The organism is Brevundimonas aurantiaca (genome assembly GCF_904830995.1).
Classification (GTDB): domain Bacteria; phylum Pseudomonadota; class Alphaproteobacteria; order Caulobacterales; family Caulobacteraceae; genus Brevundimonas; species Brevundimonas aurantiaca.
On sequence record NZ_CAJGVD010000001.1, the window covers coordinates 3,011,705 to 3,067,303 of the forward strand.

55 protein-coding genes (2 of these 55 only partly in view) are annotated in these 55,599 nt (G+C 67.3%); 41 read left to right on the plus strand and 14 right to left on the minus strand.

From position 1 onward, the window contains the following. A protein-coding gene (locus tag JMT67_RS16330) for a flagellar hook-length control protein FliK (protein WP_233455906.1) crosses the window boundary here: on the minus strand, positions 1-1,612 show its 5' portion. Its footprint begins 410 nt before the window's first position; only the first 1,612 of its 2,022 coding nucleotides appear in the window; the start codon lies at positions 1,610-1,612; its stop codon lies beyond the left edge, outside the window. 418 nt (positions 1,613-2,030) lie between these two features. On the opposite strand from JMT67_RS16330, the gene flgK reads away from it, so the two are divergent. The 8 genes from flgK to JMT67_RS14880 all read left to right on the plus strand — a co-directional run bounded on the left by flgK (position 2,031) and on the right by JMT67_RS14880 (position 11,616). Continuing rightward, positions 2,031-4,145, plus strand: coding sequence for a flagellar hook-associated protein FlgK (gene flgK / locus JMT67_RS14845; protein WP_201463897.1), 2,115 nt, complete (start codon positions 2,031-2,033; stop codon positions 4,143-4,145). Next, positions 4,142-5,107 carry a flagellin gene (locus tag JMT67_RS14850; protein ID WP_201463898.1) on the plus strand — a complete coding sequence of 322 codons (966 nt, stop codon included), beginning with the start codon at positions 4,142-4,144 and terminating at the stop codon, positions 5,105-5,107. The genes flgK and JMT67_RS14850 overlap by 4 nt, the downstream gene beginning before the upstream one ends. Positions 5,108-5,173: 66 nt before the next feature. Beyond that, positions 5,174-6,412 (plus strand): putative DNA modification/repair radical SAM protein, encoded by a 1,239-nt coding sequence (locus JMT67_RS14855; RefSeq protein WP_201463899.1) that lies wholly within the window; start codon positions 5,174-5,176, stop codon positions 6,410-6,412. Next, positions 6,412-7,905, plus strand: a complete 1,494-nt coding sequence (locus JMT67_RS14860; protein WP_201463900.1) for a UdgX family uracil-DNA binding protein — start codon at positions 6,412-6,414, stop codon at positions 7,903-7,905. Before JMT67_RS14855 ends, JMT67_RS14860 begins: the two co-directional genes overlap by 1 nt. A gap of 218 nt (positions 7,906-8,123) precedes the next feature. Continuing rightward, the gene (locus tag JMT67_RS14865) at positions 8,124-9,242 is read left to right on the plus strand and encodes an MlaE family ABC transporter permease (protein ID WP_152949835.1); all 1,119 of its coding nucleotides are present in this window, start codon (positions 8,124-8,126) and stop codon (positions 9,240-9,242) included. After that, positions 9,239-10,024 (plus strand): ABC transporter ATP-binding protein, encoded by a 786-nt coding sequence (locus JMT67_RS14870; RefSeq protein WP_054765228.1) that lies wholly within the window; start codon positions 9,239-9,241, stop codon positions 10,022-10,024. The genes JMT67_RS14865 and JMT67_RS14870 overlap by 4 nt, the downstream gene beginning before the upstream one ends. A 12-nt stretch (positions 10,025-10,036) precedes the next feature. After that, the gene (locus JMT67_RS14875) at positions 10,037-10,975 is read left to right on the plus strand and encodes an MlaD family protein (RefSeq protein WP_191555408.1); all 939 of its coding nucleotides are present in this window, start codon (positions 10,037-10,039) and stop codon (positions 10,973-10,975) included. Beyond that, a complete protein-coding gene (locus tag JMT67_RS14880) occupies positions 10,972-11,616 on the plus strand; it encodes an ABC-type transport auxiliary lipoprotein family protein (protein WP_201463901.1) in 645 nt (214 codons plus the stop codon). Before JMT67_RS14875 ends, JMT67_RS14880 begins: the two co-directional genes overlap by 4 nt. A 15-nt stretch (positions 11,617-11,631) precedes the next feature. Here JMT67_RS14880 and chrA read toward each other — a convergent pair whose 3' ends face one another. From chrA to JMT67_RS14895, 3 genes are read right to left on the minus strand one after another with little or no spacing between them, the layout of a single operon-like run. Beyond that, positions 11,632-12,819 carry a chromate efflux transporter gene (gene chrA, locus JMT67_RS14885; RefSeq protein ID WP_201463902.1) on the minus strand — a complete coding sequence of 396 codons (1,188 nt, stop codon included), beginning with the start codon at positions 12,817-12,819 and terminating at the stop codon, positions 11,632-11,634. A 33-nt stretch (positions 12,820-12,852) separates the two neighbouring features. Further along, complete coding sequence (locus JMT67_RS14890) at positions 12,853-13,509, minus strand: 3-oxoacid CoA-transferase subunit B (protein ID WP_191555410.1); 657 nt, start codon at positions 13,507-13,509, stop codon at positions 12,853-12,855. Continuing rightward, the gene (locus JMT67_RS14895) at positions 13,509-14,213 is read right to left on the minus strand and encodes a CoA transferase subunit A (protein ID WP_201463903.1); all 705 of its coding nucleotides are present in this window, start codon (positions 14,211-14,213) and stop codon (positions 13,509-13,511) included. The genes JMT67_RS14890 and JMT67_RS14895 overlap by 1 nt, the downstream gene beginning before the upstream one ends. Before the next feature lie 275 nt (positions 14,214-14,488). On the opposite strand from JMT67_RS14895, the gene JMT67_RS14900 reads away from it, so the two are divergent. The 6 genes from JMT67_RS14900 to JMT67_RS14925 all read left to right on the plus strand — a co-directional run bounded on the left by JMT67_RS14900 (position 14,489) and on the right by JMT67_RS14925 (position 20,132). Further along, entirely contained in the window at positions 14,489-15,514 is a 1,026-nt protein-coding gene (locus tag JMT67_RS14900; protein WP_201463904.1) for an SAM-dependent methyltransferase, read from the plus strand. 22 nt (positions 15,515-15,536) lie between these two features. Continuing rightward, a complete protein-coding gene (locus tag JMT67_RS14905; RefSeq protein ID WP_054765234.1) occupies positions 15,537-15,950 on the plus strand; it encodes a DUF2177 family protein in 414 nt (137 codons plus the stop codon). 89 nt (positions 15,951-16,039) lie between these two features. Next, positions 16,040-16,954, plus strand: a complete 915-nt coding sequence (locus JMT67_RS14910) for an SGNH/GDSL hydrolase family protein (RefSeq protein ID WP_183216023.1) — start codon at positions 16,040-16,042, stop codon at positions 16,952-16,954. 2 nt (positions 16,955-16,956) lie between these two features. Beyond that, the gene (locus JMT67_RS14915; protein ID WP_201463905.1) at positions 16,957-18,228 is read left to right on the plus strand and encodes a GDSL-type esterase/lipase family protein; all 1,272 of its coding nucleotides are present in this window, start codon (positions 16,957-16,959) and stop codon (positions 18,226-18,228) included. Next, positions 18,228-19,631, plus strand: coding sequence for an MBOAT family O-acyltransferase (locus tag JMT67_RS14920; protein ID WP_201463906.1), 1,404 nt, complete (start codon positions 18,228-18,230; stop codon positions 19,629-19,631). Before JMT67_RS14915 ends, JMT67_RS14920 begins: the two co-directional genes overlap by 1 nt. A 15-nt stretch (positions 19,632-19,646) precedes the next feature. After that, the gene (locus JMT67_RS14925; RefSeq protein ID WP_054765238.1) at positions 19,647-20,132 is read left to right on the plus strand and encodes a hypothetical protein; all 486 of its coding nucleotides are present in this window, start codon (positions 19,647-19,649) and stop codon (positions 20,130-20,132) included. 49 nt (positions 20,133-20,181) lie between these two features. On the opposite strand, the gene JMT67_RS14930 is transcribed toward JMT67_RS14925, so the two are convergent. Continuing rightward, positions 20,182-20,643 (minus strand): peptidylprolyl isomerase, encoded by a 462-nt coding sequence (locus JMT67_RS14930; RefSeq protein WP_182713702.1) that lies wholly within the window; start codon positions 20,641-20,643, stop codon positions 20,182-20,184. A gap of 72 nt (positions 20,644-20,715) precedes the next feature. Here JMT67_RS14930 and JMT67_RS14935 point away from each other — a divergent pair, with 72 nt between their 5' ends. Both JMT67_RS14935 and JMT67_RS14940 read left to right on the plus strand, forming a co-directional pair. Beyond that, positions 20,716-21,426 carry an RlmE family RNA methyltransferase gene (locus JMT67_RS14935; protein WP_201463907.1) on the plus strand — a complete coding sequence of 237 codons (711 nt, stop codon included), beginning with the start codon at positions 20,716-20,718 and terminating at the stop codon, positions 21,424-21,426. A 73-nt stretch (positions 21,427-21,499) separates the two neighbouring features. Next, complete coding sequence (locus tag JMT67_RS14940; protein WP_201463908.1) at positions 21,500-22,516, plus strand: hypothetical protein; 1,017 nt, start codon at positions 21,500-21,502, stop codon at positions 22,514-22,516. Between the two features lie 16 nt (positions 22,517-22,532). Here the strand turns inward: JMT67_RS14940 and JMT67_RS14945 are convergent, their stop codons facing one another. Continuing rightward, positions 22,533-23,081 carry a DUF2061 domain-containing protein gene (locus JMT67_RS14945; RefSeq protein ID WP_201463909.1) on the minus strand — a complete coding sequence of 183 codons (549 nt, stop codon included), beginning with the start codon at positions 23,079-23,081 and terminating at the stop codon, positions 22,533-22,535. 128 nt (positions 23,082-23,209) lie between these two features. On the opposite strand from JMT67_RS14945, the gene guaB reads away from it, so the two are divergent. From guaB to JMT67_RS14975, 6 genes are all read left to right on the plus strand, one after another. Further along, positions 23,210-24,667, plus strand: a complete 1,458-nt coding sequence (gene guaB, locus JMT67_RS14950; RefSeq protein ID WP_201463910.1) for an IMP dehydrogenase — start codon at positions 23,210-23,212, stop codon at positions 24,665-24,667. Positions 24,668-24,671: 4 nt separating this feature from the next. Next, the gene (locus JMT67_RS14955; RefSeq protein WP_201463911.1) at positions 24,672-25,073 is read left to right on the plus strand and encodes an MAPEG family protein; all 402 of its coding nucleotides are present in this window, start codon (positions 24,672-24,674) and stop codon (positions 25,071-25,073) included. A gap of 1 nt (position 25,074) precedes the next feature. Next, positions 25,075-26,376, plus strand: coding sequence for an RsmB/NOP family class I SAM-dependent RNA methyltransferase (locus JMT67_RS14960; protein ID WP_201463912.1), 1,302 nt, complete (start codon positions 25,075-25,077; stop codon positions 26,374-26,376). Further along, the gene (locus JMT67_RS14965) at positions 26,376-27,080 is read left to right on the plus strand and encodes a 5'-methylthioadenosine/S-adenosylhomocysteine nucleosidase (RefSeq protein ID WP_054765245.1); all 705 of its coding nucleotides are present in this window, start codon (positions 26,376-26,378) and stop codon (positions 27,078-27,080) included. Before JMT67_RS14960 ends, JMT67_RS14965 begins: the two co-directional genes overlap by 1 nt. Continuing rightward, the gene (gene guaA, locus JMT67_RS14970) at positions 27,077-28,639 is read left to right on the plus strand and encodes a glutamine-hydrolyzing GMP synthase (protein WP_201463913.1); all 1,563 of its coding nucleotides are present in this window, start codon (positions 27,077-27,079) and stop codon (positions 28,637-28,639) included. The genes JMT67_RS14965 and guaA overlap by 4 nt, the downstream gene beginning before the upstream one ends. A 290-nt stretch (positions 28,640-28,929) precedes the next feature. Next, on the plus strand, positions 28,930-30,183 hold the full coding sequence (locus JMT67_RS14975; protein ID WP_055808164.1) for a tyrosine-type recombinase/integrase: 1,254 nt from the start codon (positions 28,930-28,932) through the stop codon (positions 30,181-30,183). On the opposite strand, the gene JMT67_RS14980 is transcribed toward JMT67_RS14975, so the two are convergent. Continuing rightward, a complete protein-coding gene (locus tag JMT67_RS14980) occupies positions 30,137-30,430 on the minus strand; it encodes a helix-turn-helix transcriptional regulator (protein WP_081600486.1) in 294 nt (97 codons plus the stop codon). The genes JMT67_RS14975 and JMT67_RS14980 overlap by 47 nt on opposite strands. Before the next feature lie 135 nt (positions 30,431-30,565). Here JMT67_RS14980 and JMT67_RS14985 point away from each other — a divergent pair, with 135 nt between their 5' ends. From JMT67_RS14985 to arsH, 5 genes are read left to right on the plus strand one after another with little or no spacing between them, the layout of a single operon-like run. Then, positions 30,566-30,901, plus strand: coding sequence for an ArsR/SmtB family transcription factor (locus JMT67_RS14985; RefSeq protein WP_017505590.1), 336 nt, complete (start codon positions 30,566-30,568; stop codon positions 30,899-30,901). A 7-nt stretch (positions 30,902-30,908) separates the two neighbouring features. Continuing rightward, entirely contained in the window at positions 30,909-31,334 is a 426-nt protein-coding gene (gene arsC / locus JMT67_RS14990) for an arsenate reductase (glutaredoxin) (RefSeq protein WP_017505589.1), read from the plus strand. Beyond that, positions 31,331-32,410 carry an ACR3 family arsenite efflux transporter gene (arsB, locus tag JMT67_RS14995; RefSeq protein WP_055808168.1) on the plus strand — a complete coding sequence of 360 codons (1,080 nt, stop codon included), beginning with the start codon at positions 31,331-31,333 and terminating at the stop codon, positions 32,408-32,410. The genes arsC and arsB overlap by 4 nt, the downstream gene beginning before the upstream one ends. Then, positions 32,410-32,826, plus strand: a complete 417-nt coding sequence (locus JMT67_RS15000) for a GNAT family N-acetyltransferase (protein ID WP_017505587.1) — start codon at positions 32,410-32,412, stop codon at positions 32,824-32,826. Before arsB ends, JMT67_RS15000 begins: the two co-directional genes overlap by 1 nt. Further along, positions 32,826-33,593 carry an arsenical resistance protein ArsH gene (gene arsH / locus JMT67_RS15005; protein ID WP_055808170.1) on the plus strand — a complete coding sequence of 256 codons (768 nt, stop codon included), beginning with the start codon at positions 32,826-32,828 and terminating at the stop codon, positions 33,591-33,593. The genes JMT67_RS15000 and arsH overlap by 1 nt, the downstream gene beginning before the upstream one ends. 12 nt (positions 33,594-33,605) lie before the next feature. Here the strand turns inward: arsH and JMT67_RS15010 are convergent, their stop codons facing one another. Continuing rightward, a complete protein-coding gene (locus tag JMT67_RS15010; protein ID WP_017505586.1) occupies positions 33,606-34,031 on the minus strand; it encodes a MerR family transcriptional regulator in 426 nt (141 codons plus the stop codon). 55 nt (positions 34,032-34,086) lie between these two features. Here JMT67_RS15010 and JMT67_RS15015 point away from each other — a divergent pair, with 55 nt between their 5' ends. The 12 genes from JMT67_RS15015 to JMT67_RS15070 all read left to right on the plus strand — a co-directional run bounded on the left by JMT67_RS15015 (position 34,087) and on the right by JMT67_RS15070 (position 47,992). After that, positions 34,087-34,764 carry a cation transporter gene (locus tag JMT67_RS15015; RefSeq protein ID WP_201463914.1) on the plus strand — a complete coding sequence of 226 codons (678 nt, stop codon included), beginning with the start codon at positions 34,087-34,089 and terminating at the stop codon, positions 34,762-34,764. Positions 34,765-34,894: 130 nt separating this feature from the next. Continuing rightward, complete coding sequence (locus JMT67_RS15020) at positions 34,895-35,248, plus strand: hypothetical protein (RefSeq protein ID WP_017505584.1); 354 nt, start codon at positions 34,895-34,897, stop codon at positions 35,246-35,248. 58 nt (positions 35,249-35,306) lie between these two features. Beyond that, the gene (locus JMT67_RS15025) at positions 35,307-36,560 is read left to right on the plus strand and encodes a TolC family protein (RefSeq protein WP_201463915.1); all 1,254 of its coding nucleotides are present in this window, start codon (positions 35,307-35,309) and stop codon (positions 36,558-36,560) included. Further along, positions 36,560-37,759 carry an efflux RND transporter periplasmic adaptor subunit gene (locus JMT67_RS15030; RefSeq protein WP_017505582.1) on the plus strand — a complete coding sequence of 400 codons (1,200 nt, stop codon included), beginning with the start codon at positions 36,560-36,562 and terminating at the stop codon, positions 37,757-37,759. The genes JMT67_RS15025 and JMT67_RS15030 overlap by 1 nt, the downstream gene beginning before the upstream one ends. Before the next feature lie 12 nt (positions 37,760-37,771). Next, positions 37,772-40,993, plus strand: a complete 3,222-nt coding sequence (locus JMT67_RS15035) for an efflux RND transporter permease subunit (RefSeq protein ID WP_201463916.1) — start codon at positions 37,772-37,774, stop codon at positions 40,991-40,993. Continuing rightward, on the plus strand, positions 40,993-41,595 hold the full coding sequence (locus JMT67_RS15040; protein ID WP_112862349.1) for a cation transporter: 603 nt from the start codon (positions 40,993-40,995) through the stop codon (positions 41,593-41,595). Before JMT67_RS15035 ends, JMT67_RS15040 begins: the two co-directional genes overlap by 1 nt. Further along, positions 41,592-42,503, plus strand: a complete 912-nt coding sequence (locus JMT67_RS15045) for a cation diffusion facilitator family transporter (protein WP_112862348.1) — start codon at positions 41,592-41,594, stop codon at positions 42,501-42,503. The genes JMT67_RS15040 and JMT67_RS15045 overlap by 4 nt, the downstream gene beginning before the upstream one ends. Before the next feature lie 70 nt (positions 42,504-42,573). After that, positions 42,574-43,017, plus strand: a complete 444-nt coding sequence (copM, locus tag JMT67_RS15050; protein ID WP_112862347.1) for a CopM family metallochaperone — start codon at positions 42,574-42,576, stop codon at positions 43,015-43,017. A gap of 4 nt (positions 43,018-43,021) precedes the next feature. Then, positions 43,022-43,432, plus strand: coding sequence for a hypothetical protein (locus JMT67_RS15055; RefSeq protein ID WP_201463917.1), 411 nt, complete (start codon positions 43,022-43,024; stop codon positions 43,430-43,432). Then, on the plus strand, positions 43,429-44,559 hold the full coding sequence (locus JMT67_RS15060; protein ID WP_112862345.1) for an acyltransferase family protein: 1,131 nt from the start codon (positions 43,429-43,431) through the stop codon (positions 44,557-44,559). The genes JMT67_RS15055 and JMT67_RS15060 overlap by 4 nt, the downstream gene beginning before the upstream one ends. Before the next feature lie 364 nt (positions 44,560-44,923). Continuing rightward, complete coding sequence (locus JMT67_RS15065; RefSeq protein WP_201463918.1) at positions 44,924-46,933, plus strand: ParB/RepB/Spo0J family partition protein; 2,010 nt, start codon at positions 44,924-44,926, stop codon at positions 46,931-46,933. 147 nt (positions 46,934-47,080) lie between these two features. Next, the gene (locus JMT67_RS15070) at positions 47,081-47,992 is read left to right on the plus strand and encodes a HEPN domain-containing protein (protein WP_201463919.1); all 912 of its coding nucleotides are present in this window, start codon (positions 47,081-47,083) and stop codon (positions 47,990-47,992) included. 218 nt (positions 47,993-48,210) lie between these two features. Here JMT67_RS15070 and JMT67_RS15075 read toward each other — a convergent pair whose 3' ends face one another. From JMT67_RS15075 to JMT67_RS15095, 5 genes are all read right to left on the minus strand, one after another. After that, complete coding sequence (locus JMT67_RS15075) at positions 48,211-48,684, minus strand: hypothetical protein (protein WP_201463920.1); 474 nt, start codon at positions 48,682-48,684, stop codon at positions 48,211-48,213. Continuing rightward, complete coding sequence (locus JMT67_RS15080; RefSeq protein WP_201463921.1) at positions 48,684-48,947, minus strand: ECs_2282 family putative zinc-binding protein; 264 nt, start codon at positions 48,945-48,947, stop codon at positions 48,684-48,686. The genes JMT67_RS15075 and JMT67_RS15080 overlap by 1 nt, the downstream gene beginning before the upstream one ends. Before the next feature lie 86 nt (positions 48,948-49,033). Continuing rightward, positions 49,034-49,816: a hypothetical protein gene (locus tag JMT67_RS15085; protein ID WP_201463922.1), complete on the minus strand. Its 783-nt coding sequence runs from the start codon at positions 49,814-49,816 to the stop codon at positions 49,034-49,036. Then, complete coding sequence (locus JMT67_RS15090) at positions 49,813-51,141, minus strand: HEPN domain-containing protein (RefSeq protein ID WP_201463923.1); 1,329 nt, start codon at positions 51,139-51,141, stop codon at positions 49,813-49,815. Before JMT67_RS15090 ends, JMT67_RS15085 begins: the two co-directional genes overlap by 4 nt. A gap of 33 nt (positions 51,142-51,174) precedes the next feature. Beyond that, positions 51,175-52,839, minus strand: a complete 1,665-nt coding sequence (locus tag JMT67_RS15095) for a hypothetical protein (protein ID WP_201463924.1) — start codon at positions 52,837-52,839, stop codon at positions 51,175-51,177. Between the two features lie 361 nt (positions 52,840-53,200). Here JMT67_RS15095 and JMT67_RS15100 point away from each other — a divergent pair, with 361 nt between their 5' ends. Continuing rightward, positions 53,201-53,926, plus strand: coding sequence for a hypothetical protein (locus JMT67_RS15100; RefSeq protein ID WP_201463925.1), 726 nt, complete (start codon positions 53,201-53,203; stop codon positions 53,924-53,926). Positions 53,927-54,012: 86 nt separating this feature from the next. On the opposite strand, the gene JMT67_RS15105 is transcribed toward JMT67_RS15100, so the two are convergent. Continuing rightward, a complete protein-coding gene (locus JMT67_RS15105; protein ID WP_233455907.1) occupies positions 54,013-54,441 on the minus strand; it encodes an OB-fold nucleic acid binding domain-containing protein in 429 nt (142 codons plus the stop codon). A 359-nt stretch (positions 54,442-54,800) separates the two neighbouring features. On the opposite strand from JMT67_RS15105, the gene JMT67_RS15110 reads away from it, so the two are divergent. After that, positions 54,801-55,599, plus strand: partial view of a tyrosine-type recombinase/integrase gene (locus tag JMT67_RS15110; RefSeq protein WP_201463926.1) — the 5' portion only. 455 nt of this gene lie beyond the right edge of the window; 799 of the gene's 1,254 nt are visible here — the first part of the coding sequence; its start codon is at positions 54,801-54,803; its stop codon lies beyond the right edge, outside the window.

Here is a 55,599-nt window from a genome sequence, read left to right on the forward strand (position 1 = left end):
CCAGATGGGCCGTGGTTTCGATGGTGGCGTGCGAGAGGGCGGAGGCGGACGGCGCCGGACCCGATCCTGCGAGGGTCTCCGCAGCGTGGGCCGTCTTGTGCCCTTCGATCGGCGTCGCCGCATCGGAGGGGGCGGGAGGAGCTGACGGAACGGCGGCCTCGGCCGACGCCGCAGCGGCGGGAGCCGCGGTCTGAGCCGAGGACGAAGGCGAGGATGGCGCCGCCGGCGCCGCCTGGGCTGAGGCCGCAGCCGTGTCGGCGTTAGACAACGAGCCGGACGGGAGCGCCTCGGCCGAGGCCGGCGTGGGAGACGACTCTGCCGCCGGACGACGCTGAGGCGCCGGTTGCGGCGTCGGCTGCGGTGACGTGGAGCCGGCCTTGGCGAGGCTGTCTTGGGACGCCGCCTCGGCGGTCGCAGGCGTCGCGGCGTTCACGGACGTCTGCGCCGTCTGCTCTTCGGCGGGGACGGCCGCCGTTTCGATCGCTGCGATCGCTTCAAAGGCATCGGCCGCCGTCAGGACGGACGCGACGATCGGAGCCGCGGGCGACGCCGGCGCTACTGCAGGCGCAGGCGTGATCGCCGGACGAACCGTGACCTTGACGTCCAGTCGGGTCGGGTCGATGTCGGGTTTCGCCCCAAGGTCTGGAGCGAGGCTCTGGACGGGGGGCGTCGCGGGCGATTGAGGCTTGGCCTCTTGAGCGACCTTGGCCCCCCTAACCGTAGGCTGTTCTGCGACCTTGGCCTCGAGGGGCGGGGGCGAGGAAGAGCTGGAGGCGAGGTCCGGCGTCGGCTTCATCGTCGCGCCATGTTCGATAGAGGCGGCCGCCTTCAGGGCCGCGGCGACGTCTGACGACGTCTCGGGCTTATCGGACGAAGGCGTCTTCGTGACGGAGACGGTTTCCATCGCGGCAGTCGGCGCTGTTTCAGGCTCGGCCTTCAATGCGACGTGAGCGATCGTCGATTGGACCGGCGCAGCGGGCGCGGCCTGGGTCGCCGACTGCGGGGCGGTCGTCATTGGCGTGGACGCGTCCTCTGGCCCGGCTGCCGTGCCGGCGGTCTCGCCGCTTACGTCGCCAATTGCAGCCGCCTCTTCTTTGTTTGAGATCGACGGGAAAGAGACCAAGGACGCCGCCGGTTCGGCTGAGACGGTCGCTTGATCGACGCTGATCTCGGCCGTGTCGCCGGGCTGAAGGACCACAGGCGGCGGGGCAATCGGCGCCGGCGCAACCGGCGCAATCGGCGGAGCCGCGAGCGCCGCTTCCGTGTCGGACGCGGGCTCGACGGAGGCTTCAGGCAAGACGGGCGCGGGCGTACCGCCTGATGCCTCGGCGACCACGGGGCCGGGCTGAGCGGTCGCCGTCTCGACGACAGGGTCAGCGGTCTGCGCCGCGTCCTGTTCTTCCGCCATGACGACCACCAAGGACAGAAGCGTCGCCGCACGGTGGGCCGGTTCGACGGGCGTCGCCTCGGTCTTGCCCACGGCCTGAAGCACGTCCCCCAATTTCGAAGAGAACAGCCCAGCGGTTTCGTCGGTCACAGCGCCGGACGCAGCCTCTGGCGCTCCGGTCGAAACCGGAAGCGGGGCGGCGAACAGGGCGGATGCAGACGGCATGAGGGCGCAGGCGGCTTTCAGATGGGGCGGCGCCTGCTGCGCCTGGTGATTCCGTTAGCCCGTCGCAAGCCTCGGGCCAGTTCCTCATTCCTTGTTTTGTAAGGGAAAATCTCGCTCGCCCTCCTCGTGTCGCTCATCCGCCTGGGCCTTTCTTGCCGTGCTTTCGCCCCTTTTTGCCCGGCGCCGATCGCCGGAAGGGCGCTGCAAGCTTACGGCGCGCCAGCCGACGCCGCCGACACAGCCGCAGTCTGGCCTGACCCTTGCGCCGCATCTTCACCATGAAGCCTGTGTTGTCAGCTATGTCGTTTAAAAACAACGCTCTCCCTGGGCGTCGACAATGCGTCGCCAGGCAAGATTTGCGCGCGACGGGGCAGGGGCTGCCGGGCGCCGGGTCGCCCGAGGCGAAGAGGATGCGTCCATGTCGCTGACGTCCATCATGAATATTGCGACGTCGGGCCTGCAGACGGCTCAGGCCCAGCTGCGGGTCACGTCGGACAACATCGCCAACGTCAACACCGCCGGCTATGTGCGGAAAGTCGTCGATCAGACTTCGGCGGTAACCCAGGGGCGCGGCGCTGGCGTCGACGCCGCGCGCGTTCGGCTGGCGACGGATCGCTTCCTTCAGGCCGCAGGCATGGCCGCCAAGTCGGATGCGGCGCGCGAGACCGTTCGCTACGAGCTTTACGATCAGATCCAGACCCAGTTCGGCGACCCCAGCGGCAACGGCGGCTTCTTCGCCGACATCGACAAACTGTTCGCCAGCTACGCCACCCTGGCGGAAAGCGCCACGTCCTCGGCGGCGCGTCAGGACACCGTCTATAAGACCCAAGCTCTGTTCAATGAGGCCGCCGGCATCGCCGCCCAGATCCAGTCGGCGCGGCAGGAGGCGGACGGGCGGCTGCAAAGCGCGATCGAGACGGTGAATCCGCTACTGGAACAGATCGATACGCTGAACAAGACGATCTCGGCCGGGTCGATCATCAATCAGGACGTCACCGGCGCTCAGAACGCGCAACAGACGCTGATCAACGAGCTGTCCAAATATATGGACGTCAAGATCGAGCAGCGGCCGAACGGCGGCGTGACGGTGCGGACGGGCACGGGCATGACCCTGGTCGGCGATGGTCACGCCACCCTATCCTATCAAGCGGCGGGCACGGTCGACGCCACGACCGCCTTCGCCGACATCATGATCACCGAGCCCAACGGCACGCGCTGGCCGCTGCTGGACGGGGTGTCGTCGGGTGAGATTCGCGGACTGATCGACCTGCGCGACAACGATGCGCCCAAGGCCGCGGCGCGGCTGGGCGAGCTGACCGCGAAGCTGGCCGATGAGATGAACCGCGCGCACAATGCGCACAGCAGCGTGCCGGCGCCGGCCAGTTTGAACGGGCGCAATACCGGACAGTCGCTTGAGAATGCACTGACGGGTTTTACCGGCCGCACGACCATCTCCGCCGTGAACAGCGCCGGGGTGGTGCAGGGGTCGGCGACGATCGTCTTCTCCGGCGCCACCATGACCATCAACGGCGTCGCGGCTGATCCGACCACCTTCCTGGCGACCTTGAACGTTCAGCTGGGCGGAACGGCCACCGCCACCTTCTCGGACGGCCGTCTGAGGCTGGAAGGGCAGGGCGGGAACGGAGTGGCCGTCGCCGACGACGCGACGACGCCGAGCGCAAAGGGCGGGCGCGGCTTTTCCCACTGGTTCGGTCTGAACGATCTGGTCAGCACGACCACGCCCACCTTCTATGAAACGGGTCTGACCCTGGCCTCGCAACACGGCTTCGACCCCGGCGAGAGCCTGACCTTCCGCATCGGCAGCGAGACGGGATCGCGTCTGCGCGACGTCACCGTGGCTGTGCCCGCCGGGACGGGCACGATGGGTGAGCTGCTGACCGCCCTGAACGATCCGGTCACCGGCATGGGACGCTACGGCGCTTTCAGCCTGGACGCCGCCGGCGCGCTCAGCTTCAGGGCCTATGACGGCGGCACGACGATGAGCATCGTCAAGGACGCCACCACCCAGGCGCCGTCGGGCCTGTCGATGTCGCAGCTGTTCGGCCTGGGCGGGACCGGGGCGACCCGCGCCGGCGCATATTCAGTGCGCAGCGACATTCAGCAGGATCCGGGCAAACTGGCCCTGTCCCAGTTCAATCTGTCAGCGGCGGCGGGCACGGCTGCGCTGAGCAAGAACGACGGGCGCGGCGGCCTGGCGCTGGCCGACGCCGGCAAGAAGAACGTCAACTTCGCCGCCGCCGGCGGTATGGGCGCCGCGACCAAGACGGTTTCGGCCTATGCCGCCGATTTCGCCGGCGACATCGGCGCCAAGGCGTCTGCGGCCAAGACCCGCAGCGAGACGGCCGAGGCCCTGGCGAAGGAGGCCGAAAGCCGCAGATCCTCCGCCGAGGCCGTGAACATGGACGAGGAACTGGTCAATATGACCACCTTCCAGCAGGCCTATAACGCCTCCGCCCGCCTGATCCAGGCGAGCAAGGACATGTACGACACCTTGATCGGGATCCTGAGATGACACGTGTCGCCACTCATGCGGGCTATCAGTCGGCCCTGTTGAACCTGATGAGCGCCCAGAGCCGGGCCCAGCAGGCCCAGGAGCGGATCGCCAGCGAAAAGATCGCCACCGACATGGCGGGCTACGGCCGCAGCGCCGAGCAGTTGACGACCCTGACCGCGACCCAGGAACGGCTGGAGGGCTTCATCGGCGCAGGCCAGAGCGCGGCGGCGCGGCTGGACGCGCAGGACCTGGCCATGGGGCGGATCTACGAAGGCGGCACCGGCGCGCGCGAAGCCATCGCCAACTCCCTGGCGGCCGGCGGCGTGACCAATCTGATGACCGAGCTGCAACTGCACTATCAGACCATCCAAGGCGGGCTGAACGCTCAGCATCAGGGCAGCTATCTGTTCGGCGGCGGCAACAGCGACGACGCTCCAGCGACCGCCTCCACCATGGCCGATCTGGCCGCCGCTCCCTCCACGGCCTCGACCTTCGCCAATGACACCCTGAAACAGAAGTCGCGCATCGACGAGAACACCTTGGTCGAGACGGGCTTTGTGGCCAGCGAGCTGGGCGGCGGTCTGACGGACGTGTTTCGCACCATCCAATCCTACCAGAACGGCAATGCTGTCGTCATAGACGGCGTGACCTATACCCCCGCCGCGCCCGGTTCGATCACCGGCAAGCCGACCGCTGAGGTAGAGGCCTTTTTGAAGGCGACGCTGAAGGCTCTGGACGCCGCCAATACGGAAGTCACCAACCAGACCGCGAAGAACGGACTGGTTCAGAACCAGGTCAAGTCCGCGCTGGACGCCCATGAGTCGCAGAAGATCGCCCTGGAAAAGCTGATGCATGACAAGACGGGCTATGATCCGGCCCAGGCGGTCACTGATCTGCAGATGGCGCAGGTCGCGATACAGGCGTCGGCCCAGGTGATCAACACGCTGCGCAGCACCTCCCTGCTTGACCTGCTCCGTTAAGCCTTCCTCCAAATAGATTTAAAGCCACGCTGGACGGCGTCGTAGATCGGAACGTATCATGAACATATGGCGCGTCTCGATCTCCGAAAGAAGCTGTCGATCCTTGCAGATGCGGCCAAGTACGACGCCTCCTGCTCGTCGTCGGGGACGTCGAAGCGGGATTCGGTCGGCGGCAGGGGGATAGGGTCGACCGAGGGCATGGGAATCTGCCACGCCTATACGCCGGACGGGCGCTGCGTCAGCCTGCTGAAGATACTGCTGACCAATTTCTGCATCTACGACTGCGCCTATTGCATCAACCGGGCGTCGTCGAATGTGGAGCGGGCGCGGTTCAGCGTGGACGAGGTGGTGGACCTGACGCTGAACTTCTATCGCCGGAACTATATCGAAGGGCTGTTCCTGTCGTCGGGGGTCATTCGCAACAGCGACTATACGATGGAACAGCTGGTCCTGGCGGCTAAGACCTTGAGAGAGGTCCACGACTTCCGCGGCTATATCCACCTGAAGCTGATCCCTGAGGCCGATGCGAAGCTGGTGGAGATGGCGGGGCTGTACGCCGACCGACTGTCGGCCAATATCGAACTGCCGCGCGACGAGGCCCTGGCGCGGCTGGCGCCCCAGAAGGACGTGGCGGTCATCAAGAAGGCGATGGGGCAGGTGCGGCTGGGCGTCGAGGCGGCCAAGCCGGGCAAGCGCGACAAGATCAAGCCGCCCAGGTTCGCGCCGGGCGGCCAGAGCACCCAGCTGATCGTGGGCGCGGACGGGGCGCCGGACACCGAGATCCTGGACCGGAGCGCCTCGCTGTACGGCGGCTATGGGTTGAGGCGGGTCTATTATTCGGCCTTCAGCCCGATCCCCGACGCCAGCTCGGTCCTGCCGCTGTCGAAGCCGCCGCTGATGCGCGAGCACCGGCTGTACCAGGCGGACTGGCTGATGCGCTTCTACGGCTTTTCCGCCCCCGAGATCGGGGAGGGGACCGCCGGCGGGATGCTGGACCTGGCGGTCGATCCCAAGCTGGCCTGGGCGTTAAACCGGCGTGAGCAGTTCCCCGTCGATGTGAACCGGGCGCCGCGCGAGATGCTGCTGCGGGTGCCGGGCCTGGGGGTGAAGGCGGTGGACCGGATCGTGTCGGTGCGCCGGTATCGGACGCTGAGGCTGGAGGACGTCGGGCGACTGACCCGATCAGTGGACAAGGTCCGACCCTGGATCACCGCCCTGGACTGGACGCCCGGCGGCCTGACCGACGCGGCGGACCTTAGGGCGCGGGTGGCGACGGGGGCGCCGCAACAGTTGAGCCTATTCTGATGCGGACGGCGATGCTGGCGTCGGAAACGGATTTCGACGCCTGGAGGACGGCGGCGCGCGAGATGCGGTTGGCCGGAGTGGAGCCTGCGGCGGCGCGGTTCGTGGTCGAGGGGGCTGAGGCGTCCGGGCAGGGCGGGTTGTTCGACGAGCCGCCTATGGTCGCTCACCCGCCTGCCACGCCTCGTCATCCTCAAGGGGGGGGCGAGCGGAAGGAGAAGGGCTTCTCGGCGCCCGCCGCCTTCGTGGACCTGGCGCGCGAGGTGATCCTGCACCGCTCCGCCGACCGGTTCGATCTGTTGTACCGGCTGCTGTGGCGCCTGCGGGACGAGCCCGATCTGATGAAGATGATCTCCGACCGGGACGTGGCCGAGGCGATGGAGCGGGCCAAGACCGTCAGCCGGGCCTCGCACAAGATGAAGGCCTTCGTCCGGTTCCGGCAGGTCGAGGATGCGCGGGGCGAAGCCTGGGTCGCCTGGTTCGAGCCGCCGCATCGGGTGCTGGAGAAGACCGCCCCCTTCTTCCAGCGCCGGTTCCCGACCATGCGCTGGTCGATCCTGACGCCCGACGGCTCGGCGTTTTGGGACGGGGAGCAACTGGCCTTCGGCCCGCCGGCCACCCGCGACATGGCCCCGGCCGAGGACGAGATCGAGGAATTCTGGAAGACCTACTACGCCTCGACCTTCAATCCCGCCCGGCTGAAGGTGAAGGCGATGAAGGGAGAAATGGCCAAGGGATACTGGAAGAACCTGCCCGAGGCGGCGCTGATCCCGGAACTGGTGGCGGCGTCGTCGGTTCGCACCGATGTCATGGTCGCCAAGCCCGCTCCCGAACCCAACGCCCGTTTCTCCCGGGCCATCGCGCCGGATCTGCACGCCGGGCGGCCCACAGCGGATGCGGTTCCCGACGATCTGAGCGAGGTCGAGCGCGGGGTGCAGGCCTGTCGCCGCTGTCCCCTGTATCGCGACGCCACCCAGGGGGTCTGCGGCGAGGGGCCCAGCGGCGCGCGTCTGATGATCGTGGGCGAACAGCCGGGGGATCAGGAGGATCTGGCCGGCCAGCCCTTCGTCGGCCCCGCCGGCGGGGTGCTGGACGCCGCCCTGGAAGAGGCGGGGATCGAACGCGCCGATGTCTATGTCACCAATGCGGTCAAACACTTCAAGCATGAGCCGCGCGGGAAGCGAAGGCTGCACAAGACCCCGAACGCGGGCGAGGTCCAGGCCTGCCGCTGGTGGCTGGACGCCGAGCGTCGCCTGATCCGCCCCAGGCTGGTCCTGGCCCTGGGGGCGACGGCGGGACTGGCGGTTCTGGGTCGCAAGCCGGCCGTGACGAAGGAGCGGGGGCGGGCCCTGCCTCTGGACGACGGCTCGGTCGGGATGGTCACCGTTCACCCCTCTTATCTGCTTCGCCTGCCGAATGCGGATTCGCGGGCGGAGGCGCGTCGCGGATTTGTCGATGATCTGATCGCCGCGCGTGGGCTTATAAGCCGGTCCTAGAACCAAACCGGGTCGGCGGCGTTTTAACACGCCGCCAGCGTGGCGGCTGGAGGGGTGATGAGGCGCGCAGGTTCGACACAGTGCACGGGGAAAGCACGGCGCCAATGTCATCGCACGTTGACTAAGGTCCAAGGCTTCACCATTAGCCGAGGCGGTATTTCGGCTGTTCCTTGCGCGGCTTGGGAGCGTTCGAAGGCCTTTCTGACTGCCGGGGCGCGATGAGCCAGACCGATTACGAAATCACGGATGCGGGCGGCGGCGCGGCGAAGCTTCGTCTCGTCGGCGACTGGACGACGACGGCCCTGGGGCGGCTGCCGCAGCGACTGGACAAGGATCTGAACGGGCGGAAGATCGAGAGCCTGGACACCCGCGACCTGGGTCGGTTCGATACGGCCGGCGCCCTGGCCCTGGTGAAGGCTTCGCAGCACGGCGTGCCGAAATCGGCCTGGGCGGACCGACCCGAGGCCGGGCGCATCTACACGATGATCGAGGCGCTGGAGCGCAAGAGCCAGCCGCCGCCGCAGAGACCCAACGCCTTCACCCGCAGCTTCGCCAAGATCGGGCGGGGCGTTGACGACTTCGGTCAGGAGGCCATGTTGTCCTTGGCCTTCCTCGGTCGGTTGATGGCGGCGGTGGTCGAGGCCGCCAAACATCCGGGCGGCATCCGCTGGCCCGCCTGGGTCAGCCAGGGCGAGCGGGCCGGGCTGGACGCCATTCCGATCGTGATGGTGACGAACTTCTTCATCGGCGCGGTGGTGGCTTTCATCGGCGTCGATCTGCTGACCGACTTCGGGGCGCAGGTGTTCGCGGTGCAGCTGATCGGCGTGGCCATGTTCCGCGAGTTCGCCGTGGTGATCGCCTCGGTCCTGCTGGCCGGGCGGTCGGCGTCCGCCTTTGCGGCCGAGATCGGCTCGATGCGGATGAACCAGGAGGTCGACGCCATGCAGGTGATGGGCGTCAATCCGTTCCAGGCCCTGGTGGTGCCGCGCTTGGCGGCCCTGGTGCTGATGCTGCCGCTGCTGACCTTTACGGGCATGATCGGCGGCCTGATCGGCGGGCTGATCGTCTGCTGGAGTTCGCTGAACCTTGGGCCGGCCTTCTTCTTCCAGCGTCTGGTCGAGGACGGCAGCATGGCCCAGCACATGATGGTCGGTCTGGTGAAGGCGCCGGTCTTCGCCCTGGTGATCGCGGCCATCGGCTGCCGCCAGGGCATGTCGGTGGCGGGCGATGTCGAAAGCCTGGGGCGGCGGGTGACGGCGGCGGTGGTGCAGGCGATTTTCGCCATCATCCTGCTGGACGCGGTCTTCGCCCTGATCTTCCTGGAGCTGGACATATGACCGACGCTCCCCAAGCCAAGACCGAGACCCTGATCGAGGTGCGCGGTCTGCTGAGCCAATTCGGCGAACGCACCATCCATGAGAATCTGGACCTCGATCTGGAACGCGGCGAGGTGCTGGGCGTGGTCGGCGGGTCCGGGGCGGGCAAGACAGTGCTGCTGAACACCATCATCGGCCTGAAGGAGCCCGAGGGCGGTTCGGTCAAGGTGCTGGGCTATGACCGCGCCACCCTGACCAGCGATGAGGCGGCCGACATCGAGCGCAGGACCGGCATCCTGTTCCAGCAGGGCGCGCTGTTTTCGTCGCTGAGCGTGCTGGAGAATGTGGCGTCGCCCCTGGTCGAACACACCAAACTGCCGAAGGCCGTCATCTATGAGCTGGCCGAGCTGAAGATCGCCATGGTGGGTTTGAAACCCGAACACCATCATCTGAAGCCCGCCGAACTGTCGGGCGGGATGAAGAAGCGGGCCGGTCTGGCGCGAGCCCTGGCCCTGGACCCCGAACTGGTGTTTCTGGACGAGCCCACGGCCGGGCTGGACCCGATCGGAGCGGCGGCCTTCGACGAGCTGATCCGTCAGCTGTCCGACGACCTGGGCCTGTCCGTCTTCATGATCACGCACGACCTCGATAGCCTGTACGCCATCTGCGACAAGGTGGCGGTGCTGGCCGACAAGCGGGTCGTCGAAAAGGCCACGGTGAAAGAGCTGGAAGGCTCCGATCATCCGTGGATCAAGGAATACTTCCTGGGGCCGCGCGGTCGCGCGGCCGTCAAGGCGGCTTGAGGAGAGCGAGGTATGGAAAGAGACGCACACTACGCCGCCGTCGGCATCGCCACCGTCGCCCTGCTGGCGGCCCTGGCGGTGTTCACCATCTGGCTGGCCCGGCTGCAGTTCAACAGCGACTATGACCTGTACGACATCGTCTTCTACGGGCCGGTCAACGGCCTGTCGGAAGGGGGCGAGGTGCATTTCAACGGGATCCGCGTGGGCGAGGTGACCGACCTGAACATCGACACCAAGCGCGGCGACCAGGTCATCGCCCGGGTTCGGGTGGACGCCTCCACCCCGGTGCGCGTGACCTCGCGCGCCCAGCTTGAGCCGCAGGGGATCACCGGCCTGAACTATATCCAGATCACCGCCGGCTCGCCCAACAGCGCCCTGCTGAAGGACCAGTATCCGGACAATGTGGTGCCGGTGCTGCAAAGCCAGCCGTCGCCGATCGCCGAGCTGCTGAGCGGGTCCGGCACGGTCCTGGCCCAGACGGTGGACGCGCTGAACCGGATCAACCGGGTCATGTCCGACGACAATATCCGCAGCTTCTCGACCAGCGTGAAGAACGTCGAAGCCCTGACGACCGAGCTTGAGGCGCGCAAGGCCATCTTCGCCGAGCTGGAAGAGGCGGTGAAGAACGCCAACGCCACCATTCTGGAATACCAGGGGTTGGCCGCCGACATGCGGGCCGTGGTCAATACCGACGGCCGCGAGGCCATCGCCAACATCAACCAGGCCACGGCGGAGGCGCGGGTCGCCATCGCCTCGGCCAATCGCTCGATAACCGGACTGGAGCGGCCGCTGGGCGACTTCGCCACCTCCAGCCTGCCGCAACTGAGCGGAACCATCGAGGAGCTGCAGGAGGCGACGCGCTCGCTGCAGGCCCTGATCGACGACGTCCGCGCCAGCCCGCGCGACTTCATCGGCAAACCGCAATCGAAAGAGCTGGAGGTGCAGCCGTGATCCGTTCCCTGGTCCAACTGGGCGCCGTCGCCGGCGTCGTGGTCTCTCTGAGCGGCTGTTCGCTGCTGTCCACGCCGGACCCGGTGCAACTGTATCGGTTCGGTCTGCCCATGGATGCGCCGTCCGCGGAGGGCGACACGCCGGCGCCCCTGTCGGTGTCGATCCGGCGCATTGAGTTCCCGGAGGCCAGCAGCGACGACCGCATCCTCGGCGTGACGGGCACCGAGACCGCCTATGTCGGCGGGGCGCGCTGGGTGTCGCCGGCTGCGACCCTGTTCGACGACAGTCTGAAGGCCGCCTTCGCCAATCGGGCGGATCAGATCCGGGTGCTGGGCCGCCGCGAGCCGGGCACGCCGCCGCTGGTCCTGCAGGTGACGGTCACCACCTTCGAGGCGCGTTACGCCGCGCCGGGCGCGACGCCGGATGTGGTGATCACGGCCCGGGCCCAGCTTCGCTCGACGCCCGAGCGCCGGGACGAGGGCGCCATCCGGCCGGAAGAGGGACGTTCGGTCGAACGGGTCTTCACCGTGACCCAGCCGGCGAGCGAGAACCGGGTCTCGGCCATCGTCGCCGCCTTCGATACGGCGACGCGCGACATCAACACCCAGATCGCCGACTGGACCATCCGCTCGGCGCGCTGAGGGCGGTTCTTCGCCTCAACCGAAGAGCAGCCGGCCGCCCACAGCGCCCGAAACGACCAGGACCGGCGGCGCCCAGCGGCCCTTGGCGAACAGGGCCGCGATCAGGGCGACCAGGAACAGCAGGCCTGCGCCCCACAGGGACGGGGCGCGCTGGGCGGTGGACCACAGCAGCTGGACCGCCGTTGCGGCGATGACGCCGGTCACCGCCGCCGCCACCCCGGCGAGGGCGCGGTGCAGGGGCGGGTGGTCGACCACCGCCTCCAGTCGTTCGAACAGGATCATCGAAAAGGCGAATGCGGGCAGAAACATCCCCGCCGTCACCGCCAGGGCGCCGGTCCAGCCGCCCGCGAGATAGCCGACGAAGGTTCCGAAGATCACCAGGGGAGCGGGCAGGACGCCGGCGATGGCGACCCCGTCCAGGAAAGCGCCGTCCGAGACCCAGCCCCGCCCCACGGTGTCGGCGCGCAGATAGGGAATGGCGGTATAGGCGCCGCCGAAGGTCAACAGGCCGCCCTTCAGCCCCGCCAGGAAGAGGTCCAGGCTTTCCGCCGGCGCGCCGGTCGGCTGGATCAGGGGTGTAGAGAAGGCCCCGTCGCCGCGCAGGACAACGGCCAGAACGACGGCGGCGACGACCAGGCCTGCGGCGATCCAGGGGCGGCCGCCGAAGGCGTAGATCAGCCCCCCGGCGACCAGGGGGATCCAGAAGGGGGCGCCGATCAGGCTGGCGGCGCAGGCGAAGGCCGCGACCAGCCACAGCTGCCGATCCTCCAGCACATGACGCCCGATCCGCCGCACGGCCCAGACGATCAGGGCCAGGACCACGATCTGCATGCCCAGGAGCGGGCCGGCCCAGGCGGCGCTGTCGGCGACCAGCCGCTGATAGGCCCAGGCCGCCGCCAGCATCAGGAGGAAGCCGGGCGCCATGAATCCTAGGCCAGCCAGCAGGCCCCCGAGACGGCCCCGCGCCGTCATCCCCATGTGGACGCACAGTTCGTGCGCCTCCGGCCCCGGCAGGGCCTGCATGACGGCCAGCAAACGGTTGAAACGGGCGCTGGACATCCAGCGCTCGCGCTCGACCAGGTCGCGACGGATCATGGCGATCTGGGCCACGGGCCCGCCGAAGGCCAGGAGGCCGAAGCCGAGGAACTTCAGGAAGAGGGCCGCCAGGGACAGGCGGGGGACCTGGGGTTCCAGTTCATCCACGGCGCTGGCCTCCGGGCAGTCGCGGGGGCCGGGTCAGCCCGCCTTCAGCGCCTCGGAGACAGTATAGGCCGCCTCGGTCTTGGCGGCGACCTCGTCCAGGGTGACGCCGTCGGCCAGCTCGATCAACTCCAGCCCCGAGCCGTCCGGCTTGACGTCGAAGGTCGCCAGGTCGGTGATGATGCGGCTGACCACGCCCGTTCCCGTCAGGGGAAGGGTGCAGGATTTCAACACCTTGGACTGACCGTGCTTGTTGGCGTGCTCCATGACCACGACCACGCGCTTGACCCCCGCGACCAGGTCCATGGCGCCGCCCATGCCCTTCACCAGCTTGCCGGGGATCATCCAGTTGGCGATGTCGCCGTTCTGAGCCACCTCCATGGCGCCCAGAATGGACAGGTTGATATGGCCGCCGCGGATCATGGCGAAGCTGTCGGCGCTGCTGAAGTAGGACGACTCGGGGATCTCGGTGATCGTCTGTTTCCCGGCGTTGATCAGATCGGGGTCCTCGTCGCCCTCATAGGGGAAGGGGCCCATGCCCAGCATGCCGTTCTCGGACTGGAGGGTCACGGTCATGCCAGCGGGGATGTAGTTGGCGACCAGGGTGGGGATGCCGATGCCCAGGTTCACGTAGAAGCCGTCCTGAAGCTCCTGGGCGGCGCGCTCGGCCAGTTGTTCGCGGGTGCGGGGCATCAGACGGCCTCCCTCTGCCGGACGGTGCGCTGTTCGATGCGCTTCTCGGACACGGTCTGGACCAGGCGGTCGACGTAGACGCCCGGCGTGTGGATGTGGTCGGGATCGAGCGAACCGACGGGGACGATTTCCTCGACCTCGACGACCGTGACCTTGCCGGCGGTGGCCATCATCGGGTTGAAGTTGCGGGCGGTCTTGCGGAAGACCAGGTTGCCGCGCTCGTCGGCCTTCCAGGCCTTGACGATGGACAGGTCGGCGACCAGGCCGGTCTCCATGACGTAGTCGCGGCCGTTGAAGTTCCTGACTTCCTTGCCCTCGGCGACCAGGGTGCCGACGCCGGTTGCGGTGAAGAAGGCGGGGATGCCGGCGCCGCCGGCGCGGATGCGTTCGGCCAGGGTGCCCTGGGGGTTGAACTCCAGCTCCAGCTCGCCGGCCAGATACTGGCGCTCGAACTCCTTGTTCTCGCCGACGTAAGAACTGATCATCTTGGCGATCTGGCGGGTGGCGAGCAGCTGGCCCAGGCCGAAGCCGTCGACCCCGGCGTTGTTGGAGATGACCGTCAGCCCCTTGACGCCGCTGTCGCGCAGGGCGGCGATCAGGTTCTCGGGGATGCCGCACAGGCCGAAGCCGCCGGACATGACCGTCATGCCGTCGAAGGTCAGACCCTCCAGCGCGGATGTGACGTCAGCGTAGATCTTACCCATCGCTCTCCCTCTTTTCATCGCCTGATGAATATCGGCGTGTTGGGCCACGCCTAACCCGGCGCGGACGACAGGGCAAGCGGGGGATGGTTCGCCCGTTCGGCCGTCCGCAAAAAACAGTGTCCGAAGTGTCCGGACTGTCCGATTTCCCCTCGAGACGCGCGACCTTCGGAGAGGTGGGGAAGGGCAATCCAGGCGGCAAGGGAGGCGCAGCATCCGCAAGAGGCCACCGGGCGTATGATTTTCGAAACCGCCGCAACCGCCGATCAGAGCCTCCGATGAACCTGACCAATGTCGCGATCCGTCAGTTTCAGGACGCGCCGTTCCCGGACGTCATCACCCGCCCGGCCATCGACAGCCTGGTGACGGAGGCGCGCAGGCGGCTGGACAAGGACGGCCCGCACGACGAAGCCGCCTTCGCCGCGGAAATGGCCCGGCGCGCCATCGCCGAACACGCCGACGCCGCCAACGCCCAGCACTACGAACTGCCGCCAGAGTTCTTCCGCCTGTGCCTGGGCGAACGGCTGAAATATTCGTGCTGCCTGTATCCGACGGGAGCGGAGACGCTGGACCAGGCCGAGGTCGCGGCCCTGCTGGAGACCTGCGCTCACGCCGATCTGTCGGACGGGCAAACCATCCTTGAGATGGGCTGCGGCTGGGGTTCGCTGTCGCTGTGGATGGCCGAGACCTATCCTCGGGCGCGGATCACGGCGGTGTCGAACAGCCACGGCCAGCGCAAACATATCGAAGGCGAGGCGAGGGCGCGGGGGCTGACCAATCTGACGGTCGTGACCCAGGACATGAACCGGTTCGACACCGACCAGAGGTTCGACCGGATCGTCTCGGTCGAGATGTTCGAGCATATGGCCAACTGGCGCGCCCTGCTGACCAAGGCCAAGTCCTGGCTGAAACCGGATGGGCGGATGTTCATCCACGTCTTCACCCACCGCGACGCCCCTTATCGGTTCGACCACACCGACAGCGGCGACTTCATCGCCCAGCATTTCTTCACCGGGGGGATCATGCCCAGCCGCGGACTGATCCGGCAGTTTCCCGACCTGTTCGCGGTCGAGCAGGAGTGGACCTGGAACGGCGGCCATTACGCCCGCACCGCCAATCACTGGCTGGCCAATATGGACCGCAACGCCGCGCGGGTCGCCGTGTTGATGCGCGAGACCTATGGGGCGGACGCCAAGCTTTGGACCCGGCGCTGGCGCCGCTTCTACCTGGCGACCGCCGGTCTGTTCGGCAACGACGGCGGCCGCACCTGGGCGGTCAGCCACTATCGCCTGAAACCGGCCTGAAAACCCGTCTGAGGAGTTTGTCGTGATCAAATATGTCTTCGCCTATCTGGGCGCCGGGATCACCTTCGCGGTGATCGACGCTGTCTGGCTGACCACCATGACCAACCGCTTCTACAAGCCGGTGTTGGGCCCGATCCTGGCCGAGAAGCCGGACATGAAGGCGGCCGTGCTCTTCTATCTGATCTCGATCGCCGGGACGGTCTTCCTCGCCATCGCCCCCGCCTTGAAAGAGGGAAGCTGGACCAAGGCGGCGATCCACGGGGCGGTCCTGGGCTTCGTCGCCTACGCCACCTATGACCTGACCAACCAGGCCACCCTGGCCGCGTGGCAGACTAAGCTGACCGTCGTCGATCTGATGTGGGGCACGGTCCTGACGACGATCTCGGCGACGGGGGGCTATTTCGCCGCGCGCTGGGCCGAAGGGCGGTTCGGCTGATCCCTCCATTCGCCTGACAAGAGTCAGCCATGGCGCCCGGCGCATGTTAAGCTATAGGTAACCGCTTTACGTCGGAGGGGCGCCCCGCTTTGCGTGTCGGCATAAACGGACTGACCTGGGCGCTGGTCGTCGGGGTGGTGATCGGCCTGGCCCTGACGCCGGACGGGCGCGGCTGGCTGCGTCATCCCACCCTGATGCTGGGCGGATCGGCCGTCGCCTCGGCCAGTCCGCCTGAGAACCGCGCGCCTTCGCCCGAAACCGCCGCACCGCCCGTCGCGCCGACGCCGGCCGTTCAGCCCCTGGTCACGCCCTTGAAGGCGCGACTCGCTGAGGGGCGTCTGAGCGTGGGGGTGTTCGGCGACTCCATGGCCGACGGCCTGTGGGCCGCCCTCTATCGAGATCTGAACCACCAACCCGGCGTGACGGTGACCAAGTTCAGCGAGGTCTCCACCGGTCTGTCGCGCTACGACTATGTGGACATTCAGGCCAAGACCGAGCGCCAGCTGCGCGAGACCCCGGTCGATGCGGCGGTGGTGCTGTTCGGCACGAACGACGCCCAGGGCATCAGCCTGGACGGGGTGATCCACGACTTCGGCACGCCGGGCTGGAAGGCCGCCTACGCCAAGCGGATCGACGACCTGGTCGGCCTGCTGCGCGCCAATGACGTCGCCGTCTATTGGGTCGGCCTGCCCAAGATGAAGCGCACCGGGTTCGACGCCAAGATGGCCGTGATCAATGCGGTGGTGCGCGAGCGGATGACGGCCCTGAACGTGCCCCTGATCGAGACGTCCGCCCTGACGGCGGATGCGGCGGGCGACTACGCCGCCTATCTGCCCGGCCCCAGCGGGCGGCCCCAGCTGATGCGCGCCAATGACGGCATCCACATGAGCATGGCCGGCTATCTTCGGATCGCCGCCCCGGTGGCCGAGCGGTTGAAGCGCGACGCCGGCCTGATCGAGGCGAAGACGGCCTATCCCCGGCTCGACACCCCGCCGACCGGCTGATCATGAGCCTGGGGGCCGTGGGGGCGGCGATACTGATCCTGGCGGGGCAGGCGGACGTGCAGGCCGGAACGGGCGCGGTCGCCTATAGGCCGGTCGCAGCGCCGACGCCGGGCGTGTCTTCGATCTGCCCGGACGGCCTGTGCGGCGAGGCGGCCCTGGAGGGGCTGTTCCAAGCTCTGGAGGCGACGGAGGCCGGCGCGCGCGACCGCCCCGTCCATATCCTGCAGATCGGCGACAGCCATACGGCCGGCGACCGGATCACCGGCGCCGTGCGCGCGCGCTGGCAGGCCCGGTTCGGCGTTGGAGGACGAGGCGTTCTGCCGCCGGGCGTCCCCTACGCCGGCTATGCCCCGATGCAGGTTGAGGTGACGACGACCGATTGGCCGCTGCGTACGGATGTGTTGTCTGGCGGGCGTCTGCCGGTCGGCGTCGGATTCACAGGCAGCGAGGCGGACGTCGCGGACGGCGCGGTGATGACCATCGCGGCCGAAAACAGCGCGGCCTTCGACAAGGTCCAAATCTGCGGAGAGGGTTGGCCGAAGGACGCCGAACTGGCTCTGACGGGTAGCGCGGGCTTGCGGACGATGGCGTTTCCCGGTCCCCGCAACGAAATCTGGCAACCCGTTTGTCAGACCGCGATCTTCGACACGCTGCAGACGCGGCTCGAGATTCGCCCGACGGGCAGGGTGAAGCTCCATGACGTGCGGCTGACGCGACAGGGGCCGGGCGTGGAGCTGTCCAGTCTCGGCGTCGTCGGAGGGACCATTCAGGATTTGGTGCTGAGGAACGGCGACTGGACGCGATTGGAGCTGGACGCCTGGCGACCGGACCTGGTCATCATCGCCTTCGGCGTCAATGATGGATTCGCGCCGAACTTCAACGTCGAAGACTACGAGTCCTGGCTGAACGGCGCCCTGACGCAGCTGAGGGTGAGCGCCCCGGACGCCGCGATCCTGCTCCTCGGCGCGCCGGAAGGCTTGAAGGCCGGAATCGGCGGGCCGTGCGGCGGACGGGCCGCGCCCCCAGCCCTGACCATGGTCCGAGACGTGCAGCGTCGCGTCGCGGGCGAGACGGGCGTCGCATTCTGGGACTGGTACGGACGCATGGGAGGCGACTGTTCGGCGGAGCGGCTGGCGACTGCGCCTGAGCCCTATATGCGGCCCGACCGGGTGCATTTCACTTCCCCGGGGGCGGAGTGGATCGGCGGGGTGCTGAGCGACGATCTGCTGGCCGCCTATGACCGCTGGAAGGCGGCGAAGGGGGAGGCGGACTGATGCTGTTTCCGACCCTGGCCTTCGCGGTCTTCTTCCTGTTCGTCTATTTGGTCAGCTGGAGCCTGGATCGAGAGAACGGGCGGCGCAAACTGTTCCTGCTGCTCGCCAGCTGGTTCTTCTACGCCCAGTGGGACTGGCGGTTCGTGGGGCTGCTGATCGTCTCGGCCGTGCTGAACTGGGGCGTGGCGGCCCTGATCGTGCGCAGCGACCGGGCGGGACGGCGCAAACTGTGGGTGGGTCTGGGCGTGGCGGCCAATCTGCTCATCCTGGGCTTCTTCAAGTATTACGGCTTCTTCGTCGGACAGGCTGTTGATCTGCTTGCCCAATTCGGTTGGGAGCGGGACCTGCCCCTGTTGCAGGTGGTGCTGCCGGTGGGGATCAGCTTCTTCACCTTCCAGGGCATCAGCTATGTGGTCGACGTCTATCGCGGCAAGACGGCGCCGGCCGAGAGCCTGCTGGACGTCATGCTGCTAATGAGCTTCTTCCCGCATCTGGTGGCTGGACCCATCGTGCGGGCCTCGGACCTGTTGCCCCAGTTCGCCCGGGTGCCCAGGCTGACGCGCGAGATGGCGACCCATGGGCTGCTGCTGATCGTCTGGGGCCTGTTCAAGAAGGCCGTGATCGCGTCCGAGCTGGCGACGCGGCTGGTGGATCCGGTCTTCTTCGATCCTGCGGCCTATGGGGCAATCGACATAGCGGCGGCGGTCTATGCCTATGCAGTTCAGATCTACTGCGACTTCTCGGCCTATTCGGACATGGCCATCGGCGTCGCGGCCCTCTTGGGCTATTCCTTCCCGCGCAACTTCGACCAGCCGTACCGGGCGGCCTCGATGCAGGCCTTCTGGCGGCGGTGGCACATCAGCCTGTCCAGCTGGCTGCGCGACTATCTGTATGTGCCGCTGGGCGGGGGGCGCAAAGGGCTTTGGTCGTCGTGCATGAATGTGATGATCACCATGCTGCTGGGCGGGTTGTGGCACGGGGCGGCCTGGACCTTCGTGGCCTGGGGCGCCCTGCACGGCGGGGCGCAGGTGGTGGAGCGTTTAGGGCGCGCGTTGGTCAAGGACCGCAAGGTCGTCCCGACCTGGCTGGGGGTTCTGATCACCTTCCACGTCGTCTGTCTGGGCTGGATTCTGTTCCGCGCCGAAACCTTCGATCTGGCGATGCAGATGTTGGTCGGCCTGGGTCGGTTCGAGGGCTTCAGCCTGTTGACGCCCTTTGTGCTGGCGTTGATCGTCGGCGGACTGGCGATGCACGGACTGCCGCCGCGCGCGGTGGAGGGGCTGGCCGAACGGCTGAAGACGGCGCCGTCGCCGACCCTGGGCATCCTCATCGGACTGGCGATCCTTCTGGTCGAGGCGATGCGGCCCGAGGGCGTGGCGCCCTTCATCTATTTCCAGTTCTGAGGCCTTGATCCGACGATGAGCGAGCCGACGGACCCGATCGACCCCTTTCCCACCCGCGCCCAGCCGCCGGTGTCGCCGTTTCCGCCGCTGGAGGAGCCGACGGCCGCCGATCCGCCCAGCGACTGGATCGACGCCGCCGACGCCCATGACTTGCCGACGCGGGAGAACGCCCTGGTCGCCCTCGGTCGTTTCGCCTTTCCCCCCGCCCCGCCGTTGGACGAGGAAGGGGAGGCGGCGCGCGCGCGGCGGTGGACCAGCCAGACCGTGCTGGTCGCCTGCGTCTTCCTGATGATCTTCAACGCGGGATCGGTGCAGAACTGGGCGCGCCAGCAGCCGCCGGGCTGGACTCAGTCAACGATTGATCGACTCGCGACGGTCTGGGTCGAACAACTGGCTCTGCTGGGGGCGGACCAGCCGGTCGAGGGGCTGCGGCAGCTGTGGCGCGAGGCGCAGACGCTGCGGTTCGACGGCGGCCGGGACAAGGCGGCGCCGGACGCCTGAGATCGCGCCGACGGCCAAGGCCGGCGCGATCTTTCGGTGTGGAGCCGGCTTAGTTGACCGTCGCCTTGACGATCTTGCCGGGGCTGCGCGGCGGCTCGCCCTTGGGCAGGGCGTCGACGTGTTCCATGCCGGACTCGACCACGCCCCAGACGGTGTACTGACGGTCCAGGAAGGTGGCGTCGTCGAAGCAGATGAAGAACTGCGAGTTCGCGCTGTTCGGATCGGCGGTTCGGGCCATGGAGCAGACGCCGCGCACGTGCGGCTCGGCCGAGAATTCCTGCTTCAGGTTCGGCTTGTTGGAGCCCGAGGTGCCGGTGCCGGTCGGATCGCCGCCCTGGGCCATGAAGCCGGGGATGACGCGGTGGAAGACGACGCCGTCGTAGAAGCCTTCCGAAGCCAGTTCGGTGATGCGGGCGACGTGGTTCGGGGCCAGGTCGGGGCGCAGCTTGATGACCACGTCGCGGGCTTCGCCGTCGCCGGTGTCCAGGGTGAAGGTCAGGGTGTCGGCCATTTCGGTCGTCCTCTCGGGGTTGATTTGCGGCGGGACATAGCCCGCAACGCCGGTCGGGGCTATGTGGGAACGATGAGTGAAGACGAAAAGCCTCAAGAACGTCGTCGAATGGTGCGGCCGCCCAGCGGCGGAACCGCGGCCGGACGCGGCATGGGCACGAAGATGAAGACGGCCGACACCAAGTCCATGTCGAGCCAGCAGTGGATCAAGCGCCAGCTGTCGGACAAATGGTCGGAACGGGCGCGGGCGGAAGGCTGGCGTTCGCGCGCCGCCTTCAAACTGATCGAGATCGACGACAAGTTCCGGCTGATCAAGCGCGGGTCCAAGGTCATCGACCTGGGCGCGGCGCCGGGCGGCTGGGTCCAGGTGGCGCTGAACCGGGGCGCCGGCGCCGTGGCCGGCGTGGACTTGCTGATGATCGAACCGATCCCGGGCGCCACCCTGCTGCAGGCCGACTTCACCCAGCCCGGCGTGGATCAGCAGCTGATCGAGGCCATAGGCGGTGCGCCGGATCTGGTTCTGTCGGACATGTCGCACAACACCGTCGGCCACCGCCAGACCGACCACCTGAAGATCATCGCCCTGATCGAAATCGCCGCCGACTTCGCCATCCGCACCCTGAGACCGGGGGGCGCCTTCGTCTCCAAGAACTTCCAGGGCGGCGACGCCGGGGGCGTTTTGGCGCGACTGCGCGAGGCGTTCGAAACGGTGAAGTACGTCAAGCCGGAGTCCAGCCGCAAGGACAGCGCTGAGGTGTTCCTTGTGGCGCTGAACAAGCGTTAGGCGTGATTGCCACAGCCGTGTCGTGTCCTTATGCGGATATCGATGTTCCGCCATTCGGAGAAGGATGTGGAGAATGATCGCGGTTCTGATCGCCGCAGCCCTGGCGGCGTCCGACGCGCTGTCGCCGTCCGTGGCGGAACTGCGAGGACGCCCCTTTTCGGACGTCGTCACGCTGTTGGGGGGATCATCCAATCCTACTCCGTCGATCCGCCTCATTGGGACGAGGGGAGCGGTGGAAATCTACCCCCTTCAGCAACTGACGCCTCCTTCGTCCGAGGATCAGGTCTGCGAGGTCCGACTGGAGCGCCCGGACGCGCCGAGCGTGACCTCGACGTCCTTCCAATCTCCAACCGCCCCGGGGGGATACCACCGTATAGCCGCCGTCTATGTGGTGGTGCGCAATGGCGTGGTCGCGGAGATCCTCAATCCGCCCATTAGACCGCCGGTGGTTCGCCGCGAGGGTGAAGGTTCGGACCGCTTCCTGCGTCGCTGGATGAGCGAAGACCGCGACCCCTGGCTGTCCGTCTCGCCGGGTCGATTGCCCTTGTCTGACGCCGACGGGTTTCTGGAGCGGCGACCTGACCTTGCAGCGCCGGGCGAGGCAGTGATCCGACGCCGTTGTCGGCCACGGACGACCGGCGCCTCCTACCCCAACGGTTTCGATCATAGCGGCTTGCTGCAGGGGCTGTCTCTTCTCCCTCTTGTCTGGAGACTTCCGGCGCTGAACCATCAGAGACGCACGGCCCAGGTCCAAGGGGCCTCGCTCTATGGGTCGTTGGCCGTCGGCGCTTTGTTGCCCGGAGGCGGCGCAGGCTTTGCCGAGCGCCATCGCGGGGTCCGGCGTTATTGGGACGCCCAGGATCCGACCTATGAGATCTTATCCATCGACATCGGCGCTGAACCCAGTCGAAACCTGGCGAGAATGAACGCAGCAGCCCTGGTCGGCGTTCGCGAGGGGAGGATCGTCTGGTTGGCGGACGGGGAAGGCGCGGCCAGTCTGGGGTTGTTGACGGCGATTTGCATCGACGCCTCCAGGAGGCTGGGCGCCAGCCGTCCGGGGTGCAGCGATACGGGCTATTTCCGCCCCTAACGCACGACTATCATCTTCAGGCCGTCGCCGGTCTCTGGCGGGCGCGGCGTTCTTCCATCCGCGACCAGATTCGGTCGTGCAGGGTGAAGAAGACCGTCTGGACCAGGGGCTCGATGACGCCGATCGCCAGGGCGGTGCGGATGTCCTGCGTCAGGGCGAAGGCCACGGCGACGGCGACGGTGAAGTGCATGACGCCATAGGTGACGGTTTTGACCGCCACCTGTTTCAGCGACCGGGGCAGGGCGTGGCTGTGGCCATGGCCGTGGTTGTCGTGGACGCGGGCCTGTTCCTCGGGCGACATGATGTCAAGGCGGGCGGTGAAGGCCTCGGCCGCCTCTTCGATATTGGAGGCCATGCGGCGGCGTTCGATCCGGTGCCAGACGCGATCGTGGATCGAATAGGCGATGGTCTGAAAGAAGGGCTCGACCATGCCGACGGCCAGGGCGATACGCCAGTCGCGGGTGATGGCGAAGGCCACGAGAATGGCCACCACGAGGTGCATGACCCCGTAGCTGGCGATCTTCAGAGCCAGTTTGCGCGCTGTGCTGAGGATGACGCCGACCATGATGCGAGAATGGTCATTGGGGCGCTGGGTTGCAAACCAATAAAATCTATCACGTCCATAAGCCGCAAGACCCTTGCCGTAGCCCCCCGCATCCCGTTATACGCGGCCCGCAAAACGGAGACTCCCCTATGGAGATACGCGAGGGACTGACCTTCGACGATGTTTTGCTGGAACCCGGTCCGTCCGAGTTCATGCCGGCGATGGTCGATGTCTCGACCCAGCTGACGCGCGACATCAAACTGAACATACCGCTGCTGTCGTCCGCCATGGACACGGTGACGGAAAGCCGCCTGGCCATCGCCATGGCCCAGTCCGGCGGCCTGGGCGTGCTTCACCGCAACATGACGATCGAGGAGCAGGCTGATCAGGTCCGCGCCGTGAAACGCTATGAGAGCGGCATGGTGGTCAATCCGGTGACGGTGAGCCCCGCGACCACCCTCGGGGAGGTGCGCGAGATCGTTGAGCGCAAGAAGATCACCGGCTTTCCGGTGGTCGATCCCAAGTCGGGCAAGCTGGTCGGCATGCTGACTCACCGGGACATGCGCTTCGAAAGCGATCCGAACGTCACGGCCGCCTCTCTGATGACCACCGGCGACCTGATCACGGTGCGCGAGGGCGCCAGCCGCGAGGAGGCGCGCGAGCTGCTGCGCACCCGCAAGATCGAGCGGGTCATCGTGGTGGACGAGGATTATCGGGCCGTCGGTCTGATCACGATGAAGGACATCGAGAAGGCCCAGGCCTTCCCCAACGCCGCCAAGGACGAGCAGGGACGCCTGCTGGTCGGCGCCGCCTCGACGGTGGGCGACGCCGGCTTCGAACGGGCCATGGCCCTGGCGGAGGCGGGCGCGGACGTGGTGGTGATCGACACCGCCCACGGGCACTCCGCCTCGGTCGCGGCGGTGGTCGAACGGATCAAGCGCGAGAACAACCGGCTGCAGATCATCGCCGGCAATGTCGCCACCTATGACGCGACGCGGGCCCTGATTGACGCGGGCGCGGATGCGGTGAAGGTCGGGATCGGTCCCGGCTCCATCTGCACCACCCGGATCGTCGCCGGCGTGGGCGTACCCCAGCTGACGGCCGTGATGGACGCCGCGCGAGCCGCCAGAGGCTCCGGCGCCTCGGTGATCGCCGACGGCGGAATCAAGTACTCGGGCGATCTGGCCAAGGCCATCGCGGCCGGCGCGAACGTGGCCATGATGGGCTCGATGTTCGCCGGCACCGACGAGAGCCCCGGCGAGGTCTTCCTGTACCAGGGCCGGTCCTACAAGTCGTACCGCGGCATGGGTTCGGTCGGCGCCATGGCGCGCGGCTCGGCCGACCGCTACTTCCAGAAGGAAGTCTCGTCCGAGAAGCTGGTGCCCGAGGGCATCGAGGGCCAGACGCCTTACAAGGGGCCTATTGGTCCGGTTTTGCACCAGCTCGTCGGCGGGCTTCGCGCCTCGATGGGCTATGTCGGCGCCGGCACGATCCCGGACTTCCAGGACCGCGCCCGCTTCGTGCGCATCACCGGCGCCGGCCTGCGGGAAAGCCACGTCCACGACGTGATGATCACGCGCGAGGCGCCGAACTACAGACAGGGATAAGGCCATGACGACCGAACTGACCTATCTGGCCCTGACGCTGATCCTGGCCCTGGTCCACATCCTGGCGCCGGCCCTGGGGCGGACGGCGCAGTTCGGTCTGGCCTGGAACGCCGGCGCACGCGATACGCCGGTCGGGCCGTCCCGCCCAGTGGTGGGGCGTCTGGAGCGGGCGCAGTCGAACCTGTTCGAGACCCTGCCCCTGTTCATCGGCGCGGTGCTGATCGCCCATGTGGTCGAGGCCTCCGGACCTCTGACCCTGGGGGGGACGACCCTCTATTTCTGGGGCCGCGTCGTCTATTTGCCGCTCTACGCCCTTGGCGTTCCCTATATCCGGTCGCTGGTTTGGCTGGTCTCGATCGTGGGACTGGTCATGGTGCTGGCGTCCCTGTTTCTTCTGAAAGCCTAGATTGACCCCAGCCGCCCGTCTCGCCGCCGCCGCCTCCGTCCTGGACTCCATCGCCCAGGGCCGCCAGCCGGCGGAAACCGTCCTGAAAGCCTGGGGGACCGCCAACCGCTACGCCGGGTCCAAGGACCGGCGCGCCATCGCCGACCGGGTCTACAAGGTGCTGCGGGCGCGCGGCCGCCTGTCGTGGATCATGGGCGGGCGCGAGGACGGCCGGGCCCTTGTGATCGGGTCTCTGCACGCCATCGACGGCCTGTCGCTGGAAGAGATCGAAGCCCTGCACGCGGGCGACGGCTACGGCCCGCGCCCCCTGTCGAAACAGGAGCGCAGCCGGATCACCGCAGGGGAGGGGGAGCTTCCCGGCTGGGTCGCCGCCGGCCTGCCCGACTTCGTGGTTGAGGATTTCAAAGCGACCTTCGGCGACGGTTGGGCCGAGGAGGCCCACGCCCTGATGGCGCCGCGCGCCCCGATCGACCTGCGGATCAATGACTCGGCCGCCACGGTCGAGGAGGTCGAGGCCGAACTGAAGGCCGCCGGGCTGGACGTTTCGCGCACGCCCTGGTCGGCCGTCGGCCTGCGCGTGCCGTCGGAACCGCCGCCCAACATCCAGGCGCTGGAGGGGTTCAAGTCCGGCAAGTTCGAGATCCAGGACGAGGGCAGTCAGGTCGTCTGCTGGCTGGCCGGGGCGCAACCCGGCGCGACGGTTGTGGACTATTGCGCAGGCGGCGGCGGCAAGACCCTGGGTCTGGCCCAGGCCATGAAGGGGCAGGGGAGGCTGACGGCCTCCGACGTGGTCAACAAGCGGCTGGAGAACATCCGCCCCCGCCTCCAACGCGCCGGCGTCGAGGCGGACCTGGTCCTGATCGGTCAGAACGGCGGGGGGCTGGAAGCGCTGAACGGACAGGCCGATCTGGTCTTCGTCGACGCCCCCTGTTCGGGCTCGGGCACCTGGCGGCGTCGGCCCGAGGACGCCTGGCGTCTGACGGCGGACGAGGTCGAAAAGCTGCACGCCCTTCAGGTTCGCATTCTGGGCCAGGCGACCAAGTTGGTGAAACCGGGCGGCCGTCTGGTCTATGTCACCTGTTCCATGCTGGCGCGCGAGAACGAGGCCAGCGCCGACGCCTTCGAGACCGCCCATCCCGAGTTCAAACCGGTTCCCGTCGCCGATCTGCTGGCCGCGCCGCAACTGACCGAGGCCGCGCAGGTCAGGATCGCGGAATGGGCGTCGGGCGCGCGTCTGCGGCTGTCGCCGGCCTCGGCGGATACTGACGGCTTCTTCGCCGCCGTCTATCAGCGGGCCGTTTGATGGGGGCGGGGCCGACGCGGCACGGCGGGGTTTCGGTCCTCTATGTCATGGCTGCGCCCGCCGAATACGGCGACTGTCTGCGCGCCCGCATACAGCCCCTGATGACCGGCGTCGGCCCGGTGGAGGCCGCCGTGGCCCTGACCGCCGCCCTGGCCCGGTTGGAGGCGGCGGGCGATCCGCCCGATCTGATCGTGTCCCTGGGGTCGTGCGGCTCGCGGGTGCTGGAGCACGCCTGCGTCTATCAGGCTTCTTCGGTCGCCTATCGCGACATGGACGCCAGCCCTCTCGGCTTTCCCAAGGGGGTGACTCCGCTGCTGGACCAGCCTGCGGTCCTGCCCCTGCCTTGCCCCATCCCGGGCCTGCCGACCGCCACCCTGTCGACCGGCGCGAACGTCGTCTCCGGCGCCGCCTATGACGCCATCGACGCCGAGATGGTGGATATGGAGACCTGGGCCCTGGTCCGGGCGGCCCAGACCTTCGGCCTGCCCCTGATCGCCCTGCGCGGCGTGTCGGACGGCCGGAGCGAGCTGAAGGCGTTGGAGGACTGGACCTCCACCCTTTGCCATGTGGACGAGAACCTTGCCGCCGCCCTGGACCGTCTGATCGCCGTGCTGGAGGCCGACGGCCTCGCCGCGCTTGAAATTCCGGCCTTACACGGCCAAGACCCCGCGCAACCTCCCGCCCCGGATTCGATCACGCCATGACCACGCCGCACGACCACCAGAAGGTCCTCATCGTCGACTTCGGCAGCCAGGTGACCCAGCTGATCGCCCGCCGCCTGCGCGAGGCCAGCGTCTATTGCGAGATCCACCCGTTCCAGAAGGCGGAACAGGCCCTGGCGGCGATGAAGCCTGCCGCCGTCATCCTTTCGGGCGGACCCGAGAGCGTCCACGAAGAGGGCAGCCCCCGCGCGCCCCAGGCCGTGTTCGAGGCCGGGGTGCCGGTCCTGGGCATCTGCTACGGCGAGATGACCCTGTGCGAACAGCTGGGCGGCAAGGTCGAGGGCGGCCATACGCGCGAGTTCGGCCGCGCCGCCATCACGGTTCAGAAGGACTCGCCCCTGTTGGCGGGACTGGCCCCGGTGGGCGAGGACGAGGAAGTCTGGATGAGCCACGGCGACAAGATCGTCGCCATCCCCGAGGGCTTCGACGTGGTGGCCTCCTCGGAGGGCTCCCCCTATGCGGTGATCGCCGATGAGACTCGCCGCTTCTACGGCGTCCAGTTCCACCCCGAGGTGATGCACACCCCGCGCGGCCACCAGATGCTGAAGAACTTCACCCACGGCATCGCCGGGCTGAAGGGCGACTGGACCATGGCCGCCTATCGCGACGAGAAGATCGCCCAGATCCGCGAACAGGTCGGCGACGCCAAGGTGATCTGCGGCCTGTCCGGCGGCGTCGACAGTTCCGTCGCCGCCGTGCTGATCCACGAGGCCATCGGCGACCAGCTGACCTGCGTCTTCGTCGACACCGGCCTGCTGCGCAAGGACGAGGCGAAACAGGTCACCACCCTGTTCCGCGAACACTACAACATCCCGCTGATCCACGTTGACGCGTCGAAAGAATTCCTGGGCGAGCTGGCCGGGATTTCCGACCCGGAAACCAAGCGCAAGACCATCGGCCGCCTGTTCATCGAAGTGTTCGACCGCGAGTCCGCCAAGATTGAAGGCGCCGAATTCCTGGCCCAGGGCACCCTCTATCCCGACGTGATCGAGAGCGTCTCCTCGTCCAGCGGCAAGGCCCACGTCATCAAGAGCCACCACAATGTCGGCGGCCTGCCCGATTATATGAAGCTCAAGCTCGTGGAGCCCTTGCGCGAACTGTTCAAGGACGAGGTCCGGGCGCTCGGCCGCGAACTGGGCCTGAGCGACGCCTTCGTCGGCCGCCACCCCTTCCCGGGACCGGGCCTGGCCATCCGCATCCCCGGCGAGATCACGCCCGAGGCGGTCGAGACCCTGCAACAGGCCGACGCCATCTATCTGGAGGAGATCCGCAAGGCGGGTCTGTACGACCATATCTGGCAGGCCTTCGCCGTCCTGCTGCCGGTCAAGACCGTCGGCGTCATGGGCGACGCGCGAACCTATGAAAAGGTGCTGGCCCTCCGAGCCGTCTCCTCCACCGACGGCATGACCGCCGACTTCTACCAGTTCCCCTGGGACCTCCTGGCCAAGACGGCGACCCGCATCATCAACGAGGTCCGGGGCGTGAACCGCGTGGTCTATGACGTGACGTCCAAGCCGCCGGGCACGATCGAGTGGGAATAATTCGGGCCTTTCGGGAGCTTTCGAGAACGCTTCCGAAATGGGCTGTAAGTTGCTGACGCGAAAGTGAATTCTGTCGAGACCCTTCGGAGCCTTTCGGAGGGTCTTTTTTTCGTGATGCCGACCTGTCTGACGGTATCGCGCTCCGTTGCTCCCATGGATTCCGGCTCATACCGTCTGGGCCACGGCGAGCCGTTGACGGTATTCTTTTCAAGCAAGACGCTGAAAAGGCGAGAAAATATCGACCTCGAACCGCCGATTTCCGGGCCTGTCCGGTGCGAGGAGGTTTTACCGTGCTTACCGATGCCGCTCTGAAGAATTTGAAGCCTAAATCAAAGCCTTACAAGAGTACCGACAGGGACGGCTTGTACGCCTACATCTCGCCCGGGGGAGCGATCTCGTTCCGCTACGACTATCGCTTCAACGGTCGGCGAGAGACGCTCACCCTGGGGCGCTACGGACGGGGCGGTCTGAGCCTCTCGCAGGCGCGGGAACGTCTGTTCGAGATCAAGCGGACCATCGCGGACGGCGTGTCGCCCGCCCTGGAGAAGCAGCGCGCCAAGCGTCGTCTGAAAGAGGCGCGCAGCTTCGAGCATGTCGCCCAGCGTTGGATGGACACCGCACCGATGGCGGACAGCACACGGAACATGCGCCGGTCGATCTTCAATCGCGAGGTGCTGCCGCAGTGGCGAAACCGCCTGCTTAGCGAGATCACTCCCGACGACATCCGGGCGCACTGCAAGACCATCGTGGACCGCGGCGCGCCGGCGACGGCGATCCATGTGCGCGACATCGTCAAACAGATCTACGCCTGGGCGATTCTGCACGGCGAGAAGATCGACAATCCGGCCGACGGCGTCGGGCCGGCGTCGATCGCGACCTTCCGGCCGCGAGACCGCAGCCTGTCGCCGAGCGAGATCCGCATCATGCTGGGGCTTCTCGGAGAGGTGGCGACCCTGCCGACCATCCGGCTCGGGCTGAAGTTCATCCTGCTCAGCATGGTGCGAAAGAGCGAACTGCAGGATGGCGTCTGGCCAGAAGTGGATTTCGAGAACGCCGTCTGGTCGATCCCGGCGGCGCGGATGAAGCGCTCCCGGCCCCACAACGTCTATCTGTCGACCCAGATGCTCGACATCCTGATCGCCCTGAAGACCTGCGCGGGGAACTCCAAATACATCCTGCCGTCGCGCTACGACGCGGACGCGCCGATGTCGCGGGCGACCTTCAATCGCGTGACCTCCGCCATCGCCGCGCTGGCGAAGAAGCGGGGACTGCCTTTGGAGCCGTTCACCGTGCACGACCTGCGACGGACGGCTTCGACCCTGTTGCACGAGATGGGGTTCAACTCGGACTGGATCGAAAAGGGCTTGGCTCACGAGGAGCGGTCGTCGCGCGGGGTCTACAACAAGGCGGAGTTCGAGATGCAGCGACGGCATATGGCGCAGCAGTGGTCGGACGCGGTCGAGGCCTGGGAGGCCGGGCGGACGTTCACGCCGGTGCTCAGTGTGCCGGAGGGAGAGGGACCTCGCTTCGATCCAAAGTTCTGACGGGTCGGCTGACGCGTCGGCGGACATCGGGCGGCGGGGCGCGGCGGATCGGCTGGTTGCGGCGCCGCTCGAGCCACGCCTCGACCTCGGCCAGGTCCCAGACCACGCAGCGGGGCGTCAGAAGGAACCGCTTCGGAAACTCGCCCCGGCGCTCCATCTCCCAGATGGTGCTGTCGGCGAGCGGCACCATCTGGTGCAGTTCAGGTTTCTTGATCGTGCGGCGTAGGGGTGGGCTGGCCTGGGCCATCGAAATCTCCGCTTTGCTGGGAGAATCGAACCCGAAAGATTGCGACAGGCCTAGCCGTATCCTCTCCACCGTAGGCTTGCGCATCCCCTGGCATCAGCGGCTTGAATACTTCCGTATTTCGACTAATGCGGAACTATGGAAGCCGAAGCCTCGATTCTCGCTCTCGCTGCCCTGGCGCAGTCGACCCGGTTGGAGGCGTTTCGTCTCCTGGTCCGTCACGAACCGGAGGGCCTGCCGGCCGGTGACATCTCCAATCACCTCGCCATCCCGGCCAACACGCTTTCGTCCCATCTGGCCGTCCTAAGCCGGGCGGGGCTGATCCAGTCGGAACGTCGCAGCCGGTCGATCATCTATCGGGCCGACCTGGACCGGCTTCGCGACCTGGTCCTGTTCCTGCTCAAGGACTGCTGTGGGGGCAGGGCGGACCTGTGCGAGCCGCTGTTGGCAGACCTCGCGCCCTGTTGCTCGTGAGGACGCCATGGACATCGTAATCTATCACAACCCCGCGTGCGGGACGTCTCGCAACGCCTTGGAGCTGATCCGGCACGTCGGGATCGAGCCTCACGTAATCGAGTATCTGAAGACGCCGCCGTCGCGCGCCATGGTCGCTTGGCTGGCCGGGCGGACCGGCGCGCCGCTGCGTGACCTGCTGCGGGAGAAGGGCACGCCCTTCGCCGAGCTGGGTCTCGAGAACCCCGACCGGACGGATGAGCAACTGCTCGATGCGATCGAGGCCCATCCGATCCTGCTCAACCGTCCGATCGTCGTCGGTCCCCTGGGGGTTCGTCTCTGCCGCCCGTCGGAGGCCGTGCTGGACCTGCTGCCGGTCGAGAACCTGAAGCCCTTCACCAAGGAAGACGGAGAGGTCGTCATCGACGCCGACGGCCGGCGGGTGGGACGATGACCGAAGCGCCCGCCAGGTCGCCACGCCGCCTGTCGTTCCTTGATCGCTGGCTGACGGTGTGGATTTTCGCCGCCATGGCCGTCGGCGTTCTGCTCGGAACCATGGTGCCGGGCCTGCCCGCCTGGGTCGACAGCCTCTCGGTCGGTACCACCAACATCCCGATCGCCATCGGCCTGATCCTGATGATGTACCCGCCGCTGGCCAAGGTCCGCTATGAGGCCTTGCCGCGCGTGTTCGCCGACAAGCGGGTCCTCGCGCTGTCGCTGGTCCAGAACTGGATTCTGGGTCCGGTGCTGATGTTCGCTCTAGCGGCGATCTTCCTGCGCGATCAGCCGGAATATATGACCGGCGTGATCCTGATCGGCTTGGCGCGCTGTATCGCCATGGTGCTGGTCTGGAACCAGTTGGCCCGAGGCGACAACCAGTATGTGGCCGGTCTCGTGGCCTTCAACTCGATCTTCCAGATCCTGTTCTTCAGCCTCTATGCTTGGCTCTTCCTCACCGTTCTGCCGCCGCTGTTCGGCCTGCGGGGCAGTGTGGTGGACGTCAGCGTCTGGACCATCGCCGGAGCCGTGCTCGTCTATCTCGGCGTTCCGTTCGTGGCGGGCTTTTTGACGCGCCGCTGCCTGATCGCCCGCAAGGGCGCCGGTTGGTACGAGCGTCGTTTCCTGCCGCGCATCGGACCGATTACGTTGATCGCGCTGCTCTTCACCATCGTGGCCATGTTCAGCCTGAAGGGTGGAGAGGTCGTGGCCCTGCCGCTGGATGCCCTGCGCATCGCCATTCCGCTGACGATCTACTTCCTCGTCATGTTCGTCGTCAGCTTCCTGATGGGCAAGCTGATCGAGGCCGACTACCCGCGCACCACGGCGCTGGCCTTCACGGCGGCCTCCAACAATTTCGAGCTGGCCATCGCGGTCGCCATCGCGGCGTTCGGCCTGGCCTCGCCGGTCGCCTTCGCCGCTGTCATCGGCCCGCTGGTGGAGGTGCCGGTGCTGATCCTGCTGGTGTCGGTCGCCCTCTGGATGGGCCGGCGGTGGTTCCCGGAAACGGTCCCGCCGGCGGACGCCGGGTGATGGTGGTCCTCTATCTGATCGAACCGACCGACGCCGGCCTGATCGCCGCGCTGCGGGCCGAAGGCCTGCCCGCGCCCGACGCCGGCCGCTACTTCAGCGCCGATCACCACGGCGCCGTCGTCGGCTATGTCGGACTGGAAGGGGAGGGGCGCGACCTGCTGGTCCGCTCGCTGGTCGTCCTCGCCGACCGGAAAGCGCGGGGCCTGGGAGCCCGGGTGCTGGCCGCCGCCGAGATCATCGCCGGCGACATGGGCGGCGCACGCCTGCATCTGCTCACCACGGCGGCCGAGCCCTTCTTCACCCGACACGGCTACCGGGCGGCGAACCGCCAGACGGCGCCGGAGGCGATCCGACGGACCCGCGAGTTCGCTGGACTCTGCCCGGCGTCGGCAGCCTATCTGACCAAGGACCTCTGATGGCCTTCGCCCGCCTGCGCCCGCTTCCCGATCCGGATCACCTGCCGGCCTTGGACAAGGCCTATCTCTCGGCCGATCCGGCCCGCGGTCTGGGGCCGCACGACCAACCACCCCGGATCCTGCTCCTCTACGGATCGCTGCGCGAACGGTCCTACTCGAGGTTCTGCGTCGAGGAGGCGGCTCGCCTGCTGCAATGGATGGGATGCGAGACCCGCATCTTCGACCCGTCGGACCTGCCTCTTCCGGGGGCGCCGGGCGACGATGACCACCCGGCGGTGCGCGAACTGCGCGACCATGCCCTGTGGTCCGAAGGCATGGTCTGGTGCAGCCCGGAGCGGCACGGTCAGGTCTCGGGCCTGATGAAGCTGCAGATCGATCATCTGCCCCTGAGCATGGGCGGCGTGCGCCCGACCCAAGGGCGGACCCTGGCCGTCATGCAGGTCTCCGGCGGGTCGCAGAGCTTCAACGCCGTCAACACCCTGCGGCTGCTCGGCCGCTGGATGCGGATGATCACCATTCCCAACCAGTCGAGCGTGGCCAAGGCCTTCCAGGAATTCGACGACGCCGGGCGAATGAAGCCGTCCGCCTACTATGAGCGCATCGTCGATGTGATGGAGGAGCTGGTCCGTTTCACCATCCTGTCCCGGCCTCACGCCGCGCAGCTGGTCGATCGCTATTCCGAGCGCAAGGCGGTCGGAATTCCGATCGACGCAGCGACCGATCTCTCGTCGATAGCGGTTGCGCCCCAATCCCGACCAAACGCCTGAATGTCGGTCTGCTTAATGTCGGCAGTCTCGGTCCTGAAGGACTTCGATGACCTTGCAGGCTGAAACCCGGCCGCCGGCGCAGTCGGCCGTCATCCGTGAAAGTTCAGTCTGGAGCGCCTGTAACTGCCGAATCTTCTCCGTGACATCGGCCAGATGCCGTTCCGCGATGGCGTTCGCGTCACTGCAGGTGCGGTCGGGGTGATCGGCAAGGTCGAGGAGCGAGCGGATAGCGTCGAGGTCGAAGCCCAACTGGCGGGCGTGCCGGATAAAGCCGAGCCGGCGTAGTGCGGGTTCGTCGTAGAGCCGACGGTCGCTGGCGGTGCGCGGCGGCTCGGGCAGGAGCCCGGCCTGCTCATAGAAGCGGATGGTCGGCACCTTCACGCCGGTCGCGGCGGAGAGCTTGCCGATGGTCAGATGCGGAGCGGGAGTGAGCGTCATCGGCTGAAAATAGGCGCTTGATCCTCTAGTGACTAGAGGATGTAGACCAGTCTTCATGGACACGAGCGAGACCGCCTGCCGCCCGGCCGCCGGCTGCTGCGGACACGATGTGAAGTTTGACGGCTCCACGCCGGCCTATCGCCGCGTGCTGGTGGCCGTGATCGTCATCAACCTCGTCGGCTTCGTCGCGGTCTTGGCCGGCAGTCTCGCGCAGGGGTCGGCCGCGCTCGCCGCCAACGCCCTCGACTTCCTCGCCGACAGCGTGACCTACGCCGTGAGCCTTTGGGTTATCGGCCGCTCGGTGCGCCTCCGCGCCGGCGCAGCCCTCGCCAAGAGCGCCAGCCTGGTCGTGCTGGGGCTGTCGGTCCTCGGCTTCGCGGTCTGGCGGGCCATGACCGGGGCCGCGCCGGAGGGCTTCGTGATCACGGGCCTGGGTCTGTTCGGCTTCGCCGCAAACCCGGTCGCCGCCACCCTGCTGCTGCGCTTCAGGGACGGAGACGCCAATGTTCGATCGGTCTGGCTCTGTACGCGCAACGACCTGGCCCACAACCTCGGCGTCGCCGCGGCGGGCGGTCTGGTCTGGCTGACGGGATCGCGCTGGCCGGATCTCGCCGCCGGCGCCCTGCTGGCCTTCATCTTCCTTCAATCCGCATGGTCGATCACCCGTCAGGCGCTCGTCGAGACCCGCGTGAACGCTCGCTCGTCCGCCGCCCTGCCTGGAGCGGGCGCTTGATCCGCCGGGCCCGATCCGGCGTGACCGGTCGTCGCAGCAGGGCGGGCCGGAGCGCGTTCCCGTCGCGCAAGGCCGGGGCGGCCGGAGCAGCGTATTTTGTAACAGATTGCCGATACGGGCGAACGAAAGTATGCAGCCGCCGATGACCTGGTCGATGGTGACATGGGCGAAGTTGATTCTGGCGGTGACCTTCGTCGCCGCCGCCTTCTTCGTCGCGCCCATCGCTGACGCAGCGACCTGCCAGCCCGAACCGCCCGCCGCCCACGCCCTGGTTGATCACGATCCGGCCGAAGGCGACCACACCGGCGGCAAGGACCACGGCATCTGCTCGCACGGCCATTGCCATCACACCGCCGCCGCTCGCACGGCGGTCGGCGAAGACCTGCCTCTGCAGGCCTTCGACCGGCCGCTCCACGCCTTGCCCCTGAGCGATCTCTTCGGCTCCATCGCGCCAGACGGACTGAAACGCCCTCCCAGAGCCTGACACGACGACCGCGCTTCCGCGCGGGCTCTCTCGTGTCACTCCCTCTGGAAGATGAATCATGCCTGCCTCATATCGCCGGCCGCCGCGTTTCGCGGTCGGCTGCGCGCTCGCCGCTATCGCGGCTGTGCTGGCCAGCCCCGCGTGGGCTGACCCTGCGCCTTCGTTCGCCGAGCTCCTCGCCCGGCTGGACCAGACCCCGGCCACCACGGAAGCCGGCGCGCTTCTGGACGCCGCCGAAGCCCGGGCGCGCCAGGCGCGTGTCCGCCCCAACCCGACCCTCGCGCTCGATGCCGAGAACGCGTTCGGGAGCGGGCCCTTCTCTGGCTACGGCAATGCCGAGACCACGCTCTCGATCACTCAGGATCTTGAGCTCTGGGGTCGACGCACGGCTCGCATCAACGCGGCCCGCGCCGATGCCGGGACCGCCTCGCTCCGACGAGATCTGGCCGTGGTCGACGCCGCCGGACGGTTGGCGCTGGTCTACGCCGACGCCGAGGCGGCCGAGCGGCGCGCGACCTTGGCCGAGGAGAACCTGAGCCTCACCCTCGCCGACGCCCGCGCGGCCTTGGTGCTGGTGGAGGAGGGGCGCGAGCCGCTTCTGCGCGGCATCCAGGGCGAGAGCGAAGCCGCCGCCGCGCGCGCCGGTCTCGACGAAGCCATCGCCGAACGGGACGCGGCCTTCGCCCGGCTCACGGCGGTGGCCATGCTCGCCGAGCCGGTGACGACCATCGACGTCAGCTTGCTGGACCTCGCGCCGGCGACCGCCCTTTCGCCGACGGACCAGACGCCGACCGTGCGCGTGGCCGAGGCTGAGCGCTCGGCCGCAGAAAGCCGCATCGCGGTCGAACGCACGCGGTCGCGACCGGACGTCAGCGCCAGCGTCGGACTTCGCCGCTACGAGGCGGAAGACGCGACGGCGCTGACCTTCGGCCTCAGCCTGCCCCTGCCGCTGTTCGATCGGAACCGCGGCAACATCGAAGCCGCCCAGGCGGACTTCAGGGCGGCCGACGCCCGGCTGATGACCGCCCGTCAGGAAGCCCAGGCGGACCGGGCCGCAGCACAGGCGCGCCTCCGCGCCTCGGTGAGCCGCGTCACCGCCGCCGCCGCCGGGGTGCCCTCCGCCGAAGAACCCTCCCGCCTCTCGCGGATCGGCTTCGAGGCGGGCCGGATCTCGCAGCTCGAGCTTCGCGCGACCCGTACCGCCCTGGTCAACGCCAGAACCGCCGCCGTGGACGCCCGCCTCGCCCGGGTCCGCGCGGAAATCGATCTCGCGCGCCAGGACGGCCGCGCCCCCTTCCAAGGAGCCCAATGATGCGCAAGCGCACTTCCAACAAGACCTTGCTGATCGGCGGGGTCGCCGCCCTCGTCATCCTCGGGGCCGGGGGTCTTTACCTCGCCATGGGACGGTCGGATCCGCCCGCCGCCGAAGGCGCGGCGGCTGAAGGCGAAGCCAGTCACGCCGAAGAGGAGGGCGGTCACGCCGAAGGCGAGGCCGAAGCGCCCGAGGGCTTCGTCGCTCTCAGCGCCGCCCAGGCCCAAGCCGCCAATCTGGTCGTCGTCGGCGTCGGTCGGGGCGGGGGCGCCGAGACCCGGCTCTCCGGTCGCGTCGAACCCATGATCGACGCCCGCGCCGCCGTCGCCGCGTCTGTCGGCGGACGGGTGGAACGGGTGCTGGTGGCGCCCGGCCAGTCCGTTCGGATCGGCCAGCCCCTGGCCAGCCTCGTGAGCGGCGACGCGGCCACCTTCCGCGCCGACGCGGACGCGGCCGCGGCCCAGTCCGAAGTCGCGCGCCAGGCCTATCAGCGCAACAGCAACCTCGCCGACCAGGGCGTCGTCGCCCGGCAAGAGGTCGAGGCGTCCCGGGCGCAGCTGCTCAGCGCCGAGGCGGCGGCCCGAGCGGCCCGCGCGCGGTCGAGCGCGGCCGGATCGCCCAACGCCGCCGGACGGCTGAGCGTGAACAGCCCGATCGCCGGCGTGGTCACCAGCGTTCAGGTCGGCCCGGGCGGCTTCGTCCCGCAGGGCGGCGTGATCGCCGAGGTGACCAACCCCGCCCGCGTCGAACTCGTGTTCAATGCGCCGCCGCACCTTGCGGCGCTCGTCCGCGCGGGATCGACCTTGCGGGTCTCCAGCCCCGCGGGCGATTTCGACGCCGTCGTCACCGGCGTCGCCGCCGGGGCGGGCGCGGAAAGCGGCGCCACCGTGATCCGGGCGCGCCCGACGGGAGCGACCCTGCCGCCGGCCGGCTCCGCCGTCACCGGCGCGATCGTAACGGGTGAAGCCGCCGGCGGCCTGACCGTGCCGACGGAAGCCATCCAGACCGTCGACGGCGCCAGCGTCGTTTTCATCCAGGTCCCGAACGGCTTCCAGCTCCGTCCCGTGCTCGTCGGTCGCCAGGCCGGGGGACGCACGGAGATCCTGCGCGGCCTCGACGGGTCCGAGCGGGTCGCCGGAACCAACGCCTTCCTCCTCAAAGCCGAACTCGCCAAGGGCGAGGCCGAGCACGGCCACTAAGGGGGCGCGCGAATGTTCAAATTCATCATCGAGCTGTCGGTCAAATTCCGATGGTTCATCGTCCTGGCCACGGCGCTCGTCGCGGCCTACGGCCTCCTCGAACTGACACGGTTGCCGATCGACGCCGTGCCGGACATCACCAACCGTCAGGTGCAGGTGACCACCGTCGCCCCGGCCCTGGCCCCCGAACAGATCGAACGTCAGGTCACCTATCCGATCGAGACCGCCATGGCCGGCATCCCCGGTCTGACCTCGACCCGGTCGCTGAGCCGCAACGGCTTCAGCCAGGTGACCGTCATCTTCACCGACCAGACGGACATCTATTTCGCCCGTCAGCAGGTCGCCGAACGACTGGCGCAGGCGCGCGAGACGATGCCCGAAGGCGTCGAACCGGCGCTGGCGCCCATCACCACCGGCCTGGGCGAGGTGCTGATGTGGACGGTGGACTACAAGCCGTTCAACAGCGCCAACCTGGCCAGGCCGGGCCAGACCGGCTGGCAGGCCGGCGGCGCCTATCTGACGCCTGAAGGCGATCTCCTCACCACCCCGCAACAGCGCGCCACCTATCTGCGCACCGTGCAGGACTGGATCATCGCTCCGCAGATGCGGACGGCGCCCGGCCTGGCCGGCGTGGATACGGTCGGCGGTTATGTGAAGGAATACGCGGTTCGTCCGGATACGGCGCGTCTGTCGGCCTACGGGCTCGGCATGGGCGACCTCATCCAGGCGCTCGACCGGGCCAACACCCAGGCCGGGGCCGGCTATGTGCAGCGTGCGGGCGAGGCCCTGACCGTTCGCACGGACGCGCTGGCCTCGACCGTCGAGGACCTCGCCCAGGCGCCTGTCGTCAATCGAAGCGGCCTTGTGGTCCGCGTCGCCGACGTCGCCACCGTCGAGGTCGGCCAGGCCCCGCGTCTGGGCGGCGCCAGCCGCGACGGACACGAAGCGGTCCTCGGCACCGCCCTGATGATCGCGGGCGGCAACAGCCGCACCGTGGCCCAAGCCGCCGGCGATCGGCTCGAGGAGGTGCAGAAGACCCTGCCGCCCGGCATCGAGGCCGTGACGGTGCTGGACCGAAGCGCCCTGGTGAACTCGACCATCGCCACGGTGGCGCGCAATCTGACCGAAGGCGCGCTCCTGGTCATCGTCGTGCTCTTCCTGCTGCTCGGCAACATCCGGGCGGCGAGCATCACGGCGTTGATGATCCCGATCAGCTTCCTGTTCGCCGTCATCGGCATGAACCGGTTCGGCATCAGCGGCAATCTGATGAGCCTCGGCGCGCTGGACTTCGGCCTGCTTGTCGACGGCGCCGTGGTCGTTGTCGAGAACACCCTGCTGATGCTCAGTCAGAAGCGCGCGGAGGCCGGGCGCATGCTGACGCGGCGCGAGCGTCTCGGCGTCGCCGCCGCGGCGGCGCGCCAGATGGTCAAGCCGGCCGCCTTCGGTCAGCTGATCATCCTGCTCGTCTTCACCCCCCTGCTGATGCTGGAAGGGGTCGAAGGCAAGACCTTCATCCCGATGGGCGCGACGGTTATGCTGGCCTTGGTCGGCGCCTTCATCTTCTCCTTCACCTTCGTGCCGGCGATGACGGCGCTCTTGGTGCGGGATCCCAAGAAGGTCGAGGTCGACGAACACGGCCATGCCCACGAGCACGAGACCTTCCTGCTGCGCCACGCGCGCCGCTGGATCGCTCCGGCCATTCGCACGGCCGTCGATCGTCCGAAGATCGTCCTGCTCTCCGCGCTCGGCGCCCTGGTCATCGGCGGCGTCACCTTCACCACCCTCGGCCGGGAGTTCATCCCGACCCTGGACGAAGGCGACATCGCCATGCAGGCGCTGCGGGTTCCGTCAGCCTCGCTCGAGCAGTCGCTCGCCATGCAGATGGCGATCGAGCGGGCGATCAAGGCCCAGCCGGAAGTGGAGACCATGTTCTCGCGGACCGGCACCGCCGAAGCGGCTGTGGACCCCATGCCGCCCAACATCTCCGACAGCGTCATCGTTCTGAAGGACCGCAAGGACTGGCCCAACCCGGGTCTGGAGAAGGAGGAGCTGATCGCCCGCTTCGAGGAAGTCGCGTCGCGGCAGATCGGCAACAACTTCGAATTCAGCCAGCCGATCGAGCTCCGCTTCAACGAGCTGATCTCGGGGGTGCGGACCGATCTGGCGGTCATGGTCTATGGCGACGACTTCGCCACCATGCAGCGGGTCGCCGACCAGGTGGCCAACGCCCTGCGCCAGACGAACGGGGCGGCCGACGTGAGGGTGGAGCAGGCGTCCGGCCTGCCGACCCTGACGATCAGCGTGGACCGGTTCGCCGCGGCCAACTACGGCCTGTCGGCGGCCGACGTCTCCGAAGCGGTTTCGGCCGCGATCGGCGGCGCCGAGGCCGGCCGCATCTTCGAGGGCGACCGGCGTTTCGACGTCGTGGTCCGTCTCCCTGACGACGCGCGCAACGATCCGGCGGCGCTGGCGGCCTTGCCGATCGTTTCATCGACCGGCGTGACCGTGCCCCTGTCCTCGGTCGCGCGCATCCAGAGCGCCGAGGGACCGAACCAGATCAGCCGCAACGACGGCAGCCGCCGCATGGTCGTCCAGGCCAATGTGCGCGGTCGCGATCTGGGCGGCTTCGTCACCGACGCCCAGAAGTCGGTGGATCAGGTTCAGCTCCCCCCGGGCGTTCGCCTGGACTGGGGCGGCCAGTTCGAAAACCTCAAGCGCGCCGAACAGCGGCTGGGCCTGGTCATCCCGATCGTCTTCGTCCTGATCGGCGTGTTGCTGTTCATGGCGCTGGGCTCCTTCGCCGAGGCCGGTCTGGTGTTCGCCTGCGTGCCGCTCGCCCTGGTGGGCGGGGCGCTGGCGCTGCTCCTGCGCGGCATGCCGTTCTCCGTCTCGGCGGCGGTCGGCTTCATCGCCGTCTCCGGCGTGGCGACGCTCAACGGCCTGGTTCTGATGCAGGCTATCCGCGAGCGGCTCCAGGCGGGCCTGCCCCCCCGCGACGCCGCCATCGAGGGCGCGTCCAGCCGCCTGCGCGCGGTGCTCACCACCGCGATGGTGGCGATCGTCGGATTCATTCCGATGGCCATCGCCCACGGCGCCGGGGCCGAGGTCCAGAAGCCGCTGGCGACCGTGGTCATCGGCGGCCTGATCACCGCCACCGCCCTGACCCTGCTGGTCCTGCCGACCTTCGCGGCGAGGGCGGTGCGTCACCGCAAGGACGAAGGGATCGAGGACTGATGGCCCGGACCCAGGATGACCGTCGGCAGCGCCGGACGCTGCTGACGGTTCTCGGCCTCAACGCCGGCCTGGCGGCGGCGCTCGGAATCGGCGGCGTGTCGGCCGATTCCAGCGCCTTGCTGGCCAATGCGCTGGATAACGCCTCGGACGCGGCGGTCTATCTGATCAGCTTTCTGGCCATCGGGCGGACAGGAGGCTGGAAGCGGGGCGCCGCGAGGGTGTCGGGGGTCATGCTGCTGGTCTTCGCCGCCGGCGTCCTCGTCGATGCCGTGCGCCGCGTGATCACCGGGACCGAGCCGATCGGTCCGACCATGATGGCGCTCGCCCTGGTCGCCGCCGTGGTCAATCTGATCTGCCTGCAGCTCATCCGCCGCCAGCACAGCGGCGACGTCAACATGAAGGCGGCCGAGACCTTCAGCTTCAACGATTTCGCGTCCAACGGCGGCATCCTCGTCGCCGGCGGTCTGGTCCTCTGGCTCGACCAGGCCTGGCCCGACCTCGTCGTCGGGGTCCTCGTCGCGGCGATCGCGATCAAGGGCGGCGTCGAGATTCTCCGCGACGCCAACGCCGCCTCCGAACAGCCAGAGGAACGCGCTTCATGACCAGTCACGACCACTCGAACGGCCACGCCCACGACCACACCGCCGGCGCGAACGCCCGGCAGCTCACGATCGCGCTGGCGCTGACCGGAACCTTCCTGATCGTCGAGGTCATCGGCGGCCTGGTGTTCAACAGCCTCGCCCTGCTGTCGGACGCGGCGCATATGTTCACCGACGCGGCGGCCCTGGCCATCGCCTTGCTGGCGATCAAGATCGGCCAGCGGCCGGCGGACGAGAAGCGCACCTTCGGCTATCGCCGGTTCGAGATCCTGGCGGCGGCGTTCAACGCCGTGCTGCTCTTCGTCGTCGCCGGCTACGTCCTGTATGAGGGGATCAAGCGCATCCTCGATCCCGAGCCCGTCGGCTCGATCGGGATGCTGATCGTCGCCGCCGCCGGCCTGGTGATCAATCTGATCTCCATGCGCATCCTGTCGAGCGGCAAGGATCGCAGCCTCAACGTCAAGGGCGCCTATCTCGAGGTCTGGGCGGACATGCTCGGATCGCTCGGCGTCCTCGTCGCCGCCGTCGTCATCACCGTGACGGACTGGCGCTGGGTCGATCCGATCGTCGCGATCGCCATCGGCCTCTGGGTCCTGCCCCGGACTTGGATCCTGCTGCGCGACACCACCCACATCCTGCTGGAGGGCGCCCCGCGCGGCGTGGCCCTGTCGGACGTCCGGGCCGCCATCCTCGCCACCGCCGGGGTCGCCAGCCTTCACGACCTCCACGTCTGGGTCTCGGGGGCGGATCAGGCGAGCTGCACGGTTCACGTCGTGCTGGTCGAGGGTGCCGACGCCGACGCAGTCCGACAGGCCGTCGGCGACATGCTCGAAGAGCGGTTCGACCTGCATCACACGACCGTCCAGACCGAGCTTGAGCCGTGCGGGGATGCGGGAGGTCTGCACGCATGACCCGAAATGACGAGCCCGCCAGGTCCGGCGCCACGATCCCGCCCCTTGTCCAAATCTCGGAGACAAAGCCATGAAACGCACCGGCTGGATCTCGGTGATCGCGGTCTTCCTCGCCGTCGCCGCCTTCGCCTTCGGCATTCTGTCCCGTCGCGGCGCGCCCGACGCCTCGGCCCCGCCGCCGGTCGAGGCGCGAGCGATCGACGCCCACGCCGGTCACGCGGGCGACCCCTCGGATACGCCGTCGACGCGGGCCTATCGGGAGGCCGCTGACCGCATGCACCAGGCGATGAACATCGATTACTCCGGCGACGCTGACATCGACTTTCTGCGCGGCATGATCGCCCACCACGAGGGCGCGATCGCCATGGCCAGGATCGCGGTGGAGGAGGGCGAGGGGGATGACGTGCGCGGTCTCGCGCAGGAGATCATCCGCGCCCAGGAAGCCGAAATCCTGCGGATGCGGATCATGCTGGCGCGGCACGAGGACGCGCCGGCAGTCTCAGAACGGCCCTGACCCGATGGCCGGCAAGCGCTTCACGGTCCGCAGCCGCAGCATCCGCTGGCGCCAAGGGCGCTACAAGGGCCGCCGCGGCTCGAGCCCGCGCCGGCCGCCGAAGCCCCGGCCAGTACTTGATGTCGTAATCGCCGTCGGCGCCAGCCTGATCGCGGCCTTCTTCGTCCTGTGCATGGCCTTCTCCCTGCTCGGCGCCTACGGAACGCCGCTCTACATCGGCTACGGCGTGATGATGAGCCTGGTGACGGGCGGCTGTCTGGTGTTCGGTCCCCGCGACCGGGCCGGATTGATGATCGCCGGCGGGCTCGGCGTGCTTTGCGTCGCCGGAACGCTCATCCTGTACAGGGTGCGGGCGGACGTGCACGACCATCCTCACGCCAACGAACGCCCCGCCGCCACAGGGAAGCGCGAATGACGAGAAGCTCCGACGGGGAAGGTCAGGCCCGCCGCCCCGCGCGCATCGCCCGCGGAGGGTGGCTGGACGTGCTGCGGTTCGCCGCGGGATCGCTGATCATCCTCTACCACTTCCGGGAAGCGGCCCCGCTGCCGCTCGGACAGATCCATCCGGTGTTCGACCGGGGGTTCCTGCTGACCAATTTCTTCATCATCGACTCCGGCTATGTGCTGGCCCGGATCTACGGCGAGCGCCTGGCCTCGGGCGGGATCGACGTCGGGGCCTACGCGCGCCAGCGGCTGCTGCGCGTGTTCCCGGCCCATCTGGCCGTGATCGCCGGTCTCGCGGCCTTGGTCGCGGCCGCCGCTCTGGCCGGGGTCCGACCGAGCAATCCCCAATGGTTCGACTGGAGCCAGCTGCCCGCCCAGGTCTTGCTCGTGCAGGCCTATGGCGTGCCGGGCGGCGTCGGCTGGAACGCGCCGACCTGGACGCTGTCGGCTCTGATCGGCTGCTATCTGCTCCTGCCCTGGATCTGCCGGGCGCTCTGGAGCCGACCCCGGGCCACGGCCGCGATCGCGATCACCCTGCTTCTCGCCGCCGACGTCGCCAGCCGCGTCTGGCTGGGCGATCCGGTCTATCGCCTGCCCCTGCGGTTCGGATTCCTCCGCGCCCTTCCGCTCTTCCTGCTGGGCGTGGCCGCCGCCGTGGTCGGTGTGCGCGTCTACGTGCGTCCGTCCGTGGCGGGCGCCTTGGGACTCGGCGCTTTCGGTGCGCTCGCGCTCGGTCAGGCCGTTGGCCCCTTCGGCCTGGCCTCCCTGCTGCTGATGACGATCATCATCTGGGCGGCTGGAGCCTTGCCCGTGGTGCGCTCGTCGCGCCTGATCGAACACCTCGGCTTGATGTCGTTCGCGATGTTTCTCACCAATGAAGTCGCCCGCATCGTCTGGTTCGGCGTCTTCGACGCCGTCGGACAGTCGGACTGGTCCATCGGGATGCGCTGGGGCGTCTGGGCCGCCGGTCTGGCGGCGGCGTTCATGGGGGCGGCGGCGTTCCGGTATGGGTTCGATCGGCCGGTCCAGGCCCGGTTGAACCCGCCGAGGCCTGCGACGCCTGCGCCGGGGGTCAGTGCGGATCGGCCGGTGGCCTGACGCGACCGTGGGTCAAAAGCCCCGTTGCGACGACCTCACACGCGAGGCCCGGTCAGTTCGTTTTCCTCAAGCTGGAGCCTGCGACGCCGCGCCAGAAGGACACGTTGCGGACGTCGCAGAAGGGCTAAGGGCTCCGCCCTCGCGCGGGCCAGGGTGAAGCGGCTGCGCCGCCGGACCGGCCGGTCTCCCCGACCTTCCGCGCCGGCGATCGGCGTCATGACAATCATCAGGGTCAGGCTTGTGCAGGTCGGGCGATCCCCCTCCGGCCGGTCCGCCCTGGCCCTTGCTACCCCGGTCTCGCCGACGGGCAGGGTTTCAGGCGCGCAGTTCGCGTGCCTGCAACCCTTGCCCAAAGGAGGCAGACATGACTGCTCAATCCACCCAAACCGCCCAGACCGAAGCGACCGCGCCGCAGCACGGCGCGGAGGTGATCGTGCCGCTGAACCGGCTCAAGGCCTCGCCGAGGAACGCCCGGAAGACCCCGCACAGCCCGGCGACCATCGAGGCCTTCGCGGCCTCCATCAAGGCCAAGGGGGTGTTGCAGCCGCCCGTGGTCGAGGTCGAGCGGGACGGGGAGGGCGTTCCGACCGGGAACTACTTCGTGACCATCGGCGAAGGTCGCCGTCAGGGGCTCCGGCTGCTGGCCAAGCGCAAGGCGATCAAGCGCACACATCCCGTGCGCTGCATCGTGGACGCCGAGAATGACGCCCACGAAATCAGTCTCGACGAGAACATGACCCGCGAGGCCATGCATCCCGCCGACCAATTCGAGGCCTTCCAGCGGCTGGCGACGGAGAAGGGCTACGGTCCCGAGGAGATCGGCGCCCGGTTCGGCGTGTCGGCCCATGTCGTGCGCCAGCGACTGCGGCTGGGCGCGGCGGCGCCCGAACTGATGGCGGCCTATCGGGCCGGGGCGCTGGCCTTGGACCAGCTGATGGCCTTCTGCGTCAGTGCGGATCAGGACCGGCAGCGGCAGGTGTTCGAGCAGTTGGGCGAATATCGCCCCGTCCACGCCATTCGCCGGGCCATGACCGAGTCCAAGGTGGCGGTGAGCGACCGGCGCGCCCGTTTCGTCGGCGTGGAGGCCTATGAGGCGGCGGGCGGGGGAATCCTCCGGGATTTGTTCACCGAGGACGGCGGAGGCTGGTTGGAGGACGTGGTCCTGCTGGACCGGCTGGTCGGCGAGAAGCTGACCGGCTTGGCCGACGAGGCGCGCGAGCGGGAAGGCTGGAAGTGGGCCGAGGCGGGTCTGGAGTATCCCGACCTGTCCGCGTTCGGTCGGGTCTATCCGGTCGCCGTCGAACGCTCGGAGGCGGACGCCGCCGAGATCGCGGCCCTGTCCGAGGAGTACGACGGCATCGTTTCGGAGGCGGGCGACGACGGCCTGTCGCCCGAGGCGGACGCGCGGCTGGAGGAGATCGACAAGGCCTTGCAGGCCTTCGGCCCGGACTTCGCCTACGCCCCCGAGGCCAGGGCGCGCGCCGGGGTCATGGTGATGCTCGGTCACGACGGCCTCGCCCGCTTCGAGCGCGGTCTGGTCCGGGCCGAGGACGTGCCCGCCGATCCGCCGTCGCCGTGGTCGGAGGACGAGGCGGCGGACGACGGTGTGGACGGCGCAACGCCGTCGAGTGTGGACGCGCCCGAGGACGAAACGCCTTCGGCCCTGTCGGATCGTCTGCTGATCGACCTGACGGCCCACAAGACCATGGGGCTGCGGGATGCGGTGCAGGCCGATGTGAACGTGGCGCTGGCCACCGTGGTCCACGCCCTCGTCCTGCAGGTCTTCTATTCGGGCTACAGCGTCTGGACGCCCCTGCAGCTTCGGCTGACGACCACGGGGCTGGAGCGGCTGGCGCCGGGGGTGGACGACAGCCCCGCCGGTCGGAGGGTCCGCGACCGGTGCGAGGCGTGGGGTGCGCGCCTTCCCGAGCGTCCGGAAGACCTCTGGGGTGTGGTGGCTGCGCTGGCGCCGTCGGACCAACTGGACCTGATGGCCTGTTGCGCCGGGGTCGGCCTCTACGCCGTGCGCGATCCGCACGACAGACGACCCGGGGCCTTGGCTCAGGCCGAGACGCTGGCGACGGCGGTCGGTCTGGATATGGCGGGGACGTGGACGGCGACAGCGGCCAGCTACTTCACCCGTGTCGCCAAACCCAAGGTGCTGGAGGCGGTGACGGAGGCGGCGGGCGCCCAAGAGGCCGCGCGGATCGCCGGCTTCAAGAAGGCGGACATGGCCGAGGCCGCAGAGCGTCTGATCGAGGGCAAGGGGTGGTTGCCCGCGCCGCTGCGGACGGTGTCGGACGCAGCGGAGCCGGAAGAGCGGGGGGCCGAAACGCCCCGCGACGACGACGCCTATTCGTTCGCCGCCGAATAGCGCCGCTGGAGACAAAAACGGGCCGCGCGCCCTTTGGGGGCGCGCGGCTTTTTCGTTTGGCGAAATCAGGCATGACATCAAGGCTAAGGTCGACAGAAAGGCCGTTTCAGCCTTGCCGTGTGCGGCCGTATCGCGGAGACTCCGGCCATGAAGACGAGCCTTGATCATCTGCCGCCGCGCAAGCGGGCCGAACTCCGCCAGGTGGTCGAGACTGTGCGCGCGGCTTTCGAGGAGGCGACCGCCACCCGGCGCGCTGATCGGCTCAAGCACGGCAAGATCCTCAAGATCATTCTCTATGGCAGCTATGCGCGCGGCGACTGGGTGCACGACCCGGTCGGACGGTATTTTTCGGACTTCGATCTACTGATCGTCGTCGATCATGAAGACCTCACCGACCGCGAATTCTGGCACGAGGCCGAGAACCGGACGATGCCCATCGGTCCGGACATTCGCACCCCCGTCAGCTTGATCGTCCATTCGCTCGACGACGTGAACGACCAGCTGGACCGTGGGCGGTACTTCTTCGCCGACATCGTGCGCGAAGGCGTGGTGGTCTACGATACCCCGGCGGGCAAGCTGCACAAGCCGGCCGATTTGAGAGCGCGTCTCGCGCTGGAGGAAGCGCAGCGACACTACGAGAAGTGGATGGCGAGCTCGGCAGAGTTTCAGGCTGGTGCTCGCTTCTATATCCAACGTGAAAGCGCCAACCTGGCCGCCTTCTCCTTGCATCAAGCGTCAGAGCATCTCTACCACTGCGTCTTGCTCGTCACGACGCTGTACAGCGGCAAGGCTCATAACCTCGCCTTCCTCCGGAAAAAGGCCGAGGGCATCGACACCCGGCTCGCCGACGCGTGGCCCCGTGAAACCAAGTTCGAACGCCGCTGCTTCGAGCTTCTCCGTGAGGCCTATGTGAAGGCGCGCTACTCCGAGCACTTCAAGATCACTGCCGAGGAGCTCGCATGGTTGGCCGAGCGGGTCGATGTGCTTCGCGGCCTGACGGCGACCATTTGCACCGAACGGCTGGAAGATCTCCGTAGGCAAGCTGAAGCCGAAGGCTAACGAGTCGCCGACACGACTGCTGCTGACTCAACTCGGCGGTTGGCAACGTCCGCTTTCGGGCGTTCTCCCCAGGCTGCAAAGGCGTTGACCTCGGTATCCAGGCGGCAGGGCCGAACGCCCCGCTTGCCGGGCCTTGGGAGAGCGCTTCAACGCGAGGCTAGAGGCTGAAGATCCTTGCCATGTGCCCTGAAGGCTCGATCGGTCGCTGGCTGCGATCGTCAGAGGGTCGGGTGCAGGAGTTTCTGCTGACCTTGGCCGTAGGCGTCATCCCAAGTCACCTGGACCTGGGTTTTAGCGGGTGAACCGAAGTGAACGATGACGTGCAGTTCAATGGACTGTTGCGGCTCCATGAGCGCCGCCGGGAACTTGCGCTGGATATCGCTCGGCATGAGAAGGCGGCCGTCTCCCACCTCTTCGATGGTCACGTTCGTGGCGTTCGCCTTGCCCTTGTTGAAGACCTTCATGCGGTAGTCGGATTTCCCGATCTTGTAGATGGTCACCCCGATATCGGCGCGGCGCTGCGCCTGATTCTCCTGCGCCTCCTTGTCGATCAGTAGCTGGTTCAGCTGATCAGCGGTCTTCTGAAACGCATTCTGTCGGCGGTTGAACCGATCAGTCTTCAGGATCGCCCACACAGAAGCCGCCAAGGCCAGGGCGGCGATCACATCGCCGAGGTCGAAGGTGAAGGCCATCAACGGACCTTGAAATGCTTTGACCCGCGGAAGGCGTCGCGGAAATGTTTGCGGACGTCCTCGACGATCTCGCTTTTCATCTCGTCGAGCGACACTTGGATTACCTCGCCGTTCTCGGCGATGAGTGCCTCGCGCGTGTATATGCGATCGCAGCCGATGCACCGCACATCGGAGGCGGGATCCGCGTCGTCATGCTCAAATGCGGTTCCGGCGCACGTTTGGCAGACCAGGGTGACGGATCGATTTCGGTCGGGCAACGACATTGGAAGGCCAAGAAAGCGCGCGGGTGGCCTTGGGATAACAGCGGCGGAGCGGCGACGCCAGCATGGGTGATCGGCGAGTTCTTCGCTCAGTCCTCGGGTGCCGCGAGGGCCAGCGCCAACGCATGGTTCAGGTGTTCGAGCGCCGTTCCAGCGACCCTACCTAGTTTCTGTCGGCCGTGACGATCGGAAAGGCGCGCAAGCGCAGGTTTGAGCACGATCCCGAGAGCGTGAGGCCGCAACCGGCCGGAGCGTATCAGGATCACCCCCGCTGATACCTCCGCCGTCGCCTGCCTGCGATCGTCAGAGCTGACGTCGGAAGACTCACGAAGCGCGACGAGGATGTCGTCAAGTGCGGTCAGAGCCCGGACCCAAGCCCTATCGGCGCTGTCGACCTCGACAACCCGACTGTCGCCGCCCTGTGGCGCGCTGTCGTCAAGTTCAAGGCGTTGCAGCGCTTGAACCAGATAGCGCGGCAGGTCGTCGAGGAGCGGATCGAAGACGACGTCGACAACGGCGGCTACGAGCCGATCAAAATCATTCGCCGTGGTGAACCGGTTTCCGAAGTCCGTCGCCAGATCGGGATTCTTGGCGAAGCTGCGCATCAATGCCAGTCTGATGCCGATATCGTCTGCTTCTCCACCGGGCCAATCGATGGGGTCGTCGGAGAAGACATCGCCCAACCCGTCCAGCCACGCTTCCAGATCGACACCGGCTTCAAGCTCGCGGATCGTCTGGGCCGCCGACCCGTCTGATTCGAGCGCAGCGAAAAACCGTTTGAGGTCGGTCGTCAGTCGAGCGTAGGTCGTCGTTCGTACACGCTGGGCCGCCCCGCCGACGCGATCCAGATACGGCTCTATGGCGAAGGTCAATTCGGAGCCTTCGGTTTCGTCTGGCCCGCTGTTCCCAACGGCCCGGCCCCGGTGGCCGCCTTGCCTTTGAGCAGGCCGATCTCCCGCAACAGCGCCTGGACGCAGTACCGTTTCAGCGTGAGAAAATGGCCTCGTTCCTCGCCGGTCAACCGCAGATGCCCTGTGTGCACGATGCGCGACCGAACATCGTAGATTTCGTCGAACGATTTCAGGATCGCTTCGCGCTCGGCATGATCGCTGCTGATGGCGTAGGCGCATCGGTTCTTAAGCAGTTCGTTCAGACCGAGTTTCGCAGCGGCCGCCTTGTCCCCGTATAGGATCTCGAGGCAGACCATCGCCTGGACGAAGCCCAGAAGCGGCGTGTCCGCGCATTCGCTGTCGAAATACCACTGGGCGGCGCGCCGAATACGCGCCGCCGTATCCGACGGACCAAAGGCTTCCGTCATATAGATGAGCAGGGTGATCGCTGAACCGAACGTGGTGTCTGAAAGGCCTTCCACCGCCGTGACGTTCAGGTCCATGTCGCCGTAGGCTTCCGCCGAGGCGTTCGGCAAAGGCGACTCGTCGAAAAGTTCGTATGCGTCGCCGACCTGCCGATGGATCAGGAACCCAGCGGAACGGGCGTAGGGCGTGTAGGATCGGCTGCGTTTCAGCAGCGAGAAGGCGAGCGCCAGTCCGCAGAAGGATTTGAACAGGTCCTCCGCGAACCTGCGCGGGAAGGTGTCGGTGAAAGCGCCGACGAAGCCCTCGGTGACGCAGACCAGATATGTCCCGTCCCAAGGTTTCGGCCCCCCTCCAAGGAGGCCCAGATTGTGGACGCGGCGATCGCGATCGGTGTCCCCCGTCGTTCTCGGCAGGCTTTCGAGGAATGGGCTCTCGCTGTGCAGAACATGGACGGTCGGCGAGAGATCAATGCCGATGCCCCCCGAGAACAGGCGCCCGAGCCCGCCCGGCAATCGGATCGAAAAGACATAACGCTCGGGGAGGGCTTCCAGAGCCTTCACCAGGCGTGCGGAGACGGCGGTCAGGTCATCGTAGCCGGGAACGTCCGCGAGGCGCGTTCCGACCGTGTCGGCGTAAGGCTGGCTCTGAAGTTCGTGGCTGAGCGTGCCGTAAACGAACTCCAGCATCACATCGTCGTCGATCAGGGCCCGAAGCTGGCGGGTTTCGGGTCCTTTCGCGGGCAGGACTTTCTGGGATTCGTGCACGGCGAGCAGCGACGTGCGGTTGATGAACTGACCTTTCGTCACAGTGACGTCGGCGAGCGCCGTCGCCAGTCTCTCGGTCAAGGCCTCGCGACACTGCGGCGTCAACGGAATGGGCATCTCGGTCTCCTGACGGTCATCGCGGAAGGGGGCTCATCGTCCCTGTCCGATGAAACGATCCCACGGCGTCGGGCGCGCGGGCGCCAAATCCAGGAAGGTGCGCACCGGCTCGGGTCGGGTTAGCTTGGCGTAGGTCTTGATCAGCCGCGCGCCGGCCTCGTCGAAGCTGATGCCGCCGACCAACAACGCACTTGCGACGTCGGGGTAGTCGCGATTTAGCGTCAGGAAGTTCGCCGCCATCCAGCCCAGCAGTAGGCGATGGAAGCCGCGGGCCTCTCGCTTCGCGGCGTTCGTGCCGACATCGCGCAGCCCCATGACGTTCAGACAGTAGCCCAGAATCCGAGCGGACTTGTAGTTGGCGAACCGTTCCATGTCGGCGATCTCCGCATGCAGGCGTCGGACAAGGCGGCGCCTGACGTGACGCCACGCCCCGCCATCTGCGAAGCCGAAGAACCGCGCCCAGACTGCATTGTGGTGGACGCTCCAGGTTCGCTCCGCTTCCCCTTCGACCGCAGCGACGTTGAGAATGATTTCGAACATGAGCTCCGCGACCTGATCGTAGATGTCGAACGAGAACCGCTCCGGTTTCGGCTTCGCTGGCCCACCGGGCTCCCGCTCGGCCTCGGACAGTCGCTGGACCACATCGCCCACGAATCGAACGGCTCCGGCGATCCGGTCGTACGCGTCGGTTCCGGAATAGAGGCCCTTGGCGTTGGTCAGTTCATAGGCGTCCCGGGTCGCGGTCTTGAAGCATTCGAACACGTCATTAAGCGCCCGCGACTGATCGGCCCCCGATTTCAGGAACGAGCTGATGAAGACGAGCGCGCCGGCCCTATAGGCCTCGAACTCCCTCGCCGTCAGATCAAGCGCCGTCACGCGCAGATCGAGAGGCGATGCGTGAATATCCGCCAGACCCTCGACGATCCGGTAGTGACCGAAGACGGCGGTCGTGAACGGCTTGGCTTGGCCGACGAAGTCCGAACTGAACTCGTCCGCCTCGTCATAGAGCAGAGAGTCAGGGTTCTTGATGGCTTCGCGAACGAGGTTCTGCACTAGGGCCCGGATCGGCAAGCGGTGCTTCTCTTGCGCCGCCATCGCATCGAACAGGGCCATGGCGGTCGTCGGCGAAGTGCGGACGAGCTGCCGGCAGAACCGCGCGTTGCCCATCACGAGCAGGATGTCATGTGCGTGGACTTCGACGGATCGGATCGGCCTATCGGCAGCGGCCACCTCGCCGCGCCACCGCAACGACCGACAGTGTCTGACGATGGCGGACATGGACTCCGACATCTCATCAGCGGCCATCGCCATGTCGGTGGCCTCGCCCTTGAGGACCCGACGGAGCAGGGCGCCGTGAAAATGCTTGGCGGTTCGCGGGGAGAAGGTGGGAGGCCGGATGTAGGCGAAGACGATCCAGACGATCAGCAATGCCAAGAAGAGGAGGCCGAGCCCGGCCTGGACGCCGGCGTGGCCCACGGGACCGGTCAGGGTCGGCCAACCTTCGGCATACCAGACGTCCGCCAGAATGGTCGCGACGCCGAGACCGAGGATGGCGATGAAACTCAGCAGCGGCAGGTGAAGCGGCGCGACCTCGATCCGGAAGCGATACCGGGGGTCTCCGGCAGTGAACACGAGGATGAGGAGAGCAACAGCCGTCAGGAATTCCGGGAAGCCGAAGACCGCTGAACCCAAAGACATCGAGGAACGCCCTCCCGTGCGCGGGTCGGACTTAATCTGATTTCACCCGACGAAGCCACTTCGCCGGTCAGGCGGGCCCGCCGGTAGGGTGGCGGGGCAACGGCAAACGGTTGCAGAGAGAGGCCGATCACCGCCACGCGCAGGTCTCCGTCCCGGCGCTCGCGGAAATCGGCATCCGCGTCAGCCCGCCTCATGAATGTCGGAGATGCGCCGGATGGGATCGCCTCCAGACCTCGTCTTTACGGCTGGGAGCCAAAACCAGCTCCCGGCGCAAACAGACGCTAGGAGCCCCCATCGCGAACACGCAGCAGGGCGGAATTCGCTGTCTTCTGGATACGGCGGAAAACGATAGACTGGCCTGATGCACACTAAGGCCGACGGCGAAATGTTCAACGAAGCGACCCGACTGACGGCCGCCCTATGGGAAACGTCGCGGAAAATCCAAGGCTACAACTCCGACCCGAAGATGATTTCGATCATGCTCTACCGGCGGCTCCACAGTCACCAGCGGGCGTTCGCCGTTCTGTATAACGAACACCTCAACATAGACGCCGACAATGCCGTCCGTGGCACCCTAGAGGCTGCGATCTGTATCGCGGCTAACTTCCACCAAGAGGGCGGTATCTGGCATCAGCTACGGCTTGACGCGATCAAGACGCTGATCGGTCAGATCACCATGTTCAAGGACATGGGGCTTAAGGATTTGGAGATCGAGGCCGAGAGACAGCGGCGAGAATTCATGAAAGGTCTGCCCGAAGGATCGAAAGGCGAGCAGCTTAAAATGGATGGCTTGGCCGCCATCGGTCAGGTCCCTGATCTCTATCGTTGGTATCGACAGATTTCGGCGGTCTCAACCCATGTCTCCGGCATGTCGATCCTGCGCGGCGTCGTTCCCGGTGGATCGCCCGATGTACCCGATCCCATCACAACACTGACGCGCCGCCTCTACCCATTCTGGCAACTCGGCGCGGTCATTTTGGCGAGCCGTCTGCATGCGTCGATGATCGAAGACGACGCGAGTGAAATAGTCGCCGCCGATCTCGTCAGACGGTTGGACGAACGGTCCGCAGAACTCTGGCCTGAATGATCGCCTAAGGGCCCGAAGCGGACACCAGAGCCAACGCCGTTCGAAGGTCTGCTTTCGGGCGGCCAACGAATGACCGGTTCTGGCGCCTAACGGAAATCCCGCGTCCGAGGCCGGATGGTGTCGAGGTGGAGGTCGGGGATGTAGATGTCTCGCGCCTTTGGACGGGCTTGGCGAGGGTCTGGCGCGCTGCCGTGATAGACCTCGTCGCCGCGGCCATGGGGCAGGGGGAAGGTGTCGCCTCGATCGCCGACGGAGGCGAGCAGGTCCGACCCATCATGGAGTTTGGTGGCCACGATGTGGACGACCTCGCCTTCGCGTTGCACCTTGCCGTCCACGATGAGCAGGCTTGAGGAGAGGACGACCCGGCGCCGCTGTTCGTAGAGGCTGGGCCAGATCACCAGGTTGGCGACGCCGGTTTCGTCTTCGATGGTGATGAACATCACGCCCTTGGCCGAGCCGGGCTTCTGACGGACGAGCACTAGGCCGGCGATCCGGGTCAGGCGCCGATCGCGCATAGCCGTCCCGTCGGCGCACGTCATCACATGCCGGCGCTGGAGTTCATCTCGCAGGAAGGCGAGGGAATGATTCAGAGCTTTCGGTGCCTTTCGACGCCACTTCCGAATCTACCACTAAAACACTGACTTACAAGAAAAATATGTTCGCTGCCTCTCGGTATCTATCGAGGGGCAGCGAACCCGTGTGTCGGTATGCCAGACGGTCTTTCTCCCGTTGCCTCTCGACCCCCCGATTCATACCCTCATAGGGCTGAGGGCGTCCTGACGGTCTTTTTTCTGAAACAAGCCTATGAGTTTCTTGAAGAAATCGCTGCCGAAGACCCCGAAAACGCCTGACGGTCTTTTGGAGTAAAATTCGCATGCTAACCGACGCAGAATTGCGAAATACGCGAGGGAAATCAAAAGCGTACAAAAAGACCGATAGGGACGGTTTGTACGTGCTCGTAACACCGACAGGCGGCATCGCTTTCCGGTACGACTATCGCTTCGACGGGCGGCGCGAGACGGTGACCTTCGGTTCCTACGGTCCGGCGGGACTCTCCCTGGGGGAGGCGCGGGAAAAGCTGCGTGAAGCGAAGCGCCTGATCGCCGAGGGCGTTTCACCGGCGCTGGACAAGCAACGCGTGAAACGCAGGCTGAGAGAGGCCCAGCGGTTTGAACAGGTGGCGATCCGGTGGATGGACCACGCTCCGATGGCCGACAGCACGCGCCAGATGCGACGGTCGATCTTCAACCGAGAGGTTTTGCCCGAATGGCGAAACCGGCTCCTGAACGAGATCACGCCGAACGACCTGAGAGCGCACTGCATGACCATTGTGGATCGCGGCGCCCCGGCGACGGCCATCCATGTTCGCGACATCGTCAAACAAATCTACGCCTACGCCATCCTGCACGGCGAGAAGATCGACAATCCCGCCGACGGGGTCGGGCCGGCGTCCATCGCGACCTTCCGGCCGCGGGACCGGTCGCTGTCGCCGAGCGAGATCCGGATCGCGCTGAACCTGCTGGGGGAGGTGGCCACCCTGCCGACCATCCGTCTCGGGCTGAAGTTCATCCTGCTGAGCATGGTGCGGAAGAGCGAATTGCAGGACGGGACCTGGGACGAGGTCGATTTCGAGAACGCAGTTTGGTCGATCCCGAAAGAGCGGATGAAGCGGT

Bases quoted from the DNA above. Each gene is read 5' to 3' on its own strand.
- flgK (WP_201463897.1), top strand. From the start codon at position 2,031: ATGTCGCTGACGTCCATCATGAATATTGCGACGTCGGGCCTGCAGACG.
- JMT67_RS14850 (WP_201463898.1), top strand. From the start codon at position 4,142: ATGACACGTGTCGCCACTCATGCGGGCTATCAGTCGGCCCTGTTGAAC.
- JMT67_RS14855 (WP_201463899.1), top strand. From the start codon at position 5,174: ATGGCGCGTCTCGATCTCCGAAAGAAGCTGTCGATCCTTGCAGATGCG.
- JMT67_RS14860 (WP_201463900.1), top strand. From the start codon at position 6,412: ATGCGGACGGCGATGCTGGCGTCGGAAACGGATTTCGACGCCTGGAGG.
- JMT67_RS14865 (WP_152949835.1), top strand. From the start codon at position 8,124: ATGAGCCAGACCGATTACGAAATCACGGATGCGGGCGGCGGCGCGGCG.
- JMT67_RS14870 (WP_054765228.1), top strand. From the start codon at position 9,239: ATGACCGACGCTCCCCAAGCCAAGACCGAGACCCTGATCGAGGTGCGC.
- JMT67_RS14875 (WP_191555408.1), top strand. From the start codon at position 10,037: ATGGAAAGAGACGCACACTACGCCGCCGTCGGCATCGCCACCGTCGCC.
- JMT67_RS14890 (WP_191555410.1), bottom strand. From the start codon at position 13,509: ATGCCCCGCACCCGCGAACAACTGGCCGAGCGCGCCGCCCAGGAGCTT.
- JMT67_RS14895 (WP_201463903.1), bottom strand. From the start codon at position 14,213: ATGGGTAAGATCTACGCTGACGTCACATCCGCGCTGGAGGGTCTGACC.
- JMT67_RS14900 (WP_201463904.1), top strand. From the start codon at position 14,489: ATGAACCTGACCAATGTCGCGATCCGTCAGTTTCAGGACGCGCCGTTC.
- JMT67_RS14915 (WP_201463905.1), top strand. From the start codon at position 16,957: ATGAGCCTGGGGGCCGTGGGGGCGGCGATACTGATCCTGGCGGGGCAG.
- JMT67_RS14920 (WP_201463906.1), top strand. From the start codon at position 18,228: ATGCTGTTTCCGACCCTGGCCTTCGCGGTCTTCTTCCTGTTCGTCTAT.
- JMT67_RS14925 (WP_054765238.1), top strand. From the start codon at position 19,647: ATGAGCGAGCCGACGGACCCGATCGACCCCTTTCCCACCCGCGCCCAG.
- JMT67_RS14930 (WP_182713702.1), bottom strand. From the start codon at position 20,643: ATGGCCGACACCCTGACCTTCACCCTGGACACCGGCGACGGCGAAGCC.
- JMT67_RS14935 (WP_201463907.1), top strand. From the start codon at position 20,716: ATGAGTGAAGACGAAAAGCCTCAAGAACGTCGTCGAATGGTGCGGCCG.
- JMT67_RS14940 (WP_201463908.1), top strand. From the start codon at position 21,500: ATGATCGCGGTTCTGATCGCCGCAGCCCTGGCGGCGTCCGACGCGCTG.
- JMT67_RS14945 (WP_201463909.1), bottom strand. From the start codon at position 23,081: ATGGTCGGCGTCATCCTCAGCACAGCGCGCAAACTGGCTCTGAAGATC.
- guaB (WP_201463910.1), top strand. From the start codon at position 23,210: ATGGAGATACGCGAGGGACTGACCTTCGACGATGTTTTGCTGGAACCC.
- JMT67_RS14955 (WP_201463911.1), top strand. From the start codon at position 24,672: ATGACGACCGAACTGACCTATCTGGCCCTGACGCTGATCCTGGCCCTG.
- JMT67_RS14965 (WP_054765245.1), top strand. From the start codon at position 26,376: ATGGGGGCGGGGCCGACGCGGCACGGCGGGGTTTCGGTCCTCTATGTC.
- guaA (WP_201463913.1), top strand. From the start codon at position 27,077: ATGACCACGCCGCACGACCACCAGAAGGTCCTCATCGTCGACTTCGGC.
- JMT67_RS14980 (WP_081600486.1), bottom strand. From the start codon at position 30,430: ATGGCCCAGGCCAGCCCACCCCTACGCCGCACGATCAAGAAACCTGAA.
- JMT67_RS14985 (WP_017505590.1), top strand. From the start codon at position 30,566: ATGGAAGCCGAAGCCTCGATTCTCGCTCTCGCTGCCCTGGCGCAGTCG.
- arsC (WP_017505589.1), top strand. From the start codon at position 30,909: ATGGACATCGTAATCTATCACAACCCCGCGTGCGGGACGTCTCGCAAC.
- arsB (WP_055808168.1), top strand. From the start codon at position 31,331: ATGACCGAAGCGCCCGCCAGGTCGCCACGCCGCCTGTCGTTCCTTGAT.
- JMT67_RS15000 (WP_017505587.1), top strand. From the start codon at position 32,410: ATGGTGGTCCTCTATCTGATCGAACCGACCGACGCCGGCCTGATCGCC.
- arsH (WP_055808170.1), top strand. From the start codon at position 32,826: ATGGCCTTCGCCCGCCTGCGCCCGCTTCCCGATCCGGATCACCTGCCG.
- JMT67_RS15010 (WP_017505586.1), bottom strand. From the start codon at position 34,031: ATGACGCTCACTCCCGCTCCGCATCTGACCATCGGCAAGCTCTCCGCC.
- JMT67_RS15015 (WP_201463914.1), top strand. From the start codon at position 34,087: ATGGACACGAGCGAGACCGCCTGCCGCCCGGCCGCCGGCTGCTGCGGA.
- JMT67_RS15020 (WP_017505584.1), top strand. From the start codon at position 34,895: ATGCAGCCGCCGATGACCTGGTCGATGGTGACATGGGCGAAGTTGATT.
- JMT67_RS15025 (WP_201463915.1), top strand. From the start codon at position 35,307: ATGCCTGCCTCATATCGCCGGCCGCCGCGTTTCGCGGTCGGCTGCGCG.
- JMT67_RS15030 (WP_017505582.1), top strand. From the start codon at position 36,560: ATGCGCAAGCGCACTTCCAACAAGACCTTGCTGATCGGCGGGGTCGCC.
- JMT67_RS15035 (WP_201463916.1), top strand. From the start codon at position 37,772: ATGTTCAAATTCATCATCGAGCTGTCGGTCAAATTCCGATGGTTCATC.
- JMT67_RS15040 (WP_112862349.1), top strand. From the start codon at position 40,993: ATGGCCCGGACCCAGGATGACCGTCGGCAGCGCCGGACGCTGCTGACG.
- JMT67_RS15045 (WP_112862348.1), top strand. From the start codon at position 41,592: ATGACCAGTCACGACCACTCGAACGGCCACGCCCACGACCACACCGCC.
- copM (WP_112862347.1), top strand. From the start codon at position 42,574: ATGAAACGCACCGGCTGGATCTCGGTGATCGCGGTCTTCCTCGCCGTC.
- JMT67_RS15055 (WP_201463917.1), top strand. From the start codon at position 43,022: ATGGCCGGCAAGCGCTTCACGGTCCGCAGCCGCAGCATCCGCTGGCGC.
- JMT67_RS15060 (WP_112862345.1), top strand. From the start codon at position 43,429: ATGACGAGAAGCTCCGACGGGGAAGGTCAGGCCCGCCGCCCCGCGCGC.
- JMT67_RS15065 (WP_201463918.1), top strand. From the start codon at position 44,924: ATGACTGCTCAATCCACCCAAACCGCCCAGACCGAAGCGACCGCGCCG.
- JMT67_RS15070 (WP_201463919.1), top strand. From the start codon at position 47,081: ATGAAGACGAGCCTTGATCATCTGCCGCCGCGCAAGCGGGCCGAACTC.
- JMT67_RS15075 (WP_201463920.1), bottom strand. From the start codon at position 48,684: ATGGCCTTCACCTTCGACCTCGGCGATGTGATCGCCGCCCTGGCCTTG.
- JMT67_RS15080 (WP_201463921.1), bottom strand. From the start codon at position 48,947: ATGTCGTTGCCCGACCGAAATCGATCCGTCACCCTGGTCTGCCAAACG.
- JMT67_RS15090 (WP_201463923.1), bottom strand. From the start codon at position 51,141: ATGCCCATTCCGTTGACGCCGCAGTGTCGCGAGGCCTTGACCGAGAGA.
- JMT67_RS15095 (WP_201463924.1), bottom strand. From the start codon at position 52,839: ATGTCTTTGGGTTCAGCGGTCTTCGGCTTCCCGGAATTCCTGACGGCT.
- JMT67_RS15100 (WP_201463925.1), top strand. From the start codon at position 53,201: ATGCACACTAAGGCCGACGGCGAAATGTTCAACGAAGCGACCCGACTG.
- JMT67_RS15105 (WP_233455907.1), bottom strand. From the start codon at position 54,441: ATGCGCGATCGGCGCCTGACCCGGATCGCCGGCCTAGTGCTCGTCCGT.